This is a genomic window from uncultured Erythrobacter sp. (assembly GCF_947492365.1).
GTDB lineage: Bacteria > Pseudomonadota > Alphaproteobacteria > Sphingomonadales > Sphingomonadaceae > Erythrobacter.
Genome location: NZ_CANLMB010000002.1, coordinates 450928 through 507636 on the forward strand (window position 1 = coordinate 450928; position 56709 = coordinate 507636).

Annotated in this window: 58 protein-coding genes and 1 tRNA gene (2 of these 59 cut by a window edge); 37 read left to right on the top strand and 22 right to left on the bottom strand. The window is 59.5% G+C overall.

What is annotated here, in order from left to right:
- Positions 1-738, bottom strand: partial view of a DNA topoisomerase (ATP-hydrolyzing) subunit B gene (gyrB, locus tag Q0887_RS13440; RefSeq protein WP_299196770.1) — the start only. The gene continues 1749 nt to the left of window position 1, outside the view; 738 of the gene's 2487 nt are visible here — the first part of the coding sequence; the start codon lies at positions 736-738; the stop codon falls past the left edge of the window.
- Positions 739-899: 161 nt separating this feature from the next.
- On the bottom strand, positions 900-1829 hold the full coding sequence (locus Q0887_RS13445) for a PIG-L family deacetylase (protein WP_299196251.1): 930 nt from the start codon (positions 1827-1829) through the stop codon (positions 900-902).
- A gap of 257 nt (positions 1830-2086) precedes the next feature.
- On the opposite strand from Q0887_RS13445, the gene Q0887_RS13450 reads away from it, so the two are divergent.
- From Q0887_RS13450 to Q0887_RS13495, 10 genes are all read left to right on the top strand, one after another.
- The gene (locus Q0887_RS13450) at positions 2087-2773 is read left to right on the top strand and encodes a hypothetical protein (RefSeq protein ID WP_299196253.1); all 687 of its coding nucleotides are present in this window, start codon (positions 2087-2089) and stop codon (positions 2771-2773) included.
- Between the two features lie 101 nt (positions 2774-2874).
- A complete protein-coding gene (locus Q0887_RS13455) occupies positions 2875-4407 on the top strand; it encodes a class I adenylate-forming enzyme family protein (protein ID WP_299196255.1) in 1533 nt (510 codons plus the stop codon).
- A 523-nt stretch (positions 4408-4930) separates the two neighbouring features.
- Positions 4931-6505 (top strand): glutamine-hydrolyzing GMP synthase, encoded by a 1575-nt coding sequence (guaA, locus tag Q0887_RS13460; RefSeq protein ID WP_299196256.1) that lies wholly within the window; start codon positions 4931-4933, stop codon positions 6503-6505.
- 57 nt (positions 6506-6562) lie between these two features.
- The gene (locus Q0887_RS13465) at positions 6563-6994 is read left to right on the top strand and encodes a hypothetical protein (protein WP_299196257.1); all 432 of its coding nucleotides are present in this window, start codon (positions 6563-6565) and stop codon (positions 6992-6994) included.
- 312 nt (positions 6995-7306) lie between these two features.
- Positions 7307-7927, top strand: a complete 621-nt coding sequence (locus Q0887_RS13470) for a YceI family protein (RefSeq protein WP_299196259.1) — start codon at positions 7307-7309, stop codon at positions 7925-7927.
- A 15-nt stretch (positions 7928-7942) separates the two neighbouring features.
- Positions 7943-8470, top strand: a complete 528-nt coding sequence (locus Q0887_RS13475) for a metal-dependent hydrolase (RefSeq protein ID WP_299196260.1) — start codon at positions 7943-7945, stop codon at positions 8468-8470.
- Positions 8448-9152: an endonuclease III gene (locus Q0887_RS13480; RefSeq protein WP_299196262.1), complete on the top strand. Its 705-nt coding sequence runs from the start codon at positions 8448-8450 to the stop codon at positions 9150-9152. The genes Q0887_RS13475 and Q0887_RS13480 overlap by 23 nt, the downstream gene beginning before the upstream one ends.
- 337 nt (positions 9153-9489) lie before the next feature.
- A complete protein-coding gene (locus Q0887_RS13485) occupies positions 9490-10467 on the top strand; it encodes a nitronate monooxygenase family protein (RefSeq protein WP_299196263.1) in 978 nt (325 codons plus the stop codon).
- A gap of 40 nt (positions 10468-10507) precedes the next feature.
- Positions 10508-11062, top strand: a complete 555-nt coding sequence (locus Q0887_RS13490) for a hypothetical protein (protein WP_299196264.1) — start codon at positions 10508-10510, stop codon at positions 11060-11062.
- Positions 11063-11333: 271 nt separating this feature from the next.
- Entirely contained in the window at positions 11334-11999 is a 666-nt protein-coding gene (locus tag Q0887_RS13495; protein ID WP_299196265.1) for a hypothetical protein, read from the top strand.
- Positions 12000-12026: 27 nt separating this feature from the next.
- On the opposite strand, the gene Q0887_RS13500 is transcribed toward Q0887_RS13495, so the two are convergent.
- On the bottom strand, positions 12027-12497 hold the full coding sequence (locus Q0887_RS13500) for a hypothetical protein (RefSeq protein ID WP_299196266.1): 471 nt from the start codon (positions 12495-12497) through the stop codon (positions 12027-12029).
- Between the two features lie 115 nt (positions 12498-12612).
- A complete protein-coding gene (locus tag Q0887_RS13505; RefSeq protein WP_299196267.1) occupies positions 12613-12825 on the bottom strand; it encodes a zinc-finger domain-containing protein in 213 nt (70 codons plus the stop codon).
- A gap of 119 nt (positions 12826-12944) precedes the next feature.
- Between Q0887_RS13505 and Q0887_RS13510 the strand changes: the two genes are divergently transcribed.
- The 7 genes from Q0887_RS13510 to Q0887_RS13540 all read left to right on the top strand — a co-directional run bounded on the left by Q0887_RS13510 (position 12945) and on the right by Q0887_RS13540 (position 21972).
- Positions 12945-13895 carry an ABC transporter ATP-binding protein gene (locus Q0887_RS13510; RefSeq protein WP_299196268.1) on the top strand — a complete coding sequence of 317 codons (951 nt, stop codon included), beginning with the start codon at positions 12945-12947 and terminating at the stop codon, positions 13893-13895.
- Positions 13896-14366: 471 nt separating this feature from the next.
- Positions 14367-15968: an L-aspartate oxidase gene (gene nadB, locus Q0887_RS13515; protein WP_299196269.1), complete on the top strand. Its 1602-nt coding sequence runs from the start codon at positions 14367-14369 to the stop codon at positions 15966-15968.
- A 145-nt stretch (positions 15969-16113) separates the two neighbouring features.
- Positions 16114-17022 (top strand): alpha/beta hydrolase, encoded by a 909-nt coding sequence (locus Q0887_RS13520; protein ID WP_299196270.1) that lies wholly within the window; start codon positions 16114-16116, stop codon positions 17020-17022.
- A 556-nt stretch (positions 17023-17578) separates the two neighbouring features.
- On the top strand, positions 17579-19624 hold the full coding sequence (locus tag Q0887_RS13525) for a ribonucleoside-diphosphate reductase subunit alpha (RefSeq protein WP_299196271.1): 2046 nt from the start codon (positions 17579-17581) through the stop codon (positions 19622-19624).
- A gap of 132 nt (positions 19625-19756) precedes the next feature.
- A complete protein-coding gene (locus Q0887_RS13530; protein ID WP_299196272.1) occupies positions 19757-20116 on the top strand; it encodes a PilZ domain-containing protein in 360 nt (119 codons plus the stop codon).
- Between the two features lie 96 nt (positions 20117-20212).
- Positions 20213-20542: a hypothetical protein gene (locus Q0887_RS13535; RefSeq protein ID WP_363317680.1), complete on the top strand. Its 330-nt coding sequence runs from the start codon at positions 20213-20215 to the stop codon at positions 20540-20542.
- A 62-nt stretch (positions 20543-20604) separates the two neighbouring features.
- On the top strand, positions 20605-21972 hold the full coding sequence (locus Q0887_RS13540) for a GntP family permease (RefSeq protein ID WP_299196275.1): 1368 nt from the start codon (positions 20605-20607) through the stop codon (positions 21970-21972).
- Between the two features lie 13 nt (positions 21973-21985).
- Here Q0887_RS13540 and Q0887_RS13545 read toward each other — a convergent pair whose 3' ends face one another.
- On the bottom strand, positions 21986-23281 hold the full coding sequence (locus Q0887_RS13545; protein ID WP_299196277.1) for a GGDEF domain-containing protein: 1296 nt from the start codon (positions 23279-23281) through the stop codon (positions 21986-21988).
- A gap of 220 nt (positions 23282-23501) precedes the next feature.
- Between Q0887_RS13545 and Q0887_RS13550 the strand changes: the two genes are divergently transcribed.
- From Q0887_RS13550 to Q0887_RS13565, 4 genes are all read left to right on the top strand, one after another.
- Positions 23502-24557 (top strand): ribonucleotide-diphosphate reductase subunit beta, encoded by a 1056-nt coding sequence (locus Q0887_RS13550; RefSeq protein WP_299196279.1) that lies wholly within the window; start codon positions 23502-23504, stop codon positions 24555-24557.
- Positions 24558-24561: 4 nt separating this feature from the next.
- Entirely contained in the window at positions 24562-25560 is a 999-nt protein-coding gene (locus tag Q0887_RS13555) for a hypothetical protein (protein WP_299196281.1), read from the top strand.
- 246 nt (positions 25561-25806) lie between these two features.
- Positions 25807-26061, top strand: a complete 255-nt coding sequence (locus tag Q0887_RS13560) for a DUF465 domain-containing protein (protein ID WP_299196283.1) — start codon at positions 25807-25809, stop codon at positions 26059-26061.
- A 47-nt stretch (positions 26062-26108) separates the two neighbouring features.
- Positions 26109-26369 (top strand): hypothetical protein, encoded by a 261-nt coding sequence (locus Q0887_RS13565; RefSeq protein ID WP_299196285.1) that lies wholly within the window; start codon positions 26109-26111, stop codon positions 26367-26369.
- A 21-nt stretch (positions 26370-26390) separates the two neighbouring features.
- On the opposite strand, the gene Q0887_RS13570 is transcribed toward Q0887_RS13565, so the two are convergent.
- Both Q0887_RS13570 and Q0887_RS13575 read right to left on the bottom strand, forming a co-directional pair.
- Positions 26391-26843, bottom strand: a complete 453-nt coding sequence (locus Q0887_RS13570; protein ID WP_299196288.1) for a hypothetical protein — start codon at positions 26841-26843, stop codon at positions 26391-26393.
- A 129-nt stretch (positions 26844-26972) separates the two neighbouring features.
- The gene (locus tag Q0887_RS13575) at positions 26973-27467 is read right to left on the bottom strand and encodes a hypothetical protein (RefSeq protein WP_299196290.1); all 495 of its coding nucleotides are present in this window, start codon (positions 27465-27467) and stop codon (positions 26973-26975) included.
- 421 nt (positions 27468-27888) lie between these two features.
- Between Q0887_RS13575 and Q0887_RS13580 the strand changes: the two genes are divergently transcribed.
- Entirely contained in the window at positions 27889-28050 is a 162-nt protein-coding gene (locus Q0887_RS13580) for a hypothetical protein (protein WP_299196292.1), read from the top strand.
- A gap of 105 nt (positions 28051-28155) precedes the next feature.
- Complete coding sequence (locus Q0887_RS13585; protein WP_299196294.1) at positions 28156-28566, top strand: hypothetical protein; 411 nt, start codon at positions 28156-28158, stop codon at positions 28564-28566.
- A 37-nt stretch (positions 28567-28603) separates the two neighbouring features.
- Here Q0887_RS13585 and Q0887_RS13590 read toward each other — a convergent pair whose 3' ends face one another.
- Positions 28604-29266, bottom strand: coding sequence for a hypothetical protein (locus tag Q0887_RS13590; protein ID WP_299196296.1), 663 nt, complete (start codon positions 29264-29266; stop codon positions 28604-28606).
- A gap of 144 nt (positions 29267-29410) precedes the next feature.
- Here Q0887_RS13590 and Q0887_RS13595 point away from each other — a divergent pair, with 144 nt between their 5' ends.
- Entirely contained in the window at positions 29411-29902 is a 492-nt protein-coding gene (locus tag Q0887_RS13595; RefSeq protein WP_299196298.1) for a hypothetical protein, read from the top strand.
- 191 nt (positions 29903-30093) lie between these two features.
- Here Q0887_RS13595 and Q0887_RS13600 read toward each other — a convergent pair whose 3' ends face one another.
- The 3 genes from Q0887_RS13600 to Q0887_RS13610 all read right to left on the bottom strand — a co-directional run bounded on the left by Q0887_RS13600 (position 30094) and on the right by Q0887_RS13610 (position 31640).
- Entirely contained in the window at positions 30094-30471 is a 378-nt protein-coding gene (locus Q0887_RS13600) for a hypothetical protein (protein ID WP_299196300.1), read from the bottom strand.
- A gap of 110 nt (positions 30472-30581) precedes the next feature.
- Entirely contained in the window at positions 30582-31046 is a 465-nt protein-coding gene (locus Q0887_RS13605; protein ID WP_299196303.1) for a hypothetical protein, read from the bottom strand.
- A gap of 261 nt (positions 31047-31307) precedes the next feature.
- Positions 31308-31640: a DUF2282 domain-containing protein gene (locus tag Q0887_RS13610; RefSeq protein WP_299196305.1), complete on the bottom strand. Its 333-nt coding sequence runs from the start codon at positions 31638-31640 to the stop codon at positions 31308-31310.
- 206 nt (positions 31641-31846) lie between these two features.
- On the opposite strand from Q0887_RS13610, the gene argB reads away from it, so the two are divergent.
- The 5 genes from argB (at position 31847) to Q0887_RS13635 (ending at position 35487) form a co-directional block, all read left to right on the top strand.
- Positions 31847-32755, top strand: coding sequence for an acetylglutamate kinase (gene argB / locus Q0887_RS13615; RefSeq protein WP_299196307.1), 909 nt, complete (start codon positions 31847-31849; stop codon positions 32753-32755).
- A 102-nt stretch (positions 32756-32857) separates the two neighbouring features.
- Positions 32858-33154: a YggT family protein gene (locus Q0887_RS13620; RefSeq protein ID WP_299196309.1), complete on the top strand. Its 297-nt coding sequence runs from the start codon at positions 32858-32860 to the stop codon at positions 33152-33154.
- Entirely contained in the window at positions 33151-34044 is an 894-nt protein-coding gene (folD, locus tag Q0887_RS13625; protein ID WP_299196311.1) for a bifunctional methylenetetrahydrofolate dehydrogenase/methenyltetrahydrofolate cyclohydrolase FolD, read from the top strand. The genes Q0887_RS13620 and folD overlap by 4 nt, the downstream gene beginning before the upstream one ends.
- Before the next feature lie 185 nt (positions 34045-34229).
- Entirely contained in the window at positions 34230-34802 is a 573-nt protein-coding gene (locus Q0887_RS13630) for a hypothetical protein (RefSeq protein ID WP_299196313.1), read from the top strand.
- A gap of 31 nt (positions 34803-34833) precedes the next feature.
- Complete coding sequence (locus Q0887_RS13635; RefSeq protein ID WP_299196314.1) at positions 34834-35487, top strand: MarC family protein; 654 nt, start codon at positions 34834-34836, stop codon at positions 35485-35487.
- Between the two features lie 7 nt (positions 35488-35494).
- Here Q0887_RS13635 and Q0887_RS13640 read toward each other — a convergent pair whose 3' ends face one another.
- The 3 genes from Q0887_RS13640 to Q0887_RS13650 form a co-directional block, all read right to left on the bottom strand.
- Entirely contained in the window at positions 35495-36139 is a 645-nt protein-coding gene (locus Q0887_RS13640) for a TetR/AcrR family transcriptional regulator (protein ID WP_299196317.1), read from the bottom strand.
- Positions 36140-36216: 77 nt separating this feature from the next.
- The gene (locus Q0887_RS13645; protein ID WP_299196319.1) at positions 36217-36828 is read right to left on the bottom strand and encodes an LON peptidase substrate-binding domain-containing protein; all 612 of its coding nucleotides are present in this window, start codon (positions 36826-36828) and stop codon (positions 36217-36219) included.
- 11 nt (positions 36829-36839) lie between these two features.
- Entirely contained in the window at positions 36840-37781 is a 942-nt protein-coding gene (locus Q0887_RS13650; RefSeq protein WP_299196774.1) for a tetratricopeptide repeat protein, read from the bottom strand.
- Between the two features lie 232 nt (positions 37782-38013).
- Between Q0887_RS13650 and Q0887_RS13655 the strand changes: the two genes are divergently transcribed.
- From Q0887_RS13655 to Q0887_RS13665, 3 genes are all read left to right on the top strand, one after another.
- Positions 38014-38088, top strand: a tRNA-Gly gene (locus Q0887_RS13655).
- A 214-nt stretch (positions 38089-38302) separates the two neighbouring features.
- Complete coding sequence (locus Q0887_RS13660) at positions 38303-40483, top strand: TonB-dependent receptor (protein ID WP_299196321.1); 2181 nt, start codon at positions 38303-38305, stop codon at positions 40481-40483.
- Positions 40484-40534: 51 nt separating this feature from the next.
- Complete coding sequence (locus Q0887_RS13665; protein WP_299196323.1) at positions 40535-41137, top strand: hypothetical protein; 603 nt, start codon at positions 40535-40537, stop codon at positions 41135-41137.
- Here the strand turns inward: Q0887_RS13665 and Q0887_RS13670 are convergent.
- The 6 genes from Q0887_RS13670 to putA all read right to left on the bottom strand — a co-directional run bounded on the left by Q0887_RS13670 (position 41134) and on the right by putA (position 49309).
- Entirely contained in the window at positions 41134-42312 is a 1179-nt protein-coding gene (locus Q0887_RS13670) for a saccharopine dehydrogenase NADP-binding domain-containing protein (RefSeq protein ID WP_299196325.1), read from the bottom strand. The genes Q0887_RS13665 and Q0887_RS13670 overlap by 4 nt on opposite strands.
- Positions 42313-42400: 88 nt before the next feature.
- Complete coding sequence (locus tag Q0887_RS13675) at positions 42401-44083, bottom strand: sulfatase-like hydrolase/transferase (protein ID WP_299196327.1); 1683 nt, start codon at positions 44081-44083, stop codon at positions 42401-42403.
- Entirely contained in the window at positions 44080-44877 is a 798-nt protein-coding gene (locus Q0887_RS13680) for an acyl-CoA thioesterase domain-containing protein (RefSeq protein WP_299196329.1), read from the bottom strand. The genes Q0887_RS13675 and Q0887_RS13680 overlap by 4 nt, the downstream gene beginning before the upstream one ends.
- 54 nt (positions 44878-44931) lie before the next feature.
- Entirely contained in the window at positions 44932-45486 is a 555-nt protein-coding gene (gene dcd, locus Q0887_RS13685) for a dCTP deaminase (RefSeq protein WP_299196331.1), read from the bottom strand.
- A gap of 79 nt (positions 45487-45565) precedes the next feature.
- Positions 45566-46105 (bottom strand): hypothetical protein, encoded by a 540-nt coding sequence (locus Q0887_RS13690; protein ID WP_299196334.1) that lies wholly within the window; start codon positions 46103-46105, stop codon positions 45566-45568.
- 57 nt (positions 46106-46162) lie between these two features.
- Positions 46163-49309 (bottom strand): bifunctional proline dehydrogenase/L-glutamate gamma-semialdehyde dehydrogenase PutA, encoded by a 3147-nt coding sequence (gene putA / locus Q0887_RS13695; RefSeq protein ID WP_299196336.1) that lies wholly within the window; start codon positions 49307-49309, stop codon positions 46163-46165.
- Positions 49310-49462: 153 nt separating this feature from the next.
- On the opposite strand from putA, the gene Q0887_RS13700 reads away from it, so the two are divergent.
- Positions 49463-49756: a YciI family protein gene (locus tag Q0887_RS13700; RefSeq protein WP_299196338.1), complete on the top strand. Its 294-nt coding sequence runs from the start codon at positions 49463-49465 to the stop codon at positions 49754-49756.
- A gap of 274 nt (positions 49757-50030) precedes the next feature.
- On the opposite strand, the gene mtnP is transcribed toward Q0887_RS13700, so the two are convergent.
- Together mtnP and Q0887_RS13710 are read right to left on the bottom strand one after the other, a co-directional pair.
- Complete coding sequence (mtnP, locus tag Q0887_RS13705; RefSeq protein ID WP_299196340.1) at positions 50031-50897, bottom strand: S-methyl-5'-thioadenosine phosphorylase; 867 nt, start codon at positions 50895-50897, stop codon at positions 50031-50033.
- A gap of 95 nt (positions 50898-50992) precedes the next feature.
- Positions 50993-51697 (bottom strand): glutathione S-transferase family protein, encoded by a 705-nt coding sequence (locus Q0887_RS13710; protein WP_299196342.1) that lies wholly within the window; start codon positions 51695-51697, stop codon positions 50993-50995.
- A 192-nt stretch (positions 51698-51889) separates the two neighbouring features.
- On the opposite strand from Q0887_RS13710, the gene Q0887_RS13715 reads away from it, so the two are divergent.
- From Q0887_RS13715 to Q0887_RS13730, 4 genes are all read left to right on the top strand, one after another.
- The gene (locus tag Q0887_RS13715; RefSeq protein WP_299196344.1) at positions 51890-53317 is read left to right on the top strand and encodes an aldehyde dehydrogenase family protein; all 1428 of its coding nucleotides are present in this window, start codon (positions 51890-51892) and stop codon (positions 53315-53317) included.
- 271 nt (positions 53318-53588) lie between these two features.
- Entirely contained in the window at positions 53589-54932 is a 1344-nt protein-coding gene (locus Q0887_RS13720) for a phosphotransferase family protein (protein WP_299196347.1), read from the top strand.
- Positions 54933-55063: 131 nt separating this feature from the next.
- A complete protein-coding gene (locus Q0887_RS13725; RefSeq protein WP_299196348.1) occupies positions 55064-56350 on the top strand; it encodes an acyl-CoA dehydrogenase family protein in 1287 nt (428 codons plus the stop codon).
- Positions 56347-56709 carry the 5' portion of a hypothetical protein gene (locus tag Q0887_RS13730; protein ID WP_299196351.1) on the top strand. 42 nt of this gene lie beyond the right edge of the window, so only the first 363 of its 405 coding nucleotides appear in the window; the start codon lies at positions 56347-56349; the stop codon falls past the right edge of the window. The genes Q0887_RS13725 and Q0887_RS13730 overlap by 4 nt, the downstream gene beginning before the upstream one ends.

Here is a 56709-nt window from a genome sequence, read left to right on the forward strand (position 1 = left end):
GTCGAGATATTTGACGAAGGCCGAAATGCCGCCTTCGTAATAAAGGTCATGCTCGGCCAGATCTTCGTGACGTTTGTCACGCAGCAGGATGCGCACGCCGGAATTGAGGAAGGCGAGCTCGCGATAGCGATGTTCCAGCTTGTCGAAATCGAATTCGGTGATGTTTTTGAAGGTGTCATGCGAGGCCTGGAAGGTCACGCGCGTGCCTTTCTTGAAGCCGTTGTCATCGGGGTTCTGCTCGACCTTGGGCGCGTCGGCCCTGATCTCAAGGCTGCCGACCGCATCGCCGTGTTCAAAGCGCATCCAGTGCTCTTTTCCGTCCCGCCAGATGGTGAGTTCAAGCCATTCGGAAAGCGCATTCACAACCGACACACCCACACCGTGCAGGCCGCCCGAAACCTTATAGGCATTGTCGTCGGATGTGTTTTCGAACTTACCGCCCGCATGCAGCTGGGTCATGATGACTTCCGCTGCGGAGACGCCTTCTTCCTTGTGCATGCCCACAGGAATGCCGCGGCCATTGTCTTCGACTGAGACTGAGCCATCGGGGTTGAGTTCGATTAGGACAAGATCGCAATGACCGGCCAACGCCTCGTCAATTGCATTGTCCGAGACTTCGAAAACCATGTGGTGCAGGCCGGAGCCGTCATCGGTGTCGCCGATATACATGCCGGGCCGTTTGCGAACCGCGTCGAGGCCTTTGAGAACCTTGATCGAATCGGCGCCATATTCGGCCATCTGACGCACTTTTTCAGGAGGCGTATTACCTGCTGTGCTGCCGGTTTCGTTGCTGGTCTCGGGGGTGTTATTTTCCATGCGCATTATATAGGCACGCAAGGCGGGAAACCCAAGCTTTCACACCGATCCAGTGCGGCTTTTCCACCGCCTCAAATTGAGCGTCAATTTTGAACTTCGGGTGGCCGCTCTGCCTTTGGAAAAACGAGGCGGAAATAGACCGAGCCCTGCCAGATTTCGCGGTGAAGCATTTCGGGCAGATAGGCGCGCGCGCTGGGGTCAAACTGGCTTTGGTAACAGTCCACCGCGATCCGCGTCGATTCAAGGTCTAGCAGCTCGTAACGGAGCCGGTCGGTCGCCAGCGAAGGATCAATGCGCGCCCAGCCTTCGAAGCCGGGAATCTGCTTCTGCTCACCCTCGGAACTTGCGGGCAGAACGGGATAGAGCAGGTCGGGCCGGCCCTCGCCCATCGCCTGGACGACCTGTGTGACAATATTGCTCACCATGCGGTGATCGGCATGGCCGTATCCGCCGTCAGGACCCCAGGTCATTACGATGTCGGGCTGTTCGATCGCGATCAGATTGCCGATCCGTTCAGCCATGTCGTTGGCGGCGCTGTCTGGAGCGCGCGCCATCGTCGCCAACGATCCATCGCCCAATCGCCAAAAGATCGGCTCGCTGAGCCCCAAAGCGAATGCCGAGCACCCTGCTTCATCCTCGCGCAAACCGGCCAACTCCGCGCCGGGTTCCAGCGCCGTCACGCCCGGTCCGGCATCGCCGCTTGTGGCGAAGACAATTGTCACCTCGCCGCCTGTGCGAGCTGCGCGCGCAAGGACCGGGGCGACCGTAATCTCGTCATCGGGATGGGCGAAGATTGCGAGGATCGAGGGAAATCCCGTTTCGCCAGAGGTTGCTGAAGGCGCTGCACTGGGGCTCTCTTCGCCGGCTTGGCTATCAGGCGCGGATTGCGTGGGCGGGCGGCGCAAGATTTGCGATTGGTCGCGGTCCACCATATCGGGGGTGATGATACGCACTTCGTCGCCGTTCCCATCTGCCGGCGGCGGGATATCCTGCGCCAGAACGGGCTGCGCCATGGAAGCAATCGAAGCCCCGGCAGCCAATGCCAGGCAGCTCAATTTCGCTTTGGATCGCATTATCGCTTGCTCCTGTCCGGCTGATCGCCATTGCGGCATCGCACCTTCATGCCAGCACCTTGGCTGGCAAGAGTAAAGAATTCGGCAGCGCTCTGCCTATTGGGATCTGTTCGCAGATAGACCTGCATCGATATTTCGGCGGTTGACTGACCTTTGCTCTCGCGCAATTTAGCCGCTGAATTCAACAGGGGTCTCATATGCTTTTTCGAATTTTCCGGCTTCCGCCGATCGTCTATTTTGTGCTCGCTCCAGCCCTGCTTGCGCTCGGCATTGTCATGTATGTTTATGAAAATGGCCGCGATGCTGAGCGCACTGCGGCGCTTTCGCACGATGCGCCGGCAATGATCGAATTGGCCGAGATCACCTCTGCTGAAACCGGCAATGACTTTAACGAAGTGACCGTGCGAGCGCAGGTTGATCCGCTCAATATGATCGAGCTGGTCAAGACCCGTCGCGGCCGGGAACGCGGGCGCAAGCTTTTTGCGCCGCTCTATCCCGCCGACGCCGCGGATTTTTCCGCGCCCGCCACTGCAATCCTGGAGATTGACGGAAGGGTGAGCGATGACGAGTTGGGCCAGTTTTATCTCGAAGACGGCGCATCAGGTCCGGTACTGGTGCTCAACGGGGTACTCGAAAGCAGCTTTAACTCCGATGCCCGCGAGGCTTTGGAAAACAGTGTCGCGCTCGCAGACGGTTTTTACACGATCAAACCGTTTGTGAACGGGCGCGAGGTGGATCTCAAACCGAGCGGGAATGCGAGCATCTTTGTGATCTTTGGCCTTATTCTTGCTGCACTGCTCGGAGGCTATGGCTTCCTGCGCAAACGCTATCTGGACAAGCAGCGCGCCGAGGAAGAGGCCTATTACGAAGCCGGTGACGCCTGATCGCGAAAGCTTCGGCGCTGCCCTTTCTGCCTATGGTTGAGCTGCAGGCGCTGGGCTAAGCGGCGCGCAAGGGCAATCGGATGAGGAGCGCGAAGCTGCCAATGCAAGAGATGTTGAGTGCCGAATACGGCTCTTTCGCCGGAGTTCTGGCCAAATGGGCAGAGCACCAACCCGATCAACCTGCTCTACGCGATGATGCGGGCGAGCTCAGCTGGGCGGCCATGCACGATCAGATCGAGCGGCTCGCCGCGCGGCTGATCGAAACAGGGCTGGAGCGCGGCCAACCGGTCGCGATCATTGGCACCAGTTCGATCAATTATGCGCTGGTGTTCCTGGCAGCAGTGCGCGCTGGCGGTGTGGCGGCACCGCTGACCACCAGCGCCTCGCCTGAACAGCTTGCCGGGATGGCGGCGGATTCGGGTGCACGGCACTTGTTTATCGATGCGGGGAAGGCGGCCGAGTTGGGGCCGCAATTCATGGCCGATCTGATCCGGGTGCCCCTTGAAGACCTGGGCGGCTGGATGGCACCTGCTGGCACGCATGCGCCCGCCATCGATCCTGCGCCCGGCGATCCGTTCAATATCATCTACTCCTCCGGTACGACCGGCATCCCTAAAGGTATCGTGCATTCTCACCAGATGCGTTGGCGTCAGTTTGGCGCCACGGCACTGTCTTATCTTGGCAGCGGTTTGGAGGTGCGCTCGCTTGCATCCACACCGCTCTATTCCAACACAACCATGGTTGCCTTTCTACCGCCCCTATTGGCGGGTGGCACGGTGCGCATCATGGGCAAGTTCGACTGTGCGCGATGGCTCGGCCATGCTTCGCGCGACCGCACCAACGTCACCATGCTGGTGCCGGTTCAATATCAGCGGCTGATGGATCATCCCGGCTTCGATGATTACGACCTTTCCGCATTGGCGCTAAAATATTGCACCTCGGCCCCCTTCTCAGCCGAGCTCAAGCGCGAAGTGCTTGGCCGCATGCCCGGCGGGTTGATCGAGATCTATTCGATGACCGAAGGCGGGGTTGTCTGCTTGCTCGAAGCGCATAAATTTCCCGACAAGCTCCACACTGTAGGGCGGCCCTCTCCGGGCAGCGAGATGAAGGTGCTTGATGATGACGACAATCCGGTCGCGCCTGGCGAGGCGGGCAATCTGATCGGTCTCTCACAGACCATGATGAGTGGCTACCAGAACCAGCCGGGCAAGACGCGCGAGGGATACTGGAAAGACCCCGAGACAGGCATCAACTGGCAGCGCATGGGCGATATCGGCCGGGTCGATGAAGACGGCTTTGTCGAGCTTGTCGGCCGCGCGAAGGACATGATTATCTCGGGCGGATTCAACATCTATCCCAGCGATCTCGAAGCTGAACTCGATCGAGAAGAGGACGTGCTCGAAGCCGCCGTGGTTGGCATTGCTTCGAAGCAATGGGGCGAGACGCCGGCTGGCTTTATTGTGCTGGCAGTAGGCGCGCGCGATCCGCAAGAAGTGTTGGCAGCTGTCAATGCGCGCCTCGGCAAGACACAGCGCCTCTCAGCCCTCTACGCGATAGACGAAATGCCGCGCAGCCATATCGGCAAGCTGCTCAAGACCGAATTGCGCGAAATCGCCGAGCGGCTGGCACGCTGACGATATTGAGGTGAGGGTGGAGACGCGGCCACCATTCGGGGGAGAGAAAGGGGTGGCCGCGTCTCGCTCGCTGTCTTGCCGACGGGCAGGCCGTCCGGGGGCTGGAGTAACCATTGCGGGCGCCGGGGGAAGACGCGGGCCGGTTGTTTCCAGCAGACGGCAATTTGCGAGCCTGAGCGCGGGGGACGCTCCGATTAAGGGCCTTGATTGCCGCGCCGGTTCTGGAAGTGACCGTGGCGCAACTGGCTCCCAATCTATGGCCGCATGCCGTCGGCAAGCAGACTGGCAGGTAATCTCAGGGGAGAGATGGTCCCTGCCAAATACGCCGCGCTAGCTTTGGAGAGAGATGCCTTATCGCGCGTCGTTAAGAGCCATATGATGTTCGGTTGCGTCAAACTCAAATGACAAAACCCGCAAGCAAGTTGCGTATTTTGCAACTTGCCACATGTTCGGGGGGCAAACCAGCCTTTAGCCGCGCCAACCCGCTTGCCAGCCCTCGCCCCGCTGACGTAACGGAGCGCGCATGGAAGCAGAGCATATCCCGGATTCGATCCTCATCGTCGATTTTGGCAGTCAGGTCACCCAGCTGATCGCGCGCCGCGTGCGCGAGGCGGGTGTCTATTCCGAAATCGCGCCGTTCACTATGGCCGAGGAAGCGTTCAAACGCCTCAATCCCAAGGGCATTATCCTTTCCGGATCGCCCGCAGGTGTTCCGGAAGAAGGCAGCCCGCGCGCGCCTCAAAGCTTCTTTGATGCGGGCGTGCCGATCCTTGGCATCTGTTACGGGCAACAAGTGATGAGCCACCAGCTCGGCGGCGAAGTCCGTCCGGGTCATGAAACCGGTGAAGGCGGCGAGTTTGGCCGCGCCTATCTGACCGTCACAAAAGAGTGCGCTCTGTTCGACGGGTTATGGAATGAGGGTGAGCGTCATCAGGTCTGGATGAGCCACGGCGACAAGGTCACCAAATTCGCACCCGGATTTGAGATCGTCGCCACCTCCGATGGCGCGCCCTTTGCGGTGATCGCCGATGAAGAGCGCAAGTTCTATGGCACCCAGTTCCACCCAGAGGTGGTCCACACACCCGATGGCGGAAAGCTGCTCGCCAATTTCGTTCGCCATGTTTGCGGGCTCACTGGCGACTGGACCATGGCCGAGTTCCGCAAAACCAAGATTGAGGAAATTCGCGCGCAGGTTGGCTCAGGCAAGGTCATTTGCGGCCTATCCGGCGGTGTCGATAGCGCGGTCGCGGCGGTGCTAATCCACGAGGCGATCGGCGAGCAGCTCACCTGCGTCTATGTCGATCACGGGTTGATGCGCCTCAATGAGACTGAGCAGGTCGTCTCTCTGTTCCGCGACCATTACAACATCCCGCTGATCGCGGTGGATGCCGAAGAGACGTTCCTCGGCGGCCTCGCAGGCGTCACCGACCCCGAGAAAAAGCGCAAGTTTATCGGCGGTGCGTTCATCGACCTGTTCGAGGCCGAGGCCAAGAAGGTCGGCGGCGCGGACTTCCTTGCGCAAGGCACGCTCTATCCAGACGTGATCGAAAGCGTATCCTTCACCGGCGGGCCTTCGGTGACGATCAAAAGCCACCACAATGTCGGCGGCTTGCCTGAACGCATGAACATGGAGCTGGTCGAGCCGCTGCGCGAACTGTTCAAGGACGAAGTGCGCGAGTTGGGCCGCGAGCTTGGCCTGCCCGAGGCATTCGTCGGTCGCCACCCCTTCCCCGGCCCCGGCCTGGCAATCCGTATTCCGGGCGAAGTCACCAAGGAGCGCTGCGACATCCTGCGCAAGGCCGACGCGATATATCTCGAAGAGATCCGCAATGCCGGGCTGTACGACGCGATCTGGCAGGCCTTCGCCGTCCTGCTGCCGGTCAAGACCGTCGGCGTGATGGGCGACGGGCGCACCTATGACAGCGTCTGCGGCCTGCGCGCAGTGACCTCAACCGACGGAATGACAGCGGACGTCTATCCCTTTGATGCGAGCTTCCTGACGCAAGTTTCCACGCGCATCGTCAACGAAGTGCAGGGCATCAACCGCGTGGTCTATGACTATACGTCAAAGCCGCCGGGGACGATTGAGTGGGAGTGAACTTGAATTCTGCGCACCAATCATTAAACCACCGACGAAATATTGAATGGGGACGAAATGAAGTGGTTGACTTGGAGTGTTTTGATTCCACTTGGATTGCCTAGCATACTAGCATTGGCGGCAGCCTCTGCATGGGGCACAGTTTCGACAGATCTTACTGTTATAGATGGATTTGTGACCGCTTGGAGCACGCTCCAAGACGTTAGCCCATGGACTTTGCTGATTTACGCGAACACATTGCTGGCAATCACCTTTCGAGACTATACTTCTGTTGCTCGAGGATTCGATGCGATCATGATTGGTCTGATAATCATTGGTTTCGCCCTATTATTTTATTCTTGCCTTATGGTCGTGTTCATTCTCGACGGTGGGGTGCCTGGTGGAACCGTTTATGTCATTATCGGTGTTTTGCTGTTGGCAACGGTAGCGCTAGGCTTTAAAGCTAATAATCAAATTGAGTCCCGTACGCACGTGCGAACGATTGGGTGAGAAGAGAGTTCTGGATGCCATTGAAATCATTTCTCCCAGACGACCATCCAAGAATATTGGAACGGCATGTCCCTCCTCAAACGGAACTTCTGGAACGGACGATAGTATGTGAAGCTGGCATACGCTCGCTTTCGTTTCAAGATAGACTGCAAGTTGCTGCAATATGCGGGGCTGCAGTTGGAGCTATCACAAGCGTCGCGATCCCTTCATCTCTATTGGCGATTCCAATTCTCTGCGCTCTCGCGGGCAGCTTAGTTGGAGGGATCATTGTCCGAGCATTGGGATCAAGCAGCTGTGTAAAGAAGTAGTGCAATGACTTTGCGCAGGCCGAAATTCTTTACCGCCATTCTCATCACTTTCATCACTCTCACCGCCTGTTCGCAAGCTCCGGCTGAGCCGCCCGTGCTGACAGGCACAGCGTGGACGCTGGATGGCGAGGCTTCGGAACTGTCCTATGTCACGATCAAGTCGGGCGAGATAGCAGAGGCGAACTCTTTTGAAGGCTTGAGCGGTTCGGTGTCGGCCGATGGCGCGGCCAGTATCGAAATCGACCTCGCCAGCGTTTCAACCGGCGTGGATATCCGCGATGAGCGGATGCGCGAAGTGTTGTTCGTGGTTGCAGACAATCCCAGCGCGACCGTTACTGCGCAGATCGACCCGGTGGCTTTCGAGGCGCTTGGAATTGGCGAGAGCGCTCAAACCACGCTCGAAGGAACGCTGAGCCTCAAAGGGATCGAAGCGCCATTCTTAGCCGAAGTCACAGTGACTCGCGCGGGCGCTGACCGCGTGCTCGCGGTTTCCAATGCGCCAGTGATTGTCGAGGCCTCGCGCTTCGAATTGACCGATGGTCTGGAGCAATTGCAGGAACTTGCGGGCCTTCCCTCGATTACGCCGGTCGTGCCGGTGAGTTTTAGCCTCAGCTTCACCCGCTAGTCGCGGCAAGACGGGTTGCCGACGATATTCACCCATGCGGTTGTGCCACTGGCAATTGCCGTTGCTGCCGGGCGCGGGCGCATTTCGGCGAAACTTGCGATCGCCGGCGCAGTCTTCGCGGTTTTGCCTGACGCTGATGTGATCGGCTTCCGTTTCGGAATCGAATATCCCGATGAATGGGGGCATCGCGGGGCAAGCCATTCGATTGCCTTCGCTGCGGTCTGCGCTGCCGCTCTGGCGCTGGTATGGAAGGAGGCGCGCAGCCTCACCGCCTTCGCTTTCCTGACATTGGCGATGGCGAGCCACGGATTGCTCGACACGCTGACCAATGGCGGGTTGGGCGCGGCGTTGTTCTGGCCATTCGACAACACCCGCATCTTCGCGCCCGAAACGCCGGTTTTGGTTTCGCCGATCGGAAGAAGCTTTTTCTCGATGCGCGGCTTGGAGACGCTCTTTTCCGAGCTGCGCTGGATCTGGTTGCCATGCATCCTTTTGGGCTTGGCCGGATGGGGGTTGAGGCGTGCAATTCGACCTCGGACCTGACCCGCGCACCGAAATCCTGCGCCGCTTGCAGTCGGCAATGATAGAGAGCTTTGGCCGCATCATCCGCCCGCCGGAAAAGCGCCGCGATCCGGTGTGGGTGCTGGTCCACGGCGTGATCGGCGCGCAGACCAAGACGGCAGCCTCCAACGCTTCGACTGACGGGCTGCTCGCCGAATATGGCAGCTGGGAAGCGGTGGCAGCGGTGAGCGAGGCAGATCTTGAAGCGCGGCTCGAGCGGCAGAGCTTCCCGACTGTTGCGGCAAAGCGGCTCAAGGCCTGCCTCAACGCCATTATCTCCGAACGCGGTGCTGTTGATTTGCGCCACCTTTCCAATCTGCCCACCGACGAGGCGATGGCGTGGCTGGAGAAGCTTCCTGGCGTGGCCCGCAAGAACTCCGCCGGAGTGATGAATGCGAGCACTTTCGAGCGCAAAGCCATGGTGATCGACGGCCACCACCGCCGGATCATGCAGCGAATGGGCATCGTGCCGTCCAAGGCAGACACCGCAAAAACATATGACGCGTTGATGCCGATCCTGCCGGGCGATTGGTCTGCCGCCGATATGGATGAGCATCATTTGTTGCTCAAGAAGCTGGGCCAGACCCATTGCCGCCCGCGCCGCGGGTTATGCGAAGACTGCCCTGCTAGACAGGATTGCGAAACCGGGCGCGAAACGTCATGACACCTGCAGCTACAAGCCGACAGGTTATCGCAGGTTCTGAAAAGAACAAGTCGCTGACAGAGCGAAACGCGGCGAGGCCGGAATAGGCAGCAATTCGCGCAGCTGAATGGTTAGATGCCAATGCTTGATTCCGATTGAGAGCCGCCTGCAAAGCTGCTCAAGCCGAAAGGCTAGGCGCAAAAGGCCATTTCGCAGCATGATAGGCCGGATTGGCTGCACCGCCTGACGCTACGGCGCGCAGCGTCATTGGCGCCTCCCTCAAAAGTGCGCTTGCACACAGGCCTATATTCCGCTTGTCTAGGTCGCAAATCGAAACCTGACCGGAGGAATACCCGCTATGAAAACCGCCATCACTGAAATGTTCGGCATCCAGCACCCCATCATTCAGGGCGGCATGCACTATGTCGGATTTGCCGAAATGGCGGCGGCGGTTTCCAATGCTGGCGGGCTGGGTATCATTACTGGCCTGACGCAAGGCACACCCGAAAAGCTCTCCAATGAAATCGCGCGATGCAAGGATATGACCGACAAGCCCTTTGGCGTGAACATCACCATCCTGCCGACGCTCACCCCGCCTGACTATCCTGGCATCGTGAAAGCGGTGATCGATGGCGGCGTACCGGTTGTGGAGACTGCCGGTCGCAATCCGGTCGAGCTTCTGGGCCCGCTCAAGGATGCGGGGATCAAGGTGATCCACAAATGCACCAGCGTGCGCCACTCGCTCAAAGCGCAGGACATTGGCTGCGATGCGGTGTCGGTCGATGGCTTTGAATGCGGCGGCCATCCGGGCGAGGACGATGTTCCCAATTTCATCCTTCTGCCTCGCGCTGCCGATGAACTTGAAATCCCGTTCGTTTCGAGCGGCGGCATGGCAGACGGGCGCTCGCTGGTCGCCAGCCTCGCCATGGGCGCGCAGGGGATGAATATGGGCACGCGCTTTATCGCCACCAAGGAAGCGCCGGTTCACGAGAATGTGAAGAAAGCCATCGTTGCTGCGTCGGAACTCGATACGCGCCTGGTCATGCGTCCGCTGCGCAACACCGAACGCGTGATGACGAATGCGGCGGTCGAACGGCTGATTCAGAAGGAAAAAGAGCTGGGCGATGATCTGAAGTTCGAAGACATCATCGCAGAGGTCGCCGGTGTTTATCCCTCGATCATGATGGAGGGCGATATGGACAAAGGTGCGTGGAGCTGCGGCATGGTCGCAGGCCTTATCAACGACATACCGACCTGCCAGGAACTGATCGACGGCATTATGGCCGAAGCCGAAGAGATCATCACCAAGCGTATGGGCGGTATGCTCGCGGCCTGATTGTCCACAAAAGGTGTTCTGAAGATTTGAGGGGGTATTCATGAACAATTTGAAGGCATTTGCCAGCGGCGGTCTTGCGCTTGGCCTAATGAGCCTCGTCTCGGCCTGTTCGAGTGGGGAACCGGAACTAGCGGATATCGAAAATGGTCAGGTGTTTGATCCGATTGCAGTCGAGGAAACCGAGCCAGAGCCTGTCGCGACTTGCGCAAACCCGCCCGAGAATGGCGATGTTCTTGCTCGCGATCGATCAAGAGGCACCGGCGTCCACACTATCAGGGTGTTCAGTGGCGGAACGGGACACACGATCGTCAATATCCGCGATGGGGCAAGCAGTGATTTGGTCGTGTCTTTCTTTGTAGGGATTGGAGAGGAAGCGTCGGTTAGCGACATCCCCGATGGTTCCTACAAGGTGCAATACGCCAATGGTTTTGATCTGGACGAGGAGTGCCTGAATTTCGTCACTATCCGTGGCGCATCGGAAGATCCCGAACTCCTCGATTTTGCGCCGGGTACGAGGATTACGATGACGTACGACATGATGCCATCGCGGCAGGGGAACTTTACCGGCCAGTCGATCAGCCCGTCGGATTTTTAAGCGGATTGGATTATTGGGTGGGATGGCGGTTATGCCGGTCAGCCCAAGGATCGCGGTGACTACGCGTTCGTGCGACGCGTAAAGATGCTTAACGCGCTTATACGTAGCCTTCCGAATTAAAATCACTCTCCAATACGGTAAGATACGGATGTCTTCGCGTCGCGGGCTTGCCTAGCAGGCCCCAGCGTAGCGATGACATGGTCGTAATTGAAGACGGCGGGCCGGCCCCGAGGGCGATCCAGCCGAAGAGGTATTGTAGATGGAGCATTTCTTGGCCCTCGAGGTGTGGGCGGCAAGCCTAACCGCAGCGGCTGCAATTGGCTGGCTGATCGGCGAGGCGCAAAGCACGCGCAGCCTCCATGCGCATGAGGGACCCGACCATGCCGCTCTCGAAGACGAAGATATTGATTCGCTTTTCACGCTATCAATTCCGCCGAAGATTGCACCGGTGAAGCCGGCCGCAGAGAAGAGTGAGGCGGCGGCACAACCCCGGCCGCACCAGGCGCCGCGTCAGCGCTCATATGTGGACATGTCGGCCATCACGGCCTTGCGCGCTGAAGCGCAGCAAATCCGCTCACGCGAACCGGTTTGGAATGCACCGGGCATCTCCGAAAGTCTGGCGGAATTCATGCGCATCGCCGATCAGAGGTCGATCACGGTGATGGAACACTATCGCCGCTCGATCGAAGAACTGCACTTGCTCAATCAGTGCACGAGCGAGCACGGTGCGGACCAGCCAATCTCTCAACCCAACCGGCAGGCTTCAGCCAAGCGCTCAAAGCGTGGGCCGCAAATCAATGGCGGCCAACCCGAATTGCCGTTCGAATGCGGCACTGCTGCGGACCGGCGTGCAACTGGGATGATTGAAATCCAGCCGCGTGGAAACGATCAGGCCGCATCCAAAGCGGCGTCCGCGACTTTGCGCAATTATGGTTAGAGCGGCGCGAAACGCGCGACTGAAGACCTAGCCGTCGTTCTCGTCGACCCTTGTATAGGGCACGAATTCTTCAAAGAAGACCGCTCCGGTAAAGAAGCCATTGAAGGAATCGATGGTGGTCACAACGTCCTGACGGCAAACCTGGCTGGAACTGAACCGGCGCGAAACGAGCGTGTCGCGGCTGTCGATGCGGTCTGGATGGACGGTGCGTTGGACATAGATCGTGCGCCCACGGCCATAAACATAGGCGGTGTCGTCGATCACGGTTAGCCGGTCGTTCAGACGCGAGCGAATGCAGTTTTGCGGTTCGCCAGCAACGCGGCCCTCAAGCAGGCGGGCAAGCCGCTCTTCACCCTCGGTCATTTCAGCCGCATCCTCGCTCTCGCCATGATCGGCCAAAGCCGGCGGCGCAGCGATCAGTGCAAGCGCGGCGAGGCCGGTGGCGCTGGCGCCCAAAGCGGCCAGCTTGCGAGCAGAATTGTTGAAGGATTTGGTCATGGCGCGCGTCTCCGTTCAAAGTACGAAGAGGCAAGTTACTCTATCTCACTGAACGAGCGATGAGCAGAATGTGTCAACAATGTGCCGGAAGGACACGGACAGGTGGCCTTGCTGCCTATTCCGCCTGATCCGCCGGTCCACCCTCGAGCACGAAACGCCGGTCACAATAGCCGCAATCGACATAGCCGCTTTCATCAATTTCCAGATAGATGCGCGGATGACCAAGCGCGGCTGGACGGTAATTGTCACCGCCGCGAATGGCGCTGGCGCCGTCGCAGCTGACACGCTTTGTATCGACGCGGATGGTTTCTGGTGCCGTTGTGCTCATGCAGGGCGGAATAATCGCGGCGGCGCGGCTTTTCAATCGTCTTCGCGCCCGATTTGGAAAGCTTTGCGGGAAAACCATGGCTCTTGCGTCCGCGAATACCCGCTTTATGGCGGTGATCCATGAACCCGCCTGCAATCCGCATCGACAATCTCGTCAAACGCTACGCGCCGCCCAAAAGGGCCAAAGGTGAAGATGCGCAAGGCAAGCTTGCACTCAATGGCGTGAGTTTTGATGTGCCCGAAGGCTCTATCTTCGGACTGCTTGGCCCCAATGGTGCGGGTAAGTCGACGCTCATCAATGTGCTGGCCGGCCTCGTCAACAAGACCGGCGGCTCGGCCGAAATCTGGGGCTTCGACATCGACAAGCAGCGCCGTAATGCGAGCCGCGCCATCGGGATCGTGCCGCAAGAGATTGTGTTCGACCCCTTTTTCACACCTTTCGAAGTGCTCGAGAATCAAGGCGGATTTTACGGAATTCCCAAGAAGGACCGGCGCAGCGAGGAATTGCTTGCTGCCGTCCGCCTTGCCGACAAGCGCAACGCCTATGCCCGCACCTTGTCAGGCGGGATGAAACGGCGGCTCTTGGTGGCAAAGGCGATGGTGCATTCACCGCCGATCCTTGTGCTCGACGAGCCGACTGCGGGCGTAGATGTCGAATTGCGCCGCCAGCTGTGGGAACTCGTCACCGAAATGAACCGCGAAGGCGTCACAGTCGTCCTCACCACGCATTACCTCGAAGAGGCAGAGGAATTGTGCGACCGGATCGCGATCATCAATCACGGCGAATTGATCACCAACAAGCCGACCCGCGAACTGGTAGAAATGGCGCGCGAGAAAATCGTAGCCGTCACTTTGGCTGATGACCTTGCCGCTGCCCCATCGCACCAAGCCTTTAGCAAGGTGGAACAGACCGGCGAACGCAGCGTCGAGGTCACTTACAACAAGGACCAGCTTAATGCTGGGCAGGTATTGGGCATCCTGCAAGGCGAAGGCATGACCATCGAAGACGTCACAACGCGCGAGGCCGATCTGGAAGACGTCTTTGTGCAGCTCACTAGCGCAGGGCAGTAAGGCTGCGCATACCTGGACGCTCAGGCGTTTTCGGTAACTTCGGGTTTTGCCCGCCAACTGCGGCGTGCGACCCGCCAGATCGCAGTCCCGCAATGGCGGCATTCTCCGACATAATGGCGACCATCCCACTCGACATCGCGTCTGAGGGGATCGTGCCGCCCCATCTTGCAGGACAATCGCGAAATCAGAGACATGGGAAGGGGATGTCCTTTGTCTGAGTTTGCCAATTTCGGCTGTCAAAACTAACGCGGACGCAGCCATTGGCGGGCACTCTCCGGTCAGAAAGACACAGGTGCGACCCCGAGCCTTCGATTGTGATTATATCAGTCCGCACTCACCTCTCATAAGACCCAATCGGCAATTATGGCCGCGATTGCTGCCATTCACGGTGTTCCTCGCACGGTTCACCGCCGCGTTGGTTTGCGGTGAGCGGTCTTGCCACGGCCCGCGCCGCGCGCCATGGAATCTTCCATGGGTGAAACGCAGGAAAATCTCGGGACTTACGACGTCATCATCATCGGTTCGGGAGCGGCCGGGTTAACTGCCGCGCTTGAACTGGCGCAAAGCAAGCGAGTGCTTGTGCTTGCCAAAGGGTCGCTCACCGGAGGGTCGACCGCCTGGGCGCAAGGCGGGATCGCGGCGGTGCTCGATGCGGGTGATACGTTTGAAAACCATGTGCGTGACACGATGGTTGCGGGCGCGGGCCTGAACGACCTGGCGTCAGTGGAATTCGTGATCGAAGGTGCTCCAAAGGCGATTGATCGGCTGTGCGATCTCGGCGTGCCGTTCAACCGCGACAAGGACTCGCTCCACCTCACCCGCGAGGGCGGCCATTCGCACCGCCGCATCGTCCACGTCGATGATGCAACCGGCTGGGCGGTGCAATCTGCTTTGCTCAAAGCCGCTGAAGCCAGCCCCAACATCACCATGCTGGGCGGACGCACGGCCATCGACTTCATCACAGACCGCCACCGCGAGAAATTCTCCGCTGCGGGCAGGATCTGGGGCGTCTATGCGCTCAACGAAGAAACCGGCCGGGTCGAGCGGCACACGGCGCGCGCGACCATTCTGGCCGCTGGCGGCGCGGGCCGTGTCTACCAATTTTCTACCGCTCCGCGCGGCGCGACCGGCGACGGGATCGCAATGGCGTGGCGAGCAGGCGCGCGCGTTTCCAATATGGAGATGATGCAGTTCCACCCGACTTGCCTCTACAATCTGGAGGTCAAAAACTTCCTCATCACTGAAGCCGTGCGCGGCGAAGGCGGACGGCTCTTCCATCCTGAAACCGGCCACCGCTTCATGGAGGATTACGACAAGGAGCGGATGGAACTGGCTCCGCGCGATGTCGTGGCGCGCGCGATCGATGATCAGATCAAGCGTTTTGGTCTCGATTACGTCCACCTCGATATCAGCCACCAACCGCCTGAATTCGTGCGCGAGCACTTTCCGACCATCCACGAAAAGCTGACGGGGCTGGGCATCGACATGACAGCTGGCCCGATCCCGGTTGTGCCGGCGCAGCATTATACGTGCGGCGGCGTGGTGGTGGACCTGATGGCGCGCACCGACCTGCCCGGCCTGTGGGCGGCGGGTGAATGCACTGAAAGCGGGCTTCACGGTGCCAATCGCCTTGCTTCGAACTCGCTGCTTGAATGTTTCGTATTCGGGGAAGCGGCCGCTGACGACATTCTTGCAAATTGGGATGCGCTCGAAGAACCGCCCGCGATCCTACCGTGGGACGAAAGCCGTGTGTCGGATTCGGACGAGCAAGTTGTCATCAAGCAGAACTGGACCGAGATCCGCCGCTTCATGTGGAACTATGTCGGGATCGTACGCACCACCAAACGGCTTGAGCGCGCCGCCAATCGCATCGCTCTGCTCAAGAAAGAGGTTGAGGATTATTACGGCAGCTTCGTCGTCACGACCGACCTCATCGAATTGCGCAACCTGCTGCAATCAGCCGAGCTGATCGTGCGTTCAGCGCTGGAGCGCAAAGAGAGCCGCGGTTTGCATTATACGATGGACCATCCCGATTTGGCCGAAGATATCCGCGATACGGTGCTGGTGCCATAGCGCCTCTCGTAAAAGCATTTTTGCCCCAAGTTAATTATATGCAGGCATTTGTATCATAGGCTTGATCTCCCCACCCAAACGCGCTTTGTAACGCGCCGGGTCAATACAAGCTCCAAAAAGAGAGCGATCGAGGAGTAGGAACTTTATGCCGCATATCGGGGCGAACGGTCTCCGCCTGTTCTATGAAGAACACGGAAACCCCGAGCACGAAACAATTCTTCTGGTGATGGGTCTGGGGGCACAAATGACCCTGTGGCCAGATGAATTTGTCGAAGCACTGGTCAAGAAGGGCTATCGCGTTATCCGGTTCGATAATCGCGATATCGGGCTTTCGGACAAGATGGAGGAGGCGAGGGCTCCGGGCATCGTATGGCAGACGATCCGCAAGCGGCTCGGTTGGCCAGCCAAAGTGCCTTACACGCTGGAAGACATGGCGGACGATGCTGCCGGACTTCTCGAAGCACTGGACATTCGGCGCGCACATGTTGTGGGCGCGTCGATGGGCGGGATGATCGCGCAGCTGATGGCGGTCCATCACGGCAACAAACTGCTTTCGATGACGTCGATCATGTCGAGCACTGGCAATCCCAAACTGCCACAGGCCGAGAAGAGCGCGATTGACGCGCTGATCGCGCCGCTGGCATCGATGGAAGAGGATGTTTTGGTCGAGCACGGCCTCAATATCGGCCGCAATATTGGCAGTCCGGGCTATCCTCCTGACCCTGACCATGCGCGCGCGCGGGTGCTCAAGAATGTGCGGCGCAGTGTCTATCCACCGGGCTTGCCGCGCCAGCTTGCCGCCATCATCGACGATGGTGACCGGCGCAAACGGCTAAGCCGGATCACAACACCCACGCTGGTTTTGCATGGTGAGGATGATCCGCTGGTGAAGCTGGAAGCCGGGCAGGAGACTGCGCGTTGCATACCGGGCGCTAAGTTGGTGACGATTCCCGGTTGGGGGCACGATCTGCCGCAGGAGCTGGTAGGCCGGCTGGCTGATGAGATTGCGCTCCATGCAAAGGCGGCGCGGGCCGCGACACCGCTGGGAACGTAACGCCGAACAGCGCCGAGAAGGCCTAAGTGTTTGCGCCGCCTGCGATTATGCGGGCGGCGCAAAGCGCAACATTCTTGCCAGTGCAAGAGCGATTGATTCAGCGCTTGATTCAAAAGATTCAATCACCAAATTTTTCTTCACAGATTCATTTTCGGGGTTGCGCAACGCGCGACTCAAGCTTTGCCCACGCGTCGCTGCGCTGCAACATGGGTTTTGAGCAAGCCCGCCTGACGATTTAAGGTTAATCACCCGTTGACGCGGAATCCCGCCTGATTCATTATCTGGTGGTTCGGTTCGCGCTGGACCCCCAATTGCTTGTGATTTCTCTCGCTCCACCAGGCCAATACCAAAGGGTGCGATCGGGGGAGGAGTCACTCAAGACGGGGCACCATAGCGGCTGAAATGGAATGATGTTGGCGGGCAAACCTGAAGGCCGGATGGGGGCAGATGGGGGTAAATCTGTCGATAGATTGGTGCAGAACATAATCGGAACGGGAGTGTTTTTCCGCTATAGGGAGACCGCTATCCGATTCGAAGGATGCGAGACGGGGCTGAAATGGAATTCAAGGCAAGTGACGAAGTGCTGAGCGATGCGGAAACCGGGGAAACGCTCGGAACAACCGAAGCAGCAAGCGATAAGGGCAAAAAGGCCGTAAAAATGGAAAAGTCCGACAAGGGCAGCGAGGCGCTCATCGCCGAAAACGGTGGCGAAGAGCTGATCGCAGCGAAGAGCGCGGAAGCGTTGGCCGGTGCTATGGCAGAAGTTGCCAAGGAGGCGGTTTCCGACAGCAAGAAGGTCAATGATCGCCGTTTTGACGTCCAGATCGACGAAAGCCGCGATGCGAACCTGACCGAATTCGGCAAGGAGACGCTGACCGATCGCTACCTGCTTCCGGGTGAGAAGTATCAGGATCTCTTCGCGCGCGTCGCTGATGCCTATGCCGACGATGCTGAACACGCACAGCGGCTGTACGACTATATCTCGAACCTGTGGTTCATGCCCGCAACGCCGGTTCTTTCAAACGGCGGCACTGCGCGCGGCCTGCCGATTTCCTGCTACCTCAATTCGGTGTCGGACAGCCTCGACGGGATCGTCGGCACCTGGAACGAGAATGTCTGGCTGGCCTCCAAGGGGGGCGGGATCGGCACCTATTGGGGCAATGTTCGGGGGATTGGTGAGCCAGTTGGCCTGAATGGAAAGACAAGCGGGATTATCCCGTTCGTTCGTGTGATGGATTCGCTCACGCTCGCGATCTCGCAAGGATCGCTGCGGCGCGGTTCGGCGGCGTGCTATCTGGATGTGTCGCATCCCGAAATTGAGGAATTCCTCGAAATCCGCAAACCGTCGGGCGACTTCAACCGCAAGGCTCTGAACCTCCATCACGGCGTGCTGCTGACAGATGAATTCATGGAAGCGGTCCGCGACGGGGCCGAGTTCGACCTCAAATCGCCCAAGACCGGCGAAGTGCGCGGCACTGTCGATGCGCGCTCGCTGTTCCAGAAGCTGGTTGAATGCCGCCTTGCAACGGGTGAGCCCTACATCGTCTTCAACGACACCGTGAACCGCATGATGCCCAAGCATCACCGCGATCTGGGCCTCAAGGTTTCGACCTCGAACCTGTGTTCGGAAATCACACTGCCAACCGGCATCGACCACCTCGGCAATGATCGTACGGCGGTGTGCTGCCTCAGCTCGCTCAACATTGAAAAGTGGGATGAGTGGTCAGGCGACAAGCAGTTTATCGAAGACATCATGCGCTTCCTCGACAACGTCCTGCAGGACTATATCGACCGCGCACCGGACGAGATGGCGCGCGCCAAGTATTCGGCCGAGCGTGAGCGTTCGGTCGGGCTCGGCGTGATGGGCTTCCACTCTTTCCTCCAGTCGAAGGGGCTGGGTTTCGAAAGCGCGATGGCCAAGGCGCTGAACCTGAAAATGTTCAAGCATATCCAGGCCAAGGCATCCGAAGCCTCAATGCTGCTCGCGCAGGAACGCGGGCCTTGCCCCGATGCGGCAGAAATGGGCGCGATGGAGCGGTTCAGCTGCAAGATGGCGATCGCGCCGACCGCGTCGATCTCGATCATTTGCGGCGGCACCAGCGCCTGCATCGAGCCCATCCCGGCGAATATCTACACGCACAAGACTTTGTCGGGCTCCTTCATCGTAAAGAATCCGTATCTTGAAAAACTGCTCGACAAGAAGAGCAAGAACTCGACCAATGTGTGGAACTCGATCCTCGAGAAAGGCGGCAGCGTCCAGCATCTCGATTTCCTGAGCGCCGAAGAAAAGGCGAGCTTCAAGACCAGCTTTGAAATCGACCAGCGCTGGCTGCTCGAATTCGCTGCCGACCGCGCGCCCTATATCGATCAGGCGCAGTCGCTGAACCTCTTCATCCCGGCGGATGTGGAGAAATGGGATCTGATGCAGCTGCACTTCCAGGCATGGGAGAAGGGCATCAAATCGCTCTATTATCTCCGCTCGAAATCGGTCCAGCGCGCGGGCTTTGCAGGCGGCGTCGAAGCGGACAACACCGCAGACGCAGCAAAGTTCGAGCTGGCCGCAGAGCAGACCGATTACGAGGAATGTTTGAGCTGCCAGTAGGACAGGTTTCTGCATAAGAACGACCCCGCCAAACTTCGGTTCTGGCGGGGTTTTCTTTGTCCGGCTCCTGCGCCCGTTCGCAGTGGCATGCTTTACGCTCCCTTAATCATCGGGCTGCTAAGCATCGTTGTCATGCGAGCACGGAAGGATCAGCGCAAAATCATTTCGATCCCGGGCCGGTATTTCACCGGGCTGGGCGATCCTGTTGATGTGGAGCTCAAGAACCTGTCAGTCAGAGGGTGCTGCATGGCTGCGGTGAGCGGCAAGCTGCCGCCCGGTTCGCGACTGCAAATCCATATCGGCAGTTCCGGCCCGCATCATGCGCATGTCAAATGGGCAAGAGACAACGAAGTGGGCGTGGTCTTTGTAAAGCCGCTCGATCCCGAGCGCTTCGCCCGATTCCAAAGCAGCCATGTGCCGGATTCCGCGCAAAGCACGATTGCTGGTGATTTTGAGGACATGCTTTCCGGCCGTCCGCAGCGCTTTTGCTGATTTGGCTCGTTTCTGGCCACGCTCTAAATCCCCGCCGCCCTTGACACATTCCAGGGTTCGATCAACCTAGCTCTCGCACCAAGCGGGAGAGAGATTTTGGCGCAAACTGATAAGAGCGGATCGCCTTTGGCGCGCGCAACCGCGGCTCGCGTGCTCGCTGCCGGAGCGCTTGTGCTGTTCCTTTCCGCTTGCGCCAGCCAGATCGATGCGGGCGTATCGGCGGAGCCGCATGTGCCCGGTTTCTGGTGGGGCCTCTGGCACGGTTTCATCTTCCCGTGGAGCTGGATTGGCTCGCTCTTCCGGCCCGACATCGCGGTCTATGCTGTGCCCAATAGCGGAGGCTGGTACGATTTCGGCTTCTTCCTAGGCATCACCGTGCTTGGCGGGGGAAGCTTTTTCGGGTCAAAGAGGCGGAGTGGCGATTGACCGTTCAGCCCTCAACCATCCACCCCAATTCCCGTGACCAATTCTAGCGAAGGACCGACGCAATGTTCGAATGGATCGGGCTGATCGGTCTGTTTTGCGGGCTGGGCCTGCTGATATTCCTCGCCCTGCGCGATGTGAACATCATATTCGCCTCGGTGCTGTGCGCGCTGGTGGTGATTGTCAGCAATGGCCTGCCCTTCGCCGAAAGCATCACCCAGTCCTACACGATCGGAGAATTGGGCGCGTTCACCTTTGCCGGACGCTTCTTCCTGCTGTTCGCTGCCGGAGCGGTCTTTGGCAAGATCATGGGAGACAGCCACGCGGCGACTTCGATTGCGATGGCGCTGGTGCGGTCATTAGGCGCACACCGCGCGCTGTGGATCACGGTGCTTGCCTGCGCGCTGCTGACCTATGGCGGGGTGGTGGTCTTCGTGGTGATCTTCGCTATGTATCCGCTGGGCCTACGCCTGCTCAAAGAGGCTGACATTCCCAAACGCCTGTTTTGCGGAGCGATTGCATTGGGCGCGGGGACTTTCACGCTCACCGCACTTCCCGGCACACCGTCGATCCACAATGTCATACCCACACTGACGCTGGGCACGGACTTGTTCGCGGCTCCTTTGCTCGGCCTGTTCGGCGGCGGGCTGATGTTTGCGATGGGCATGGCCTATCTGGAACGCGAGCGGATCAAGGCCAAGGCTGCGGGCGAAGGGTTCGAAGCTGGTCCGCGCGATGTTATCCCCGACTACGCCTCGATCGAGAAAGACGTGCCGCATCCAGCACTCGCAATCCTGCCACTGGTTCTGGTGATCGCGATCATCCTCGCGCCTCGCCTCGCCGGTTCGTTTGGCGTGGATGAGGGCAATGCGATTGTAGCCTTCGCAAGTGCCCAGCCGGTCTTGTGGCCCTCGATCGCGCTCATCATTGCCAGCCTCGTCGCGCTCGCGCTTTATCCGGCGATGCGCAAAAACCCGCTGCAGCGGATGGGGCTAGGCACGCAGGATGCGATTATGCCGCTGATGGCGACGTCGGCGGTGATCGGTTTCGGCGGAGTGGTCGCCCAGACCCAGGGCTTTGCCATGTTCACAGACTTTGTCGCCGGCCCCGCTTTGCCGCCGCATCTTTCAATGTTTGCCGCGGCCAGCACGGTTTCGGGCATCACCGGATCATCGGCGGGCGGATTGCAGATCTTCATGGCGACCATGGCGGAATCCTATCTGGCGCTCGGCATTTCACCAGAGGAGCTGCACAGACTGGCTGCAATGGCGAGCGGCGGGCTCGATTCACTGCCCCATTGCGGCGCGGTGATCGCGATGCTGACCATCACTCAACTCACCCACAAGCAAGCCTATAAAGAGGTTGGGGTGGTGACCGTGGTGGTGCCGATTGTCGCGACGCTGCTAACCATCGGCTTGGCGATGTTGCTTTAGGCGGACGCGCCGCTCAGTTGGGCTTGAAGAACGCTGCTTCTGCCTCGACGAACTCGACCCGGTTCCGGCCCCTGTCCTTGCCAGTATAGAGCGCGGCATCTGCCATCTCGATCAGTTCCTCGCGCGGTAACATAGCGGCAGCGGGAGCCATGCCGACGCCGATCGACGCTGTGATGAGCGAACGTTTCATACCCTCCGCGGGGGTCAAGGCATCAGCGATGGTCCGCCGTGCCTTTTCGGCAATCGCGCGCACCGCATCCGCTTCCCGGTGACGCAGGGCAGCAATGAATTCCTCTCCGCCGTAGCGCCCCACGATCCCCCCGGATTTGTTGAAGACTTCCTGCAGCGCATCGGCGACCAGTTGAAGGCAGGAATCGCCCGCCTGATGTCCATGGGTGTCATTGAAACGTTTGAAATGATCGAGGTCGATCATCATGAGCGCAATCGTATCATCGCCGCGGCCGTCAGTGCCCGGCGCGACAATCTCACGCTCAAAGGCCTGTTCGAAGCCTCGGCGATTGGCAATTCCGGTTAGCGGATCTGATTCGGAGAGGGTGCGTAACGCGCGGTTCGCCATGCGCAATTCACGACTCGCGATCCGTGCGCGCAAGGTCAGCAGGAAATTGTGCTGGCGCAGGTTTTCGAATCTTGCAGCCACCACCAATGTGGCCCCGGCGATGAGCGCAAAGACCACAAGAAAATCAACGCGATCCAAAAAGCCGTCCCACCCCTGCAGAGCCATCACCATGGCTTTCACCAAAAGTGCGGCGAGGTCGAAAATTATCAGACCTCGCAGCGAATAGGGCAGGATCAGATTGGCGAGTCCGACCATCAGCGCCGTCGAATAGAGGTAGCGCGGCACCAGGTCGGGCGGGAGCTGATAGGCGAGATGGACGATCACGGCGATAAAGGCGATCGGCGCCGCGCCCACGCAGAAGGCAAGCAATTGGGTCCATCCCCTCGCGCCCGCAATCAGCCCCAGGATCGTCACTGGCACGATGGCAAAAATCCGCAGAATCAGCCCCTCGCGCGCGATCTCTGGGTGGATCAGCAAATCAACGGCAATCGTTGCCAGTCCCAGCATCATGCCGAGCAGGAACAGGAAATGTTCCTCGCGATAGAGCCGGCGCACCACTTCTGCGTCATAGAGATCGGCAATCGCTGCGGGCCATTGACGCAGGGGCGTGGGCACCCGGTCAATCGCATCGACCATCGCCGCGTCGATCCCGGCCGGCGCGCTCAATTCCTCTTCCGCTTCTGGGCGGTTAATCGCGCTTACGGCGGGTGCGAAGGTTTCCATAAGGCCCATTGGGCAGGTGCCTATCGGCCGACACTTAAATTGCCGTTAGCAATGACTTGGCGAGTTGTGACGCTTTTCGCTGCCGCCCACCGACGCGCATATTCGGCCTTGCGCTCGGTTCGACTCTTTCGGTGCACGGTTTATCCCCGCGTAAATCTGCCTGCTTGCCTTCGAATTGCCGCTCTGATTCCCTATATGAGTCGTTCACGCCAAACAAAGGGACCACCAGATGTCGTTGCTCGAAGCCCGCAAGACCTACAAGCCGTTCGAATATCCGTGGGCTTACGAGTTCTGGAAACGCCAGCAGCAGATCCACTGGATGCCCGAAGAAGTGCCTTTGGGTGAGGATTGCCGCGACTGGGCGCAGAAGATTACCGAGCATGAGCGCAACCTGCTCACCCAGATCTTCCGCTTCTTCACGCAGGCCGATGTCGAGGTGCAGGATTGCTATCACGACAAATATGGCCGCGTGTTCAAGCCGACCGAGATCAAGATGATGCTCACCGCCTTCTCCAATATGGAGACGGTGCATATCGCGGCCTACAGCCACCTGCTCGACACGATCGGCATGCCTGAAAGCGAATACAGCGCGTTCCTCGAATATGAGGAGATGGCGGACAAGCACAATTACATGCAGCAATTCACCGTCGACACTGACGAGGATATTGCCCGCACGCTCGCCATGTTCGGCGGCTTCACCGAAGGCCTGCAACTGTTCGCCAGCTTCGCGATGCTGATGAACTTCCCTCGTTTCAACAAGATGAAGGGTATGGGCCAGATCGTCAGCTGGTCGGTGCGCGATGAAAGCCTCCACTGCGAAGGCATCATCAAGATGTTCCACACCTTCTGCGAAGAGCGCCAGTGCCTGACCAAGTCGGTGAAGGAAGACATCATCGACGTCTGCCAAAAGACTGTCCGTCTGGAAGACGCCTTTATCGATCTCGCATTCGAGATGGGCCCGGTGAACGGGATGACCGCGAAAGAGATCAAGAAGTATATCCGCTACATCGCCGATTGGCGTCTGGGCCAGCTGGGCCTGCAGCCGATCTACATGATCGACGAACACCCCCTGCCATGGCTCGCCCCGCTGCTGAACGGTGTCGAGCACGCCAACTTCTTCGAAGCCCGCGCTACCGAATATTCAAAGGGTGCAACCAAGGGCAGCTGGAACGACGTCTGGTCAAGCTTCGACAAACGCCAGAAGGCGAAGGCTGTGAACGAGGACGGCGAAGAGGCTGACGGCGGGCCGGATATGTTCGGCGAGAGTGTTGAGGCTGCGGAGTAATTAATTGGATGTCTTAGCGCTTTTGAAGCGCTCCATTGAGGCATTGCCCGAAGGAGAACACCGCCGAGGATTGTTCTCGGTAATGAAGCATATTGAAGTTGCTTCAAAGTATCTTAACCGCGCGACCGACATCGGAGAAGACGACCTATACACTGACGTCATCTATCGAACCAATCAAGCGTTTGAGGGTAGCATCAAAGAAGCGTATCGGGTCCTCTCTGGCGAGGACCCCGAAAAGCAATCCATCTACGAGATCGAAGAATATCTCAAAGGTGACGATGTTTTGCGTCCTCGGGTTTTGACCCAATTCTCACGATATCGAAAAGAATGGCGCAATCCGTCCACTCATGATTACACACTTGATTTCGACCAAGACGAAGCATTCCTTGCTCTCATGTCCGTTTCAGCGTTCGCCAAGGTGCTTGTCGACCAGATCGCTCAGAAATTAGCCGAGAGAAGTGCAGCAGAAAGACAGAAACCCAAAAAAACTACATCTACTACACCAGATTTGATGACCCTTGTTGCTGAAGAGGCGAAGCAGCTTCTCAACACGTTGGCGGCTGAGAACGACCTCCCACAATCGGAAAGCGAACTGATCGGCACCCTGTCGGGGTTTATGGACGACGGCGAGCTAGCATTCACCTTCGAGCCTTTGCTTAGAAACAGTATGCGACGTGCAGATATGGTTGTTGCGCGTGGAAAAGAGAGGGTAATCGTTGAGGTCAAATCGTCTCGGACGGCGAACGTACTAGATCGGCAGTATGAAACCCTAATGTCAGAACTTCTCCAAGAAGATTCAGATGCGAAGGGTGTTTTGATTCTATGGCATCCCGACGCTAGCGAATATCATCATGTTGATTGGCCTTCACAATGGGGGAACTCGGATCGCCTACGCGTTGTGCTTTTCTCTCGCCTCGAGAAGAAGGGCGTCGAAGAGCAGCAGACGCTAGGTGACATTCTGGGCAATGCCCTCAAGGCGATCGAAGAAGACAGAGAAGTATGAGAATCGTTTTTGTCCTACGCACCGCTGAGCCTACAAGCAGCACCACTGGTAAGGTGTCGGACTTTCGGCTGCGTTTCGGCGGAGGCGTCTCCTTTTTCATTGCCATCCTTCTCGCTCCCCAAGGCGAATAGCCCAGTTTCAAGTCCTGCACTGGATGCATTTGCACAATGCTTTTGACCCACATCAATTCCCTCGCCGCGACTCCAGTCTAGACAACTCCCACACACCAACCGGGAGACCTCCTTTATGTCGCAGCACACGCCCAATGAACTCACCGCCATCTTCAAGCGTGATCGCGGGCTGATTACCCTGCTCAAGCAGGAAGATGGGCACTTTGCGCGGCTTGCTGACGAGTATCATCAGGTCAATCGTCAGGTGCACCGGATCGAGGCCGAAACCGAAGCGGCGAGCGATGCGCGGACCGAAACGCTCAAGAAACAGCGCCTCGGCCTGCTCGACGAGATCACGTCAATCGTCACCAAAGCCCGCGAGGCGGCCTAATTCAGACCAGCCCCACTTCACCCCCCCCCCCGAATGAGGAGACACAAATGTCCAGCCTGAAACCCCTGATCGCCGCTCTCATTCTGCCCTCCTTCGGCCTTGCAGCCTGCGCGCCGGAGGAGGAGGAAGATGTGACTTACGAAGTCGGCGTCGAAGATGTCGGCGGCGGCGAATTGCAGGTCGCCGATCCCCAACCCGGCGACGTCCCGGTCAATCTGCCTGAAACGCCGATGAAAAACGTGCCTGCCAGCGAAGAGGGCGGTGTGAGCGAAGACAGCGGTGTGAGCGGCGGCGAGTCAAGCGAATAGGCCGGTTGGCGCTCTGGGCGGTCAAATCCCGCCCAGCAGCACCCGCGAATACCAGCGGTGGAACGGCATCAATACCTTGACCACGCCGCGATCAGGCTTCCCGACCCAGCTGCCGAATAGCAGCGTTGTCGAGCCTTCACCCGGGACGACCGAGAGCCAGCTGGCGGTTGCGCCTTGAAAGTCCTGAAGCAGGATTTCGCCCTCCCGCCGTTCGATCACGGTCCACGCGGCAAAGCTCTGCGCTTCACCGCTCGCCACCGCGCGGGCATCGGCGTTCGACGCGCCGCGCCCGATCAGGCCCAGCGCCAGCCGCTCGGGTCTGAACGTCCAGCTGCAATAGAAGCGCTCGATGAACTGCTCGAGCGGCACCGAGCCCGGCACCTCGCGCGAAAAGCAATCGCGGTAGGATTGCGGTGGGCCAAAGCCGGCCAGCAGAGAGCCGGGAGGGACGGGGATCGCTTCGATCTTTGCCATGCGCGAAGATATATCGCAGTTCGTGCCGCCCCACACTTGCAAATTGCGCGGACCACCTTGCTCCAAACGAAAGCCGCGCTCCGGTCTCCCGAAGCGCGGCTCTCTTTGTTCAGCCCTTGCGCGGCAGACTTACCGGATCCATTGGCCCGATCCGACCACGCGGCCTGTGCCGTCCGGATTCATCCAGTAATAGGCGGTTTCGAGCGAAACGTGCCCTTCGACTGCACCGCTTTTGCCTTCAAAATAGCCGTAACAGCTCATTTCGTTGCCTTCGTCATTCTCGACATTGCAACCGAACAGCACCGCACCGCTCGACCCGTCTTCGGTCGATTGTGTGCAGGTGAAGTGGCGGTCGAACAGCGAGCCTTCGGGTTGGTCCATCCCCGCGCACTGGCTGGTGACGGTGACCCCGCCATCGCCATCTCCGACGCTGAGCGTTTCGGTCCATGACGCGCCGAAGACCTCGCCGCCAACCCCGCCGACAACCGACACGCCCGACAATGTTCCTTCGAATTCAAAATGCGGCGAAGGCATCGCGCCTTCTTCTTCATGTGCCTCTGCCAGCGCGCTGCTCGCCATAGTGAGCGCCGCGCATACGACGATTGCTTTTGCATAATTCTTCATTGTGTACCCCCAATTCAAGTTGGATTGCTAGCGACCCACTTGATCTGGACTGGGTGAAAAGCGGCAAGCTCTCAGGCGCGCATGTCTGGCGCTGGTTCCTGAACGGCTTGTCCTAATCCGGCGAAACGCTTGTGCGCCTATCCCATCGCCGACGATCCCACTGGCGGGGATGCTACGCCTCTGGCCGGCATAAGTAAAATTCCATGGGATCGGATCAAGTTTCCCGCGTTAACCCGGCGCTGCAACCCGGGCGCTTGATCGATGCCCGCGCAGGCCAAGCTCTGGGCAGGCTCCGCCCATGCTTGCCATGTAAAACGCTGTAAAATCCGCGAGTTTTTGCGCCGATCCTAACATTTTCTTCACCACAGGACCCGATAAGGGGGTGGTTAATTCGAGAACAGAAGAGTCAGGGGAACGCAGCGTGAAATTCATCAATGGTCTGATCGGCTGCGCGCTCGGCTTTCTCGGCGGAAGCGCTGTTCTGGCGTTCACACTTCCCTCCGAAATTGTTGCGCAAGGCGTCGAGATGGCCACGCCTGCACCTGAAGGCGAACCCTTTGTGAAGGTCGTTTTCGAGGACTGAACTGGCCCCGGCCTGCGATAAAGGACCGCCCGCGGTTTGCCGCGCCTTGCCGCCTGTGCGACACCCCTCACTGCAAGAATGCATGGGGAGGTATCAATGGGAATAATGGCAGATAATGCGCGCGAGATGGTCGAGACCATGGAGGCTATGGTCTATGATCTGCGGCAGACCGCGAGCGAAGTTGCGACGCGGCTCGCTGGCAGGGTCAATCGCCCCCTTTCTGACTATGCCGAGGCGCTCGCCTCTGCCGATACTCCCGAAGAGTTGGCAAAAGCGTTGGAGGCCTTGCGAAAGGAAATGCAGGTTGCGCTCAAACGGACCTATCTGACGGCTACCAATCGCTGGGGCAAAGCCGACACCGAAATGGGTGACTTCAACAAAGCCTATTCCGCGATGGTCCACGCCAATCTGTATGTGAAGCGCATCGCGGACCTGCTGGAAGCCGCCGATATGCACGATGTCCTGCTTCAGGAATACCGCAATATGGAACGCGGATTTTCCGAGGCCGGGCTCTAGGGTAGAAGGATGACGAGGCTGGCGCGCGGCCGGCTTCTTACTCCCAACCCCAAGCGGGCGGCGGGGCTTCGACTTCGGCGGTGAGGTCAAACTCCACGCGGAAATGCCGGTCTTCGGGCGCGCCGCCTTCGACGGTGCGGCGCAGCTGATAGGCAAACTGCGCATTCTCGGCGCCCGCCGGATCGACCTCGACCGTCCAGACATTGGTGACCGAGGCAGTCAGCCCTTCGCGTTCGAACATTTCGACGCTGAATTGGTCGACTGGGAAGTCCTGCGCGCGCGCACTTCCATCCGCTGCTGTGTCGCCGCCATACATTGTCACCGCGTCGCTGGCCCCGTCTTCGTGACGGTGATCGTGCTTGAGCCTCAGACCTTCTTCGGTCCGGGTGATGAGCCAGGTGCGCGAACGGTCCCATTCGCCACCGGCCTGGACATGGAAGGGCACCGCGATCCGGTCCTCGCTGCATTCAGCGACATACATGACCATCGGAATGCCAGCGAAATCGGCGTCCGCCGCATCGTCGCTAACCAACTCGCCCGCATAGGCCTTGCCGCAATGGCTCGACAGCGCAGCGAAGAAGGCGTCCTGCGCGGCGGGTTCCTCCACCGCAATTGTATCATCCGATGGCTCGCTGCATCCGGCCAGCGCAAGTATGAGTGCAATGGGCGCAATCCGGGAAGGTGAAATCGCTAGGCGCATCGGGAAATCCTCATCAACATCTTGGATGGTCCCTACTGCACTGATTGCTCTCGCTTGCGAAGAGGTCTATCACATCGCCCTGTAATAGCAGGCTTAATTCTTTGAATTCGGCAAGATCAAGAAATGATCAGGGGAGCAGGGGACATGACTAGATTGAATTCCAAGGTTAGCGCGAGTTTTCGCGCAACCACGGCGGCCATGTTGGCGATTCTGGCGACGGGCTGTGCAACCATGGCCGATACACCGCGATCATCCTCGGGTGATCTCGATGGGATGCTAGCGATGATGATGCGCGGGGAATCCCAGATGAAGGGAAGCGAGCTTGAGGCTGCAATCGAGGCGGCCTCGGCCTATCCACTTGGCAGCAGTGAGAATCCGGTGAGGGCGCATATGCCGCAAGGGCAGCGCGCCTATCTGGGCCGCCTGCGCTGCTCGGACACCTCGCGCCCCAGATTCTCACGTTCTGGTAATCTCGGGCCGGGCGTCTATGGCAATATCGTCGATCTCTACATTGTGACCTGCGCGAGCGGTGAACCGGAGCGTGCCGAGATCATCATGGACATGTATCACGCGGGCTATGCCGAGGATGAAGCCGTGCCCGGCTTTGGCATCGCAGGTGGGCGTAAGGCCGAATAGGCGGCTTTACGCGCTGAACTTTCCTACAAGCACATGATTGCGCTATTGCGGCTCACATGGCCAAGCCGCGTATCGCCTTGATTTATGATCGCTATTTCCGATCAGTGACCGCTCGTGTGATCGAGCCAGTTTTTCCCTCTGGACCGTGTAACATGCGGTCCATGTCTCTGCTTGGAGCGCTTTGGAGAGGCTTAGAACAGCAGCGTCTTGGGGTCGGGCATCGGTTCCTGCTTCTGTGCCTTGATCAGGCTCAGGATAGAGCGAACGCCGACCCAGATCATTGGCACCCAGATGATGAGCCAGCCAATGACGGAGACGAGAAGGATCGCAAAGGCGATGAAGCCGATCCAGAATGTGCGCACCAGATAGGTGAAGTGCGAAGCGGCCCACTCTTCCCGGTTGTCGCCCTGCCAGACATGCGCAAGGATAACGCCGACCAACCCGGAAACGCCGGTGATGAAGCTGCCAAGATAGAGCAGCGAAATGATCGTTGGCTGGTTGAGATCGAACCCGCCATTTGCTGGTGGCCCGCTATTGGTTGTCGCTGGCTTGTTGCTCTCTTCGGTCATGATGGTTCCCCTCTGTCCCCTGCGCGCAGGCGCCCGGATATGGCGCTTCGCTTGCGCGGCACTCTAAGCATGGGCGGCCTTGAGGCAAGCCCCTGTGGCATGATGGCGCGCTATCCGCACCAGTCTTTGGGTGAGCTGCCCCAGCCGCTTTCGCTGGCAAGATCGGCATCGATCATCACTTCGGCGAGGTATTCGCGGCTTTGGTCGCTTTGCGTGCGGCGCACTTCGCGCAATTCGCGTCCGTACTGGTCGCGCGGCGGATCGCCTGCGCCGTCCCATTCGAACGGTCCTTCGGCGAGCCATTGGTGCAGTCTTGCACGCGCTGTCCGGGCGAGCGCGCGCTCGGCTTCGCAGGCTCCGTCAAGCTCGGGCGTGTCAAAGCCGGTCAGGCGGATGCGGCGCTGCTGCCCGCCGAAGCCGAGCACCACGGTGTCCCCGTCGACCACGCAGCCGGCCTCCCGCGCTCCCTGCTCTCCGCAAATGGCGAAGCGGTCACTCACGCGCTCCCAGCCTTGCTCTGCAGTGATCGGTCTGAACACGAACCACCACAAAGCCATCACCACCAGCAGCAGCATTGGCATGCGCCAGATCAGCCACCAATCGCCGATGCGGCTGGCGGTTCGGCGGGAACGTTTGAAGCGGGGTCTGGAAGGCGCGCGGCGGGGCATGGGAGCAAAGCTAACACATCCGGCGTGCCGTGCGCAGCCATTCGAAGAGCGCTACTCCCCGACCGATATGCAAATGGGCCGCGCAGGCACAATGCCGCGCGGCCCTTTGGTTGCGATGGAAACGGCCCGTTGTGTCAGGGCCGCTCCATGCGATATTCGGGGTGAAGCTTAGGCTTCGATCGGCTCAAGCGAACCGGTCCCGTTCGGGGTTTCGGTTGTTTCGCAAGTGCCTGCATCGACATAGGTCCATGCATTGCCCTGATAATCGACAACGCTGGTGCCAGCGCAGCTGGTGCCCGGTCCTGCAGCGCAGTCGTTGGCCCCAGCGAGTGAAACGCCGTAGCACTTCTCTTTCGCATCGTCAGCGGCGGCAACTTCTTCGACTTCTTCGGCGCCAGCTGCGTCAGCTTCGGCCGGAGCGTCAGCGCCGCCCGAACATGCAGCGGCAAGGCTGGCGGCTGCGGCAAGTGCGATCGAGCCTTTGAAACGAGTGGTATTCATGGGTGTTTCCTCCATCAAAATGAACCGAGCGGCGCAAATCTCCCTGCGCCTACAATGCTCGATTCGCAGCGAAACAGTATTCGGTTACAAAGCCAAGCGATAAATTCCCGAACTCCGACGGGCCGTGCGCTTTCCTACGCGCTTCGAAGCCGCTAAGCGCTCCGGCAAGAGCCCTCTACTATGGGCATCATAAAGGCTTCCACGCGATGAACGCGAAATCGAGCGATACAGACCAGCTCCCCGATCTGACCAAAGCCGAAGTGCTGATCGAGGCGTTGCCCTATTTCCAGCGCTATGCCGGGCGCACCTTTGTGGTGAAATATGGCGGCCACGCGATGGGCAATGCCCAGGCCGCGCGGGATTTTGCGGAGGATATCGTGCTGCTCAAGGCGGTCGGTATCAATCCGGTGGTTGTCCATGGCGGCGGGCCGCAGATCGGCGACATGCTGTCGCGGCTGGGTGTGAAAAGCACCTTTGTCGATGGCCTGCGTGTTACCGACGAAGCCACTGCCAAAATCGCAGAGATGGTCCTGTCGGGCGCAATCAACAAAGAGCTGGTTGGCTGGCTCTCCAATGCGGGTGGCAAAGCGCTGGGCCTGTCAGGCAAGGATGGCGGGCTGGTCAAGGCGCGCAAGGTCACGCGCACAAACCGTGATCCGGAAAGTCTGATTGAAAGCGTGGTCGATCTCGGTTTTGTCGGAGAGCCTGCGGAAGTCGATACCAGCGTGATCGACACTGCGGTGGCGGCCGGCATGATTCCGGTAATCGCACCGATTGCGGGCGGCGATGACGGCGCGACCTATAATATCAACGCGGACACAATGGCCGGCGCAATCGCAGCAGCGCTGGGTGCGGCGCGGCTGTTTCTGCTGACGGATGTCGCCGGCGTGCTTGATGGCAATGGTGAGCTTCTGACCGATCTCGATCCCGTCAGTATCACCAAATTGCGCGAAGACGGGGTCATCAAAGGCGGGATGGTGCCAAAGCTTGAAACCTGCGTTTCGGCGGTTGAGTCGGGTTGTGATGCTGCAGTTGTGCTCGACGGGCGGGTGCCGCATGCGATGCTGCTCGAATTCTTCACGGCGCGCGGGGCAGGAACGCTGGTCAGCGCGTAAGGCTGGCAATGGGCGTGTTAGTCGGCTAATACGCTTTGCAAGGGACATAAACGAGCAAAGCCTTTCGAAGGCCGCGCCGAAGACAAGGTAACTGAAAGAGCTATGACCGGACTCGAAGTTCTCTACGACATTATAGCGTATCTCACCCGAGCATTCGTGATGCTCATCATCATCCAGTTCGTGATTGGTCTGCTGTTCGCCTTTAACGTGATCAGCCCGTCGAACGATTTTCTTCGTAAGGTGTATGAATCGATCAATGCGTTGCTTGAACCCTTGCTGCGCCCGATCCGTAATGTAATGCCATCGACCGGAGCGATCGATTTCTCGCCATTGGTGCTCATCATTGGCTTGCAGGTCGTGCTCATTGTTCTGAACGGTATTATTGTGGGTGCTCGATGACCGCGACACGAATTGACGGAAAAGCCTTTGCTGCAGGTTTGCGCGAAAAGGTGGGCGCCAGTGCGCTCGAATTTGCAGACAAAGCCGGGCGCAAGCCGGGGCTGGCCGTGGTGCTGGTCGGCGATGATCCAGCGAGCCAGGTCTATGTCGGCTCAAAGGGCAAGGCGACCGTCGCTGCCAATATGGAAAGCTTCGAGCACCGCTTGCCCGACGACACAGGCGAAGCCGATCTGCTCGCGCTGATTGACCAGCTCAACAATGACGAAACCGTTGACGGCATTCTTGTCCAACTGCCGCTGCCGGGCCATCTCGACGAACAATTGATCATCGCCTCGATCAGCCCGGACAAGGATGTCGACGGGTTTCACGTCATCAATGCAGGACGTTTGTCGGTGGGCCAGTCGGGCTTTGTTCCGTGCACGCCGCTGGGCTGTATGATGCTATTGGCAGATAGGCTGGGCGATCTTTCCGGCCTTGAAGCTGTAGTGGTTGGACGCTCCAACATTGTCGGAAAACCGATGGCGCAGTTGTTGCTGGACGCCAACGCGACCGTCACCATCGCGCATAGCCGAACCCGCGATCTTGCCAGCGTCGTTAAGCGTGCGGACATCGTTGTTGCGGCAGTCGGTCGGCCTGAGATGATCGGCAAGGACTGGTTGAAAGATGGCGCGACCGTGATCGATGTAGGCATCAACCGCCTGCCGCCCGAACCCGGCAAGGACAAGGGTAAGCTTGTCGGCGACGTCGCCTATGATGAGGCTGCCGAAGTCGCTGGAGCAATCACGCCAGTGCCGGGCGGTGTCGGGCCAATGACGATTGCGGTCTTGCTGCGCAACACTCTCGTCGCGGCCTATCGTAATGCGGGCCTTGAGGTTCCGGCACAGCTTTGAAGCGTGCTCTGGTTCTTGCAGCGATTGCCGCTTCTGCCACCTTCCTGACTGGATGCACCAGTGGTCCCCGCGGGCCATCGAATGCCATTATCGCGCGTGCGCTCAGTGGGGCACCTGGCGCCGCTCAGCCTAGCGCAATTGTCTCGACCGAGATCGCCTATGCCCGCGCCGCGAAGGAGAAGGGGTTGTCCGGCGCGTCTGTGGACTTCGCCGCTCCTGGAGCGCTGATCCACGGCCGCAACGGACCTGTCCCGCTCGACAGGATTGCAGGCTCACTGGGTGGAAGCGATGAAGCGCCAGCGTGGGTAACACGTGTGGTGGTGCAAAGCTGTGACGGCTCGCTCGCGCTCAGTCAGGGACGCTTTCAGGATGCCGAGGGATTTGTAGGCAATTACGTCACCGTCTGGACCCGCCAGAGCGATGGATCGTTCCGCTGGACTTATGATGTTGCGGGGCGCGACGACCCCCAGCCTCCTGCTGCACGCGAAGACATTGAGGACGGTGACATTGTCGTGACCGCAATCGACGCAATTCAGGGGCTGGTAGCGACATGCCCGCGCGCAGGTGATCCGGTGCCGCCGCCGCCTGCCATTCCGATTGGCGAAGAGGGTGCCGCTGATGCGCAGCTTTCGCGCGACGGGACTTTGCGCTGGCGCTGGGAACACCGCGCCGATGGCACCAAATATGTGAGCGCTGACTACTTCTATGCCGGTCAATGGGCGACCGCGATCGAAGAAAGCCTTGCATCGCCCCCTTGATTAATGGCGCGAACAATGATGAGGGGCAGCGATGCTTCCTGAACTCTTCATCTCCGCCTTTATCACGCTCTTCGTCGTGATTGATCCGCCCGGCTGCGCGCCGATCTATGCGGGGCTCACCAAGAATGCGAGCAACGCGCAGGCACGCAACATGGCATTGCGTGCAACTGCAATCGCGGCTGTGATCTTGCTGATCTTTGCATTCTTCGGCGAAGCGCTGCTTGGCGCGCTGCATATCGAACTCGACAGTTTCCGTATCGCAGGCGGGTTGATGCTGTTCTGGATCGCGTTCGAGATGGTGTTCGAAAAACGCACCCAGCGCCGCGCAGAGCGCGCCGACAAGGTGAGCGCAGACCCAGAGATCGAAGACGTCTCTGTCTTCCCGATGGCGATGCCAATGCTCGCCGGGCCGGGAGCGATTGCTGCCATTATGTTGCTGATGAACGAAGCGGACACCCCTGCAGAAACGCTTGAAGTGTTTGCAGCGCTGGGCCTGGTGCTGATTATCACTGCTGCAGCTTTGGTCGCCGCGGGCCCACTGATCCGGCTGCTTGGAGACAAGGTTGAGGCGGTTATCACGCGGCTGCTGGGCGTGCTGCTGTCCGCGCTTGCCGCGCAGTATGTCATCGACGGTCTTCGCGGGGCATTCGACGTTGGCTCGTCAGCAAGCGGTTCGCTGGTTTAGTGAGACCCTAGGCCGCCTGCTGCGCGAGCAGAATGGGTGTATTCGGATACCCTATCAATTCAAGCGATGCGTTCCCTGCATCAATGATGCGGTCAGGTTCGGCTGAAAGGCGTGCCGATGCAAAGGCTCCATGGAGCAGTTGGACCAGAGTGCGCGCAAGTCCCTCTGCAGAACCGGACTTCCCGCTTGCCGCCAAAGCCCCTTTCGCAATTTCGTGCAGGAAGCCTTCAACTCGATCGAAGATTGCCCGCGCCTCCGCTCGTAAGGCTGGCATTTCCTGTCCCAATTCCAGAGCAAGACCGACGACAGGACAGCCATAGAGGTCTCCGTCCTCGTCTTTGAGCGCCTGATGCGCGCAATGAATGTCGGAATAGATCCCGGCCAAGCGCTCTTCCGGCCGCGCAAACCGTTTGAAATTGGCCTCGAACACATCACGCAAAGTCAGCTCACCGTGATAACGCACGGCAGCGAGCGCGATGTCGTTCTTGTCGGCGAAGTAGCGGTAAACGGTCGCCTTGTTTACGCCCGCAACGTCGGCGATTCTATCAACCGAAACGCCGTGGAAATTGTAGCGCCAGAACAGGCTGGCCGCGGTTGCGACAATGTGCGCGCGGGTCCGCTCGCCCTTGGTCAGAGGGGTGATCAGGTTCATAAGTAACCGTATAGTTACTTCTGCGGCAATCGCACAGGAGTATAGTGCGACATCGGGTCGCAAACTTGGCCATCCACCTATTGCAGGGTTGTGATTTCCTCGCTCGGATCGCTGCGGCCAAAGAACTGCATCAACTGCACCAGCAGCTCACATCGGGCCGACAGGCTTGGCGCTTCGAGCAGTGCCTGTTTTGACGCCGGATCGAAGGGTGCGATCTGCGAGACGCCATTGATGAGTGACTGGTCGTCCAGCCGTTCGACCGAATCCCAATCGACACTGTAGCCCTGACTGTCGGCAAATTCGCGCGCTTCACGTTCAAAACCGCCGCGCTGGGCGTGGCTTAGCACTTCGTCTTCGTCGTCTTCGATCAACTCGCCTTCGACCTGACGAAAGGCGGTTGCGACATCGAGTTCGCGCACCAGCTTGAACCGCGCTTCGCCTTCGAGGATGAGGTTGTAGCGCCCGTCATCCATCGCCTCGATCTCACCGATACGGCCGACGCAGCCGATGGAATAGAGCGGCGCACCTTCAATCGAGCGCTGGGGCTGGATCATGGCGATCTTCCGGTCGCGCACGAGCGCATCACCAACCAGCGCGCGGTAACGCGGTTCAAAGATGTGAAGCGGCAATTGCAGCCCCGGAAACAGGACTGCGCCGGGCAGAGGAAAGATGGAAAGGCGGGTGGACATCGGCGTCTGAATTACCCGAACAGCACCTTGGACAGGCGCCTGCGGGCGGCGACCACCCATTCATCCTCCAGCCCGATAGCTTCGAAGATCTGGAGCAGTTTGGCGCGCGCCGCACTGTCGTTCCATTCGCGGTCCTTGGCGACCATGGCAAGCAGAGTGTCGACGGCCTCATCGCGCGAATTGGCAGCAAAGGCGGCTTCGGCAAAGGCCATCTGCGCCTCCATATTGTCCGCATCAGCCTGAGCAGCCTCGCGCAAAGCGGCAAGCTCGCCTTCATCGACCCGCGTGGACGAAAGTTCGAGCGCGCTTTGGGCCGCTACCATCGCAGCATCATCCTGGACCGTCGCATAGACAGGGCTTGATTGGATCGCTTCGAGCATTTTGGACGCTTCGCCCGGTTGACCCATCGCGATCTGGCATCGGATCATACCGGCAATCGCGCGGGCATTGGCGTTGTCGAATTCGATCACCTGCGCAAAGATGCCCATTGCGCGTTCGCTGTCGCCGCCGCTGAGCGCTTCTTCGCCCATGGTCACGAATCGCTCGATCTCTTGCGCTGATGGCCCCTGCGGCGCGCCATCGCCGCTATCTGCGCCAGCCTGCACCGGCAGCTGCGTCAGCAATTGATCCAGCACCTGCTTCAGCTCGCTTTCGCTTCGCGCCTTTGAAAGGTCGGCGACCGGCTGACCCTGGAACATGGCGTAGACGGTCGGGATCGACTGGATCTGGAATTGGCTGGCGATGAATTTTTCTTCATCGACATTCACCTTGGCGAGAATGACGCCCTTATCCGCATATTCAGCTGCGACCTTTTCGAGCACCGGAGTAAGCGCCTTGCACGGCCCGCACCATTCTGCCCAGAAATCGAGGATCACGAGCTTGGTTTGCGACGGTGTGACAACGGTTTGCTGAAACCGCTCAACCGCTTTTTGTTCTTCGATATTGAGACCCATGCTGGCCAAGGGTTCGCTCCTTTTGAGAATTCTGCGTTGCTATGTGTGAGCCCCAATGTGGGGCATTTTGTGGCTATGTGAAGCGTGAAGCGCACGCTGGCTAGTCGCCTTGCACCGAATAAGCGCAAAACCACACGAATTTTACGCTTGCAGGCATTCGCGACCGCTGCTAATCGCGCCGCCTCTCCGGCAGAGACTTAGCTTTTTCAGCTGCTCTGCGAGACGTCAGTGAGCGGGCGTAGCTCAGGGGTAGAGCACAACCTTGCCAAGGTTGGGGTCGGGCGTTCGAATCGCCTCGCCCGCTCCATTTTTCCGACAGCCGAATTCCGCTGATCGTGTGCATCTGTTCATGCGCGCGTCAGTTTGCGTGTCCTTTGTGCCGCATTTCCATGCTGCATGTCGGATGTGGCGCGCATTTCGTCGACGCAGAGGGATTTCGGGTTGCGCTTTGCCACGTGACCTGTAGGGCGCATGATACTTTGTCACATTGTAACGTTATTACATCATAAGTCAGGACCGACATGACGCCGATCTCATCCCGTATTGCTCTTGCCGCCGCGCTTTCATTTGCGGCGTGCGCGGGCCCCGCCTTTGCCCAGGTTGACCAGACAGCGGCAGATGAAGGGCAAACTGGCGAAGGCTCTACGCGTGTCGAAGATGATCTTCACAACCGCCAGACCGATTATCAGGGCAATATCATCGTCAGCGCAGAGGGTCTTGAGCAGCTCGACATTCTGGCAGGCACAAGCGTCTTCGAAGCCGAAGAAATCCAGCGCAACCTCAACGGCCAGCTTGGTGAAGTTCTGGCCAAACTGCCCGGCGTGTCAGCCAGCAGCTTTGCGCCAGGCGCCTCGCGTCCGGTGCTGCGCGGCTTTCAGGGAGAACGTGTGCGAGTGCTGGTAGACGGGATTGGCACAGCCGATGTCTCAAACACTTCGGTTGACCACGCGACCACAATTGACCCTTTGACGGCAGAACGGATTGAAGTTCTGCGCGGTCCGGCGAGCCTGCTGTTCGGCAGTCAGGCGATAGGCGGCGCGGTCAATGTCATAGATAAGCGCATTCCGCGCCGTGTGCCGGACGAAGGATATCACCTCGATGCGCTCGCAGCCTATGACAGCGCAACCGACCTACGCACCGGCGGCGCTTCGATTGACGTGCCGGTCGGCGATGTTCTGGTTCTCCATCTCGACGGCACGTGGCGCGAAAGCGATGATCTGGAGATTCCCGGTTTCCAGATCGCGCCCGAACTGCGCGCGGAAATTCTCGCCGAGGCCGATGAAGAAGAGGCCGAGGGTGAGTTTGAAGAAGCGGAAGAGTTCCGAGACGCTGCAAACCAGACCGGCTTTGTCCCCAACACGGCAAGCGAAAGTTGGACAATCAATGGCGGGTTCGGCGTGATCCTGGGCGAAAGCTCGTTCGGCGCATCGATCGGTTATTACGACACCAATTATGGCATACCCGGCCGTCCGGGAACCGAGCACGCCCACGAAGAAGAGGGCGAAGAAGAAGGCGAGGCGGAAGAGGGCGAGGAAATCGTCACGATCGATCTGGAGCAAATTCGCGCCGATTTTCGCGGCGATATCTTCCTTGGCGACGGCTTCTTCTCGCGGCTCAAGATCCGCACAGGCTTTTCCGACTACACCCATACCGAATTCGAGGGTGAGGAAGTCGGGACAGTATTCGACGTCCAGAGCCTCGAAACAAGGATAGAACTGGTTCAGAATGAGCGCGGCCCGTCACGCGGGAGCCTTGGCGTCCAGTTCCGCCACCGCGACTTCTTTGCTGAGGGTGCAGAGGCTTACGTCCCGCCGAATCTGACCGATCAGTTCGCCGTTTTCGGCCTGCAGGAATTCGGCAATGGCCCGTTCCAGATCGAACTGGCCGCACGCGCCGAGTTTACCGATGTCGAAGACACGCTCAACCGCGTCAATCGTGATTTCGAGACGTATTCGGGAGCGCTGGGCCTGATCTATGAAAGCGATGAAGCTCTGCGTGCAGGGGTGAATATCAGCCGCGCCGAGCGAGCACCGAGCGCCGAGGAGCTGTTTTCCAATGGCCCGCATATCGCTACTCAGGCCTTCGAGATTGGCGACACAGACCTCTCTGTCGAAAGCGCATGGGGGGCAGAGGCCTTTGTGCGCGGACGGGCCGGCCCAGCGCAGTTCAGCTTTGCCGTCTTCAACCAATGGTTCGACAATTACATTTACCTGACCGAGACGGGTGATGAAGAAGATGGACTGCCCGTCTTCGTCTATCTCCAACAGGATGCGGACTATTTCGGATTTGAAGGCGAAGTGACGTTCCCGCTGTTCGACAATGGCGATTTCGGCCTGATCACCGATCTGCGCGCTTCTTATGTCGAAGCAGAATTGGACGATGGCACATCGGTCCCACGCATCCCGCCGCTCAGTCTGCTGGGCGCGCTTGAACTGCAATCCAACGCCTTCGACATTCGCGGCGAAGTCCAGTGGTTTGCCGAACAGGACGAAGTGCCGACATTTGAAACACCGACCGATGATTTTGCGCTCGTCAACTTCCTTGTCGCTTGGCGTCCTATGGCGAATAATGAGAATGTGACTCTGCAACTTGCTGCGGACAACGTTTTCGACGTTACAGGCCGCCGCCACGCCAGCTTCACCAAGGATTTTGTGCCGCTTTCAGGACGCAATATCCGCGCCAGTGTGCGGCTGAGCTTCTGATCTGGCTAGCAACCCTCTCACGCGCTAGGATTGCGGGCGAGAGGAACTGCAATGAGACGTCCCACTTTCGCTCTGACCGCACTAGCGCTCGCCTTGCCGTCCGCTGCTTTGGCCGAAGCGCATGAGGAACTGAGCATCGCGCCGCCCTTATGCGACTATGGCGCGCCGCATCCGGAAGCGCCCGCGGAACTTGCCGAGTTCGACTTCCTGATTGGCGATTTTACCGTCACAGCCCATGCCTATCGCGCAGGCGCATGGACGCCGCCGCGCCCCGGCCCCGCGCCGCGATGGAACGGGCGCTATATTCTGGGCGGGATGGCGATTGAGGATGAATGGTTTGATCCCGATCCCGGCCTTGTTCCCGATGCCCCGCGCGGTGTGAATATCCGCATGTGGGACAGCGAGGCGGGCGAGTGGGACATGAGCTGGCTGCACACAGCTGGAAGGCAGGTACAGGACCTGCGCGCCAAGATGATCGATGGTCGCCTGACGATGTGGCAGGTCTATCCCGAACGGCGGAATTTCCGCGCTGAATTCGAAAGGCTCGGGCCCGACAGCTGGGAACGCGTGACTTATGCGCCTGACGAGCAGGGCGAGTGGCAACCGACCTTCAAGCTGGTGGCCACCCGAATTCCTTGCTCTGCGGGACCCTAGTTCTCTGCTGCGAAGCTGATCTCGGCGTGTTCCTGAAGCCGGTCGACCAGAGCTTCGCCGAGGAATGAGCCCGGCGTACCGATCCCGCCATCCGCATCGCTTTGCGTCAGTGCAATGGCGGTTTCGGCGATCATCCGGCTCGTCGATCCATAGCCCGGGTCATATTTGCCTTTGACCCCGAAATGCACGTTCTTGCCATCGCCCATCTCGGCGACGAACAACACATCGTAAAAGCCGTTCTCGCGCTCTTCCTTGCTCGGACCCTCGCCGGGCTTAGGCGGCTTGGCGCCGAAGGGGTTCTTCATCATCTCGGTCGCAGCTTCGGCCATTTTCTTGCCTGCTTCGCCCGGGCTGGTGAGCATCATTTCGTCATACTGGAAATCCTCACCATAAGGATGACCCAGCAGGAAATTGGTGCGGTGGACATTCTTGGTGTTGATCGGCGCCATCACGAAGGGCGCGGCCCATTTGTCGAGATCTTTCTCATAGCTCGGGATCATGCCCGAAGGCTGGCTGGGCCCATCAAAGCCCGGTGCAAGTGCAAAGGGATCGCGCAGCACGTTGATAAGGCGCGGGTTCTTCGCGGCGGCCTTCATCGTCGCGCCGAGGCTGGCTGCGGTGCCGCCCGAGAATGTGCCAGCCATTGCGCGCACGCGCCCGCGGATTTTGGGAGCAGGCTTACCGAACCGCTCTTGCGCGGTCTTTTGCGTCATCAAGACGCCTAGGTCGAAGGGGATCGAATCGAACCCGCTCGAAAAACAGATCCGCGCGCCGCTCGCCTTGGCGGCTTCGTGATGCTCCTCGATCTTCTCCGCCATCCATGCAGGCTCGCCGCATAGATCGGCATAGTCGGTGCCGGTTTTGACGCAGGCTGCGACGAGCTTGTCACCATAGAGCTGATAAGGGCCGACCGTTGTGATGACGACCTTGGTGCGCGCGCACATCGCCTCCAGATCAGCGTCGTCATCGGCATTGGCGACAACCAGCGGCGTATCGGCAGGTGCGCCGATTTCATCGCGCACGGCCTCGAGCTTGTCCTGCGACCGGCCTGCCATCGCCCATTTTGGGGCGTTGTCTGACGATCCGTAGTGGTTGTTGAGATACTCGGCGACGAGGCGTCCGGTATAGCCGGTGGCGCCATAGACAATGATGTCGAATTCGCAGGTGTCAGTCATTTGCATGTGTCTCCTTTGCGACCGGCATGGCCTTGACCGGCCTGCGTGTCAAAGTGCGAAGGATGGAGTGGGCGAGTGGTCTCCAGGATCAAAACTCGATCAGTGAACCTTCGCCTTGATCCGCGCGAACCGGATTGGCGAGGTTTTCGGCATCAATTGATACCCAGACCGGCTCCTGCCCCAACCGGGCGTTAAATCGCGCGTTGAACGTGTCGGGCTCCCTTGAGGGATCGAAGAGGTCGGGGCCATAGGCGGCGCGCGAGGCAGCCTGCTGATAACCCATCAAGGTCATAATCGTGGGGAAGATACGGTATTGGCTGCCATTGCCCTGCGCGACAAATCGCGCGTCCTCGCGCGTCTCGCCCGCAATGACAATCAACGGGACAGCCCCTTCGGCAGGGATCGGTTCAGCGGTGCAATGTGTGGTCAGGCCGGTGCGGCCGTCGGCGCGCAGATCCTGTCCGTGATCGGCGGTGTAGATCAGGATGGTTGAGCTGAGATCAGCGTTGCTAAGCAACCGCTCGAAGAATGAGCCCACGCTCCAACTTATCGAATTGCGGTAGGAATTGCGGTAGAGCCTCCAGCTTTCAGAGGTGCCGTCAAAGCCGTCGCGATCTCCTGTGTCAGCGACCTCTGTATAGCTGCCGCGTGCAAGCGCTGGTGCATAGCGCATATGGCTATCGGGATATTTGTCATGGATCGGGAAATGCGCCCCGACCTTGTTTACTAGAATGAAGCTCGGCTGCGGATTGGCGAGTTCGGCGGCGATGCGATCCGCGGCCAGCTGGTCGCGCTGCAAAATTGGCGTATCGTCAAACTGCACGAACAGATCGATCTGGCTGCGCTCCTCCTCGTCCATGCCGTTATGCAACGCGCCTCCTGTTCGCTGCGCATCGATATAGACGGTTCGCATTCCTGCGCGTTTGGCATAGGCCCAGATCGAAGCGCCGCTGGCGAGAATCTCGCGGTAGTTTTCGCGTTTGCCACCAAATCGCAAGCCAAGGTTTGAACCGATGCTGCAATTGGTGATGCTCGGGACCACGCCGAAATTGGTGATCGCGAGACCCGGCCATTCGCGCGAAAGCGGAGTTTCGACTCCTGCAGACGTATTTATGTCGAGATAGTGGCCTGCAACACTCTCATCGATCACCAGCACGATATGGCCTGCTGGCTCGCCATCGAGCGGCAGCTTGCTCGCGTCCCTTTCGGCGCTCGGCATCATTGCGCTCTCGGCGGTGTAAAGTCCGACATAGGCGAGCGTGGTGTAGCTTGAGGGGAGGCCCCTTGCGCCTTCGCCCCCGCGCACGAACAGCATCGCGGTAAGTCCTGCTAGGACGGCGAGGGGCAGACAAGCCGCGATTGGCGCAAGCTGCCACTTGCCGCGCGCAGGCAATCCGATCGCGAGAAGCAGCAACAGCGAAAATACCAACGCGATTGCCAAAGGGGTGCCAAACTGACCCAGCGCCTCGCCCAAGAAGCCTCTCGAACCCAGCATGTTTATGAAGGCGTCATAGGTGAGGAATTGGCCCGTCGCCTTCGCAAAGCCGGTCGCCACCAGCGCGCCGCCTGCAAACAGGACCGCGCTCACCCAGCGAAGCGCTCCGCTGCGAACAAAGGCTGCCGCTATGATCCCGAAAAGTGTGGCGGCGAGCAGCACGAAATAGCCCGCGAGTGGGCCAAAGCCTTCGAGTCCCGCGACCCGAGAGAAAACCTCAGGGGCCAATGCCAAGGCCGCCCACAAGAGCAGCAGAGCAAGTTTGAGAACATTCACGACGGCAAGTCACCCATTGGTATGCGCGGAAGCACACCGGTCTGGCTCGATATGGCGAGCAGCGTGCCGTCTTCGGCATAATGGCGCGCGCTGCCATGCACGGTCCCACGCTCGAATGCGGCGAATTCGGTAACCGACAGCACCCAGCCTGGCTCGCTCGATTGGACAAAGCGGAACATGGCATCAAGGCTAGATGAACCAATCCCATGCGCTTGCGGGTGTGAGCCGAGGAAGAAATCGGAGATGATCGCAAGCCACCCGGCGTCATTGGCAAAGCCTGCGCGGCTGCGCGACCACATTGCGTGGTAGCCGCGCTCATTGTCTTCGCTTGCAAGGCGCATTTCGACCTGATCGATCAATCCGCCCGCTGCGGCCCAGTCGCGCGTTATCTCGCTGCTTGCATCAGGGCCGGGCACCTCGGGCATCTGCGCGAATTGCTGCTTTTTAACAGGCTCGCGCGCCCCGAGCGCGGCGCTGGCGCGATGGGTCGGGCGGCCGTTCACATGAGCATTGGCGGCATATTGCGCGATCGCCTGTCCGCCGCCGCATTGCTCGCAAGAGATTGAAAGCTCTTCGGCGTGCTGGGTGGGGCTGAGAAACTGAACCTGCGCAAACAGCAATGGCAGCTCGGCATCAATCTCCATCGCATCGATTAACGCTGCCAGCGCCACTCCGCCCATAATGTGCCCAGCGCCTTCTGGACCGACCGTCGCAGCGGGCATGACCGGCAGTAGATATTCACCCGCGCGCGCACCCGGCACAACGCGCCAGAACGGAAATTTGGAGATGCTCATATGTGCAAACCTAGCTCGCGCGGCACCAATGTCGAGCTATCAAACTCGGGGCATCTACAGACGGGGAAGCGTAACGCCGCGCTGCCCCATATATTTGCCCGCCCGGTCCTTATAACTCGTCTCGCAGCGCTCATTGCCCTTCAGGAACAGGAACTGGCACGCGCCTTCATTAGCGTAGATTTTCGCCGGGAGCGGTGTTGTGTTCGAGAACTCCAGCGTGACATGCCCTTCCCAACCTGGCTCGAGCGGGGTGACATTCACGATAATTCCGCAGCGCGCATAGGTGCTCTTGCCAAGGCAGATGACGAGCACATCCTCAGGCACGCGGAAATATTCCACAGTGCGGGCCAGCGCGAATGAATTGGGCGGAATGATGCAGACATCGTTGTCGCGGTCGACGAAGTTCTTCGGATCGAAGCTCTTGGGATCGACCGTCGAGCTGTCGACATTGGTGAAGATCTTGAATTCGGGAGCAACGCGCGCGTCATATCCGTAGGAGCTAAGCCCGTATGAGATGCAGCCATCGCGCCTTTGGGCTTCCTCGAAAGGCTCGATCATGCCGTTCGATTGCGCCTGTTCGCGGATCCATTTGTCTGAGAGAATCGCCATGCGCGATAGATTCCGCATGGGCGCATCGGGGGCAAGCGCAAGCGCGATTGCAGCGGCGTCCTATCCCCCGCTTAGACGTTCAATCAATCAATTCCGCCCCCAATTGGGGGTTTAGCGAGGTAATGTGGTTGAGCCATTTCTTGGGTCGCCGCAGCATGTTGTCAGGATACTCAACCCGTAATCCGACAAGCTGCGCCATCCGGCCCACAAAGTGGATGCAATTGCGCTGATCGAGACTGTAGCGTGAGCCTGGCTCATCCTTCCAGAGCCGCACCTCTTGCACGATCCGGCGATATTGAGTGTCGGTGAGCGTAATCGAGAAATGGCGATTGGTGCGCCGGACATAGCGTTGCGGCTCGCTTTCGACCAAATGCCCGACCCAATCGCGCGTGATCGCAGCCGATGATGATTGGGCGGTGAAGCCGTAATTCTCGTTGACTGCGGTGCCGTCATCGAGCGTCCCTTCGAGCACGATGAAGGTGTGCGGATATCGCCCGAACAGAACCGATCCGTTGAACGAATGGAAGTGGATCTGCACATCTGCCAGCGCTGCGCCGCTCCACATGAGAGCGACGAGCGTGAGCAGATGGGTGGCCAGGCGGGCTATGCGTTTGATCATGCGCCTTTAGCTATCGCGCAACTGTGAGGCGTTTCAAGTCCGTATAAGGGTCATGTCTCACAGGCTGGCCAGCAGGCTCGCATTGCCGCCCGCCGCAGTTGTATCGATGCAGGTCACCCTCTCGGTCGCAAAGCGCGCGAGGTAATGCGGTCCGCCCGCCTTTGGGCCGGTGCCCGAAAGGCCCTCGCCGCCAAAGGGCTGGCTTTCGACGATCGCGCCGATCTGGTTGCGGTTGACGTAGAAATTACCAACCCGCGCGCGCGACTGGACAAAGCGCCGCGTTGCCTCGATCCGGCTATGGAGACCGAGTGTTAGGCCGTAGCCGGTGGCGTTGATCTCATCCACGACTTGCCCCAGCTCATCGGATTCGAAGCGCGCGACATGCAGGATCGGGCCGAAATTCTCGCGCTTCAGGTCGAGGATCGAGTCAATCTCCATGATCGTCGGTGCAACGAAACACCCCTTGCTGGTGAAATCGGCCAGCTCGCGCCGCCAGACCGTGTGGCCCGAGGCCTCGCGCCGGGCGACGTGGCGTTCGAGCGCAGCCTGCGCATCGGGGTCGATCACAGGACCGACATCGGTGGCAAGGTCAGCCGGATCGCCGATATGAAGCGCCTCGAAACCCCCGCGGATCATCTCCAACATTTCGTCTGCGACATCATCTTGCAGATAAAGAACGCGCAGGGCCGAACAGCGCTGGCCGGCGCTCTGGAACGCGCTGGCGAGCACGTCGCGCACCACCTGTTCCGGCAGCGCGGAGCTGTCGACGATCATTGCGTTCTGCCCGCCGGTTTCCGCGATCAAAGTCGCAATCGGTCCATCGCGTCCGGCCAGCGTGCGGTTGATCGCCTGCGCGGTCTCGGTCGAGCCAGTGAAGGCGACGCCCGCCAGCCTTGGGTCTGCGGTTATCATCTGCCCGACATCGCCTGCGCCGGGGAGCAATTGTAGCGCTTCGGGCGGAATGCCTGCTTCATGGCACAGTTTGACTGCCAGCGCTGCGATCAGCGGGGTCTGCTCAGCAGGCTTGGCGATAACCGAATTGCCCGCCGCGAGCGCGGCCGACGCCATTCCAGTGAAAATCGCTAAAGGGAAATTCCACGGGGAGATGGTCGCAAACACGCCGCGCCCATGCATTCTGAGCGTATTCTCTTCCCCGGTCGGACCGGGCAGGTGGACCGGCGTTTCGAACTGGCGGCGCGCTTCGCTTGCATAATAGCGCAGGAAATCGACCGCCTCACGCAATTCGGCCACGCCGTCGAGCAAGGTCTTGCCTGCTTCGCGTTGGCACAGGACAAGAAACTCGTCGGTATGCGCCTCGAACAGATCGGCGGCTTCCTCAAGCAGGACGGCGCGCTTTTCACCTCCAAGCGCGTCCCATCCGGGCTGGATCGCGGCGGCGCGAGCGAAGGCGTCATCGACTTCCTCCTGCGTCGCATCGCGGCGTGTGCCCACTTCGGTTGTGAGGTCATGCGGCATGGTGATCGGCGCAATCTCGCCCGGTTCCTCGCCCGGGAATGTTGGCTCCGCGCGCCATTGCAATTCGGCCAGACCGGCCAACCGCTCTTGGAGCGGAGCCAGCACCAGTGGGTCAGACAGATCGACCCCGGCGCTGTTGAGGCGCTCTCCCAATATGTCGCACGGTAAGGGGATCGCGGGATTGCGACGCTCCTCAAGCGCTTCCAGCTCGGCAATCGGATCGCCGACCAGCTCCTCGGCGGGCACTTCGGCATCGCCCATGCGGTTGACGAAGCTGGTGTTTGCTCCGTTTTCGAGAAGGCGGCGCACGAGATAGGCGAGCAGTTCTTTATGCCCGCCCACAGGTGCGTAAATGCGCACCGGCGTCGCGTTCTCGCCTTCGAGGTTGCGCAAGGTTTCGAACACCTCCTCGCCCATGCCGTGGAGGCGCTGGAATTCGAACGGACGGCCCTGAGCCAACTGCTTCACCACCGCGACTGTGTAGGCGTTGTGGGTGGCAAAAGCGGGGCGGATGATGTCGTCATGCTCAAACAGGCGCGAGGCGCAGGCGAGGTACGAGACATCGGTGGCGATCTTGCGGGTGAAGACCGGATAATCGTCATAGCCACCAACTTGGCTGAGCTTTACCTCGGTGTCCCAATAGGCGCCCTTGACCAGCCGCACGAACAGCTTGCGATTGTGCCTGCGGGCAAGCTTGGCCACCCAATCGCACAGCGGCACGCCGCGCTTCTGATAGGCTTGCAGCGCGAGGCCGAAGCCTTCCCAGCGCGAACCATCAGCGCGGGTGAACAGCTCGTCATCGCTGACCAAGGTCTCAATAATGTCGAGGCTGACTTCGAGCCGCTCGGCCTCTTCTGCATCGATGGTGAAGTGGATGTCGGCGTCGCGCGCCTTGAGCGCAAGCGCCTTCACAATCGGAACGATTTCGGCGTGTGCCTGCTCGGCGTGGAAATGGGTGTATTTGGGGTGAAGCGCAGACAGCTTCACCGAAATACCGGGCGAGGGACCAACACCTCCCGAAGCCTCGCGTGTCAGCCGCTCGATTGCGCCATCGTAAGCCTGACGATAGCGGTCGGCATCGGCGTAGGTCATCGCGGCTTCGCCGAGCATGTCGAACGAATGCGTCAGGCCTTTCGCGCGTTCAGGCTTTGCGCGTTTGAGCGCCTCGTCGATAGTACGCCCGAACACGAACTGCCCGCCCAGAATGCGCATGGCCTGCAAGGTTGCCTTGCGAATCACCGGCTCGCCCAGTCGGTTCATCGTGCGTTTGAGAGTGCCGCCCATACCGCGCTGGTGCTCTTCGGGGCGCTCAAGCACTTCGCCGGTCAGCATTAGAGAAAATGTCGCGGCATTGACGAAGGTCGAGGAGCTTTCGCCCAGATGCTCGCCCCATTCGATTTCGCCGATCTTGTCGCGGATCAGCGCGTCTGCCGTCTCGTCATCGGGCACGCGCAGCAGCGCCTCTGCCAGACACATCAGCGCGATGCCCTCTTCGGTGTCGAGCCCGTATTGCTGCAAGAAGGCGTCGATCCCGCTCGCCTTGTGACTGCGCGCACCCTCGATCAATTCAATTGCGAGCTGTGCCGCCGCTTCGCTTACCTTGCGCGCAGGCGCTGCCTGTTCCAGCCTCTGCGCAACACAAGCCTCCTCTTCGGCGCGATAGGCGCGGCGCAATTCGCTGCGGTCGAGGAAGTTGGCCGTATTGGCCGGCAGGCTTGGGTGGGTCACTTCGCAGATAGGCCTTTCGCTGAGGGTCGCCCTGAGTCGGGCGCAATTGAGGCGATTTGGACCGGTCGCGCCTCTCAATCAAGCAAAGTCGTAACATCGGAAACCATTTTGATCGTGCTTGATCACAGCACCTGCTGTGATAACCCAGCCGTCATGGCTCTTTTCTGCTTCTATTGCCGCGACGGTGAGAACAATGACAAGCTGCGCGAAGTGCATTTGGAGGCGCAGCGCGAGTGGATGGCGCAGCACGAAGAGAATTACCGCGCTGCCGGTCCGCTGACCAATGCCAAGGGCGAATTTGTCGGCTCTCTGTTGATCATCGAGGCCGAGGATGAAGCGGCCGCGCGCGCGACAGTGAACGATGATCCCTATCTGGTGGGCGGCGTGTGGCAGTCGATCCGGGTGGACAAGTTCGAGCCGGTCAAAGGGCGCTGGAAGGATCGTTAATCGAGCAGTCGGAAGCTGCCCGCCGTATATCGAAAAATAGCGGGACGTTCAGGCGGACTATCATCGGGGAGTGTCTCTCCGAACGAAGCAAAGTAACAATCATAGAAGCCCATCACTTCGTCCTTCCAGCAGTGTACCATGATCCCAAACTCAGGGGATGGATTACCATGTTCATCCACCCAAGGGATGCAAACGCGCGTGCCGGGAGCGATGAAGCGATCGCCATTCTCAATGCTTGACGTTAGTAGATCGGACCTATCTGGGGGTTGCCTCGTCACCCCAATACCCGCCCCGCCACCGCATCAAGCTTCGCCATCATTTCCGGATCCTGCTCCTCGGGTGCGGTGATAACCGCGTCATCGAGCGCTTTGTCGATCGGAGAGGCCTTGCGGGTTTTCGGCAGGGACTCAATGAACTTGACCACCGCCTCGCGCGCGAGTTGACTGTTTTCCTGCATCTGCGCGACGACTTGCGCGACGTTGACTTCCTCACCGTCCCGCCAGCAATCATAGTCGGTGACCATGCCCATCAGCGCATAGGGTAGCTCGGCCTCGCGGGCGAGCTTGGCTTCTGGCATACCGGTCATGCCGATTATATCCGCGCCCCATTGGCGGTACATGCGGCTTTCTGCGCGGGTGGAGAATTGCGGTCCCTCCATCGCCAGATAGGTCGCGCCGGTCGCGACCTTGCCCTTACAGGCAGTGACCGCCTTTGCAGCCATTTCGGACAGGCGCGGGCAGGTCGGGTCCGCCATCGAAACATGGGTGACAAAGCCGCTGGAATAAAAGGTCGAGGCCCGGTGCGCGGTGTGATCAATGAACTGATCGGCTAGCACGAAGCGTCCCGGCTCAAGCTCTTCGCGTAGTGATCCCACAGCGGAGATTGCCAGAATATCAGTGCAGCCAGCCCGCTTGAGTGCGTCCACATTCGCGCGCGAGTTGAGGTCGGTCGGCGAGATCGGATGCCCGCGCCCGTGCCGCGGCAGAAAACGCACTTTTACATTGCCGATACGACCGAACAGAATCTCGTCAGACGGATCACCCCAGGGCGTGTCGATCAGCAGCCACTGCTCATCGTCGAGCCCCTCTATATTGTAGAGGCCCGATCCGCCGATAATTCCGATGCACCATTCTTTGGCCATGCGTGGCGACCATGCTCCGCTAATGTCTTATTGCAGGAGGCTTTACGTGCCTGACCCGCGCTCTGCAACGCTAGCTACGATGCGAAACTTAACCATCAGGAAATAACGGCGCGATCCGGCATGGCTTTGCGCACAATGGCCTCGGCCTTGGCATAGGGGGCGGCGATAGAGGGCCGCTCGGCCATGCGAGCATAATGCGCGGCCAGTGCGGGATAATCGTCCAGTGGCGTTTCTGCGACCAGAGCAATTTGCATCATCACGCAGGCGATCGAAATGTCTGCAATCGAGACCGCTTCTTCGGCGCAGAATGTTTTTCCCGACAGTTCGGCATCGAGAAAGGCGAGCATTGGCGGAATGGCAGTCGCCCAGGTCTCGCGCGCTTTGGCGATATCGGGTTCTTTGCCCTGCGTGATTGAGAAGAAGATCGGGCGGAAAATGCCCAAACCCCCGCTCGCCGCGAGCGTGGTGTCGACATATTCTTCGATCATCAGCGCGCGGCCATGGGCAAAGGCATCGCGGCAATAAAGCGCGGGCTCGGGATGTTTGCGCTCCAAATAGGCGCAGATGGCCGAACTGTCGGCGATGGTGCCGGCGACGCCATCTGCTGCAATCGAGCGGTCACGCATCACCGGAATGCGCTTCATCGGCGAGATGTCGCGGAACCATTGCGGAGGATCGAAGACATTGACCGGCTCGACCTCGAAAGGAATGTCCTTTTCAATGCAAACCGCCGCGGCCTTGCGCACAAAAGGCGAAAGGGGGCTGCCATAGATGACGATGTCGGCTGCTTCTTCGGACATATTCGGGGAACTCCTGTTTGACGCCTTGATAGGGCGCGGATCGTTTGGGGCAACTGATTTGGCGCAAGTACTAGGCGCCTGATGCTGCCCGATGCTCTAGGTTGCAAATTGCAATCGCAATTGATTTTTCTGCGCAAAGGTCCAACTTGAAGGCCAAGAAAAATCATCGTTTGGATTCGAAAGAGGATTATCATGGTCACCCAGTACAAGAACCTTATCAACGGCGAGATGGTTGGCACCGACGAATGGCTCGACGTGGTCAACCCGGCAAACGAAGAGGTTGTGGGGCAAGTGCCATCCTGCGGCGCGGGCGATCTTGACCGGGCAGTGGCTGCGGCGCGTGCGGCATTCAAGACCTGGAAAAAGACCTCATTCGAAGAGCGTCAGGCAGCCTGCATGGCGATCTCGGGCGCGATCAAGGAAAATGCTGACGAGCTTTACCGCTTGCTGACTACCGAACAGGGCAAGCCGCACGAACAGGCCAAGGGCGAAATCTACGGCGCGGCTGGCATGTCGGCGGCGCAGGCTACGCTGAAACTCGAAGATGTCGTCAACGAAGACAGCGATGCTCGTCTGTCGCGCACTCGCCGCGTGCCGGTGGGTGTTGTTGGCGGAATCGTTCCATGGAACTTCCCCGTCATGATGGCGGTTCAGAAGATCGTTCCGGCGTTGATGAGCGGCTGCACCATTGTGCTCAAGCCTTCGCCCTTCACTCCGCTGACCACGCTTCGCATCGCCGAGCTGATCGCGGACAAGGTCCCGGCGGGTACGGTGAACATCATCACCGGCGAAGATTCGCTCGGGCCGCTGATTACCGCGCACCCTGATATCGACAAGATCACCTTCACCGGATCGACCGCGACGGGCAAGAAAATCATGGAGGGCGCCAGCAACGACCTCAAACGCATCACGCTCGAACTGGGCGGCAATGATGCCTCGATCGTTATGCCCGACGCTGACCCCAAGAAAGTGGCCGAGCAATTGTTCTGGTCCAGCTTTTCCAATGCCGGCCAAATCTGCGTCGCGGCGAAACGCATCTACATCCACGAAGACATCTATGACGAGCTGAGCGCGGCGCTTGCCGAATATGCCAAGACCGTTGTTGTTGGCGATGGCGCCCAGCAGGGCACCGGCGTGGGGCCGATCCAGAACAAGAAGCAGTATGACCGCGTGCTTGAGCTGATCCAGGACGCCAAAGACAATGGCTACAAATTCCTGACCGGCGGCGACAAAGATCCGTCCGGCACTGGCTATTACGTGCCGATCACGATCCTCGATAACCCGCCCGAAGACGCGCGGATTGTTGCTGAGGAGCAGTTCGGCCCAGTTATGCCGCTGATGAAATTCTCGACCGAGGAAGAAGTCATCCAGCGCGCCAATGCCAGCGAATATGGCCTCGCCGGAGCAGTCTGGACCGGCAACCCGGACAAAGGCGTCGAGATTGCCGAGCAACTCGAAACCGGAACCGTGTGGATCAACGAGTATCTGCACCTGTCGCCCTTCACCCCGTTTGGCGGGCATAAACAGTCGGGCTTTGGTGCGGAATATGGCCTCGATGGGCTCAAGGAATTCACCTATCCGCAGGTCATCACGGTCAAGAAAGACAACGTGCCGGCTTGATCCAGTCCGACCAAATCCCCCGAGTCGCAGCGTGACGCTGCGGGCATTTGGGGGGTTTAGTTGATAAAGCACATGCGTGGGCCCGGGCTTCCATAGGGAGGGCCGTGTCGGTGCGGGTCGATTCACTTTGCAAAGAGCCGATGCGAACTTAACATCCTGGCTTCATGTAGGAAAACCAGCGGTATAATGGCGCGCTAAAGGGGAGAGGCCGCATGCCCGATCATGGGAGCATCGCAACGTCCTTGCTAGATGAGGCGCGGAGGTCGGGCCTGTGATCGACGCAAACGAGCTTCTCGAAGGACTGGCCAAGACCTGCGCCCGTGCTGGAATGGAGCCGCCGCGCACGCCCCAAAGGCTGACCGGCGGTGCGACCATGGAAAGCTGGCACTTCCGCTCGGGCGATAGCGCATTCGTCCTGCGCCGCGCGCCCAGCCTCGAATTTATGGAAGGCCGCCCCTACGGCCACGATGTCGAGGCCGCGGTGATCCGCGCCGCGCACGCCGCCGGTGTCACCGCACCCGAAGTTGTGGCGGAACTGGTGCCCGACGACGGCATTGGTAGCGGCTTTGTCATGCGCGCTCTGTCCGGCACGCCCAATCCCAAAGAGATTTTGGCGATGGAGGACGCGGACGCCTTGCTGCGCGAGGCCGCGCGCGACCTCGCCCGCATCCACTCAGTCCCGCGTGAGGCCGTGCCCGAGGCCGTGCCGGTGATGGACTACCGGCAGGCTATCGCCGATCTGCGCGCGCAGTTCGAGGAGGCAGGCGGCGACCGCCCGATCATCGCGCTGGGCCTCAAATGGATGGAGGACAATTGTCCCGATCCTTGCGAGCCGGTGCTCAATCACGGCGATTACCGGATGGGCAATCTGCTCGCCGAGCCGGGCAAACTCACAGGCGTGCTCGATTGGGAACTGGCGCATTTCGGCGACCGGCACGAGGACTTGGCCTTTGGCTGCATGGCGGTGTGGCGCTTTGCCCGATACGACCGGCCCGCGCTGGGGCTGGGGTCGCTGGAGGATTATTTTGCCGCCTATGAGGCCGAGGCCGGTGTGAGCGTCGATCGCGACCGCTTCCGCTACTGGCTGGTGCACCGGACGGTATGGTGGGCGCTGGGTTGCCTCAAATGCGCCAAGGTGTGGCGCGATGGATCGGACCGGATGCTCGAACGCGTGGTCATCTCAAGGCGGACCAGCGAGCAGGAATTGGACCTGCTGATGCTGCTGGAGGAGGATGCGCCTGAGGAGGAACGCGAAGCATCATGCTATTTGGAAGAGACACAAGACAACCCCGGTGAGGCCATGAACGGCGAACTGGCTCAAGCTGTTTTGGAGTGGCTGGAAACCATCAAACCATTGATGAAGGGGCACGACCGTTTCCAACATGCCGTTGCCCGCAATGCTTTGAAGATGATCAGGCGAGATGAGGTTTATTGGACAAACCCGCTTGATTGGGAAAAGTCTAAGGCGATTCTTGCGGGGGAGATCACCTTGAACGTGCCCTTGGAACTGATGGAATTGCGTCAAAATGCTATCGAAAAGTGTGCGGCGGACTCCCCCAAATACCCGGCCCTTACATTAGCGAAAAAGCGATGGATCCTTCAGGAGGATGAATGAACATCGGCCCGACTTTGACCAGGCTTGCCGCGCCAGCGGTAAGCCCGCGCCCGCCCACCCCATGGTGGGCGCGTTCCGCACCCACCTGGGCAGGCGCTCCGAACCGTTCCAAGAAGACCGGAGACAACTAAATGGACTTCGCAATTCCCGCCGACCTGCAAGCCTATTTGGCCGAACTCGACGCCTTCATAGAAGCCGAGATCAAACCGCTCGAACAGCAGGACGACAATATCCGATTCTTCGACCACCGCCGCGAATATGCGCGCACTGATTTCGAGGCGGGCGGGTTGCCTCGCCCCGAATGGGAGGCGCTTTTGCGCGAGGCCACTGCGCGCTCGGACAAGGCCGGCCACTGGCGTTTCTCCGCGCCCAAGAAATATGGCGGCAAGGACGGCTCGAACCTCTGGATGGCGGTGATCCGCGAGCACTTTGCGCGGCAAGGTTTGGGCCTGCAAAATGACCTGCAAAACGAACACAGCATCGTCGGCAACTTCCCTTTCGTCGCGATGTTCGATCAATGGGGCACCGAGGATCAGAAGCATGAATTCATCACCGGCGGCTTTGAACGTAAGCGCCGGGTCGCCTTTGGCCTGACCGAACCCGATCACGGCTCTGACGCGACCCATATGGAGACGACCGCAGTGCGCGAGAGCCGCGACGGAGTCGATGGCTGGCTGATCAACGGCGAGAAGATGTGGATCACCGGCATGCATGTCGCCACGCATTGCGCGATGTTCTGCCGCACCGATGGCAAGGCCGGAGACGCGAGCGGGATCACCTGCTTCCTCGTCCCGAACCCGACCGAGGGCCTCACAATCGAGGAGTGGATGTGGACCTTCAACATGCCCACCGATCACCCGCGCCTTTCGGTGAAAGATGTGTGGGTGCCCGACAGCGCGATGCTGGGCGTCGAGGGACGCGGGCTGGCGCTCGCGCAAAGCTTCGTCCACCAGAACCGCATCAGGCAGGCGGCCAGCTCATGCGGCGCAGCGCAATTCTGCGTCGATGAGAGCGTGCGCTATGCGCGCACCCGCAAGCCCTTCGGCCAAGAGCTGTCGCGCAATCAGGCGATCCAGTTCCCGCTGGTGGAGCTGGCGACGCAGTGCGAGATGCTGCGCCTGCTGATCTTCAAGACCGCGTGGGAGATGGACAACATGCCGCATGAGGAGATCGAGCGGACGATCTCTGACAAGGTGAGCATGTGCAATTACTGGGCGAACCGGCTGGTCTGCGAAGCCGCCGACCGCGCGATGCAGGTCCATGGCGGCATCGGCTATTCGCGGCACAAGCCCTTCGAACACATCTACCGCCACCACCGCCGCTATCGTATCACCGAAGGCAGCGAGGAAATCCAGATGCGCAAAGTGGGGGCGTATCTGTTCGGCTATCTGGGGCCGAAACGAGGGATGTTTGGGTGAGTAGGCAGTTGCGATCAAATTTCGTTGTCGCAATTCTCATTGCTTTGGTTGCAGGCATCGTCTCAATCACAGCAAGTGACACTGAGAAAGAAAGGGTTTTTCAGGGAGTCTGGGTCGATGGATTTGAGATTGCCGCTTTCTTTGAGGGGGCATCTGCCACGGACATCCCTACACTACAGATGCCTTCCGACGGTTGGTTGACTTTCGATGAGGGGCAGTGGCCTTCTGAAGCCAGATCACCAAACTTGCCCAACTGGAATGAAACTGCATTCTTCGAAATTTCGTTCGTTGGCCAAAAAAAAGTCGGACGAGCGGGTCATATGGACCAGTATTTGGCAGAATTTACCGTCGAACGCCTC

Coding starts and splice junctions, on each gene's coding strand:
- Q0887_RS13445 (WP_299196251.1), bottom strand. CDS start 1,829: ATGGCGCAGCCCGTTCTGGCGCAGGATATCCCGCCGCCGGCAGATGGG.
- Q0887_RS13715 (WP_299196344.1), top strand. CDS start 51,890: ATGGTCACCCAGTACAAGAACCTTATCAACGGCGAGATGGTTGGCACC.
- Q0887_RS13550 (WP_299196279.1), top strand. CDS start 23,502: ATGTCGTTGCTCGAAGCCCGCAAGACCTACAAGCCGTTCGAATATCCG.
- Q0887_RS13650 (WP_299196774.1), bottom strand. CDS start 37,781: ATGGGTCTCAATATCGAAGAACAAAAAGCGGTTGAGCGGTTTCAGCAA.
- Q0887_RS13540 (WP_299196275.1), top strand. CDS start 20,605: ATGTTCGAATGGATCGGGCTGATCGGTCTGTTTTGCGGGCTGGGCCTG.
- Q0887_RS13450 (WP_299196253.1), top strand. CDS start 2,087: ATGCTTTTTCGAATTTTCCGGCTTCCGCCGATCGTCTATTTTGTGCTC.
- Q0887_RS13575 (WP_299196290.1), bottom strand. CDS start 27,467: ATGAAGAATTATGCAAAAGCAATCGTCGTATGCGCGGCGCTCACTATG.
- Q0887_RS13470 (WP_299196259.1), top strand. CDS start 7,307: ATGACTTTGCGCAGGCCGAAATTCTTTACCGCCATTCTCATCACTTTC.
- Q0887_RS13570 (WP_299196288.1), bottom strand. CDS start 26,843: ATGGCAAAGATCGAAGCGATCCCCGTCCCTCCCGGCTCTCTGCTGGCC.
- Q0887_RS13500 (WP_299196266.1), bottom strand. CDS start 12,497: ATGACCAAATCCTTCAACAATTCTGCTCGCAAGCTGGCCGCTTTGGGC.
- Q0887_RS13520 (WP_299196270.1), top strand. CDS start 16,114: ATGCCGCATATCGGGGCGAACGGTCTCCGCCTGTTCTATGAAGAACAC.
- Q0887_RS13690 (WP_299196334.1), bottom strand. CDS start 46,105: ATGATCAAACGCATAGCCCGCCTGGCCACCCATCTGCTCACGCTCGTC.
- guaA (WP_299196256.1), top strand. CDS start 4,931: ATGGAAGCAGAGCATATCCCGGATTCGATCCTCATCGTCGATTTTGGC.
- Q0887_RS13660 (WP_299196321.1), top strand. CDS start 38,303: ATGACGCCGATCTCATCCCGTATTGCTCTTGCCGCCGCGCTTTCATTT.
- dcd (WP_299196331.1), bottom strand. CDS start 45,486: ATGGCGATTCTCTCAGACAAATGGATCCGCGAACAGGCGCAATCGAAC.
- Q0887_RS13545 (WP_299196277.1), bottom strand. CDS start 23,281: ATGGGCCTTATGGAAACCTTCGCACCCGCCGTAAGCGCGATTAACCGC.
- nadB (WP_299196269.1), top strand. CDS start 14,367: ATGGGTGAAACGCAGGAAAATCTCGGGACTTACGACGTCATCATCATC.
- Q0887_RS13490 (WP_299196264.1), top strand. CDS start 10,508: ATGAACAATTTGAAGGCATTTGCCAGCGGCGGTCTTGCGCTTGGCCTA.
- Q0887_RS13505 (WP_299196267.1), bottom strand. CDS start 12,825: ATGAGCACAACGGCACCAGAAACCATCCGCGTCGATACAAAGCGTGTC.
- Q0887_RS13600 (WP_299196300.1), bottom strand. CDS start 30,471: ATGACCGAAGAGAGCAACAAGCCAGCGACAACCAATAGCGGGCCACCA.
- Q0887_RS13590 (WP_299196296.1), bottom strand. CDS start 29,266: ATGCGCCTAGCGATTTCACCTTCCCGGATTGCGCCCATTGCACTCATA.
- Q0887_RS13560 (WP_299196283.1), top strand. CDS start 25,807: ATGTCGCAGCACACGCCCAATGAACTCACCGCCATCTTCAAGCGTGAT.
- Q0887_RS13645 (WP_299196319.1), bottom strand. CDS start 36,828: ATGTCCACCCGCCTTTCCATCTTTCCTCTGCCCGGCGCAGTCCTGTTT.
- Q0887_RS13595 (WP_299196298.1), top strand. CDS start 29,411: ATGACTAGATTGAATTCCAAGGTTAGCGCGAGTTTTCGCGCAACCACG.
- argB (WP_299196307.1), top strand. CDS start 31,847: ATGAACGCGAAATCGAGCGATACAGACCAGCTCCCCGATCTGACCAAA.
- Q0887_RS13565 (WP_299196285.1), top strand. CDS start 26,109: ATGTCCAGCCTGAAACCCCTGATCGCCGCTCTCATTCTGCCCTCCTTC.
- Q0887_RS13665 (WP_299196323.1), top strand. CDS start 40,535: ATGAGACGTCCCACTTTCGCTCTGACCGCACTAGCGCTCGCCTTGCCG.
- folD (WP_299196311.1), top strand. CDS start 33,151: ATGACCGCGACACGAATTGACGGAAAAGCCTTTGCTGCAGGTTTGCGC.
- Q0887_RS13525 (WP_299196271.1), top strand. CDS start 17,579: ATGGAATTCAAGGCAAGTGACGAAGTGCTGAGCGATGCGGAAACCGGG.
- Q0887_RS13510 (WP_299196268.1), top strand. CDS start 12,945: ATGAACCCGCCTGCAATCCGCATCGACAATCTCGTCAAACGCTACGCG.
- mtnP (WP_299196340.1), bottom strand. CDS start 50,897: ATGGCCAAAGAATGGTGCATCGGAATTATCGGCGGATCGGGCCTCTAC.
- Q0887_RS13710 (WP_299196342.1), bottom strand. CDS start 51,697: ATGTCCGAAGAAGCAGCCGACATCGTCATCTATGGCAGCCCCCTTTCG.
- Q0887_RS13465 (WP_299196257.1), top strand. CDS start 6,563: ATGAAGTGGTTGACTTGGAGTGTTTTGATTCCACTTGGATTGCCTAGC.
- Q0887_RS13585 (WP_299196294.1), top strand. CDS start 28,156: ATGGCAGATAATGCGCGCGAGATGGTCGAGACCATGGAGGCTATGGTC.
- Q0887_RS13640 (WP_299196317.1), bottom strand. CDS start 36,139: ATGAACCTGATCACCCCTCTGACCAAGGGCGAGCGGACCCGCGCGCAC.
- Q0887_RS13725 (WP_299196348.1), top strand. CDS start 55,064: ATGGACTTCGCAATTCCCGCCGACCTGCAAGCCTATTTGGCCGAACTC.
- Q0887_RS13455 (WP_299196255.1), top strand. CDS start 2,875: ATGCAAGAGATGTTGAGTGCCGAATACGGCTCTTTCGCCGGAGTTCTG.
- Q0887_RS13620 (WP_299196309.1), top strand. CDS start 32,858: ATGACCGGACTCGAAGTTCTCTACGACATTATAGCGTATCTCACCCGA.
- Q0887_RS13700 (WP_299196338.1), top strand. CDS start 49,463: ATGGCTCTTTTCTGCTTCTATTGCCGCGACGGTGAGAACAATGACAAG.
- Q0887_RS13635 (WP_299196314.1), top strand. CDS start 34,834: ATGCTTCCTGAACTCTTCATCTCCGCCTTTATCACGCTCTTCGTCGTG.
- Q0887_RS13605 (WP_299196303.1), bottom strand. CDS start 31,046: ATGCTGCTGCTGGTGGTGATGGCTTTGTGGTGGTTCGTGTTCAGACCG.
- Q0887_RS13530 (WP_299196272.1), top strand. CDS start 19,757: ATGCGAGCACGGAAGGATCAGCGCAAAATCATTTCGATCCCGGGCCGG.
- Q0887_RS13670 (WP_299196325.1), bottom strand. CDS start 42,312: ATGACTGACACCTGCGAATTCGACATCATTGTCTATGGCGCCACCGGC.
- Q0887_RS13485 (WP_299196263.1), top strand. CDS start 9,490: ATGAAAACCGCCATCACTGAAATGTTCGGCATCCAGCACCCCATCATT.
- Q0887_RS13610 (WP_299196305.1), bottom strand. CDS start 31,640: ATGAATACCACTCGTTTCAAAGGCTCGATCGCACTTGCCGCAGCCGCC.
- Q0887_RS13680 (WP_299196329.1), bottom strand. CDS start 44,877: ATGAGCATCTCCAAATTTCCGTTCTGGCGCGTTGTGCCGGGTGCGCGC.